Source organism: Rathayibacter sp. AY1C1, from assembly GCF_002932105.1.
Classification (GTDB): domain Bacteria; phylum Actinomycetota; class Actinomycetes; order Actinomycetales; family Microbacteriaceae; genus Rathayibacter.
Genome location: NZ_PSWH01000011.1, coordinates 56,486 through 106,451 on the forward strand (window position 1 = coordinate 56,486; position 49,966 = coordinate 106,451).

Genomic DNA, 49,966 nt, shown 5'->3' on the forward strand with positions numbered 1-49,966 from the left:
ACGAGAACAGGTGGTACCCCTCGGCGATGTGCTCGAGCGGGATGCGGTGCGTGATCAGGTCGCTGGGCGTGATGTGCCCGGCCCGGATGTGCTCGAACAGGCGCGGCCACTGCCGGGTGACGGGGGCCTGGTTCATCCGCAGCGTGAGGCCCTTGTTGACGGCGTCGCCGAACTTGACGGCGCTCGCGAGCGGACCGTAGGCGCCCATCACCGAGACGGTGCCGCCCTTGCGGACGCCGTCGATCGCCCAGTTGAGCGCGATCGGCGAGCCGCCCTGCAGCTTGAGCTTGGCGCCGGTGACGTGCTGGAGGAGGTTCCCGTCGGCCTCCGCGCCGACCGCGTCGATCACGACGTCGGCGCCGAGCCCGCCGGTGGTCTTCTTGAGGGTGACGACGAGGTCGTCCTCCTCGGTGTAGTCGATGGTCTCGGCGAAGGCGAAGTCGCGGGCCTTGGCGAGGCGGTAGTCGATCTGGTCGACGACGATGACGCGGCCGGCGCCCATCAGCCAGGCGGAGCGCGCGGCGGCCAGGCCGACCGGTCCGGCTCCGAGCACCACGACCGTGTCGCCCTCGACGATGTCGCCGAGCTGCGCGCCGAAGTAGCCGGTCGAGAAGGCGTCGGTGAGCATCAGGGCGTCCTCGTGCGGCAGCCACTCGGGGATCCTCGTCGGGCCCACGTCGGCGAACGGGACGCGCACGTACTCCGCCTGCCCGCCGTCGTAGCCGCCTGCCGAGTGCGAGTAGCCGTAGATGCCGCCGATCGCGGTGGCGTTCGGATTCACGTTGTGGCAGTTGGAGTAGAGGCCGCGGGAGCAGAACCAGCAGGAGCCGCAGTAGATGGTGAAGGGGACCATCACCGTGTCGCCGACGCTGAGGTTCTCCACCGACGAGCCGACCTCGTCGACCACGCCGATGAACTCGTGGCCGAAGGTGTGGCCGATCCGGGTGTCCGGGAGCAGCCCGTGGTAGAGGTGCAGATCGGATCCGCAGATCGCCGCCATCGTCACCCGGACGATCGCGTCGTTCGGGTGCTCGATCCTCGGCCGGTCCTTCTCCTCCACGCGGACCTTGTAGGGGCCCCGGTAGACCATCGCGCGCATGCCGCCTCCTGTGTCGTCGTCCCTTCAGCGTGCGTCGTGCTCCCGCCGGTCCTCCAGGGGGTTGCGCGCGCGGCCCGGGATCCCCAGCGCCCGTTCCTCCGCGTTCCTCTCCTCCCTCTCCACAAGATGCCGTGCGGGTAAGCGGCGCGCCGGAGGAGGCGCACCGCGGCGGCGCCTCGTGGAGAGGAGAGGGACACGGCACAGGCTCAGCCGCGGACGTAGGATCGACTCCATGCCGCAGATACGGATCAGGGACGCCGCCGCCGCGCTCGGCGTGAGCGACGACACGCTGCGGCGCTGGATCGAGAACGGGACGCTCGAGAGCGCGAAGGACGCGTCCGGGAGACGCGTCGTCGACGGCCTCGAGGTCGCCCGGCTCGCCCGCGCGAACGCCGTGCTGCCGGAGGATCCGTCCCCGGTCGCGCGCTCGGCCCGCAACCGCTTCGTCGGGATCGTCACCGGCATCGTGATGGACACCGTGATGGCGCAGGTCGAGCTGCAGTGCGGTCCGCACCGCGTGGTCTCGCTGATGAGCAGCGAGGCGGTCCGCGAGCTCGGGCTCGAGCCCGGGTCTCCCGCGGTGGCGGTGGTCAAGGCGACCACGGTCATCGTCGAGACGCCGCTCGCCCGCGGCTGATGCGCACCGGGTCCGGCCTGCCGCGCTGGGTCGTGGCCGTCGCCGCGCTCGGCGCCCTGCTGGTGCTGCTCCCGCTCGCCGCGATCCTCGCCCGCGTCGACTGGCCGCAGTTCCTGCCGCTGATCACCTCCGACTCCTCCGTCGCCGCGCTCCTGCTGAGCCTGCGCACCTCCGCCGTCGCGACCCTGCTGTGCCTGCTGCTCGGCACCCCGATGGCCCTCGTGCTCGCCCGCACGGCCTTCCCCGGCCAGCGCCTGCTCCGCTCGCTGGTGCTGCTGCCGCTGGTGCTCCCGCCGGTGGTCGGCGGGCTGGCGCTGCTCTTCACCTTCGGGCGGATGGGCCTGCTCGGCGGCGCGCTGGAGGCCCTCGGCGTCCGCATCGCGTTCTCGACCACCGCCGTCGTGATCGCGCAGACCTTCGTGGCCCTGCCGTTCCTGGTGCTGACGCTCGAGGGCGCGCTGCGCAGCGCCGGCGCGCGGTACGAGTCGGTCGCCGCGACGCTCGGCGCCTCCCCCGGTACGGTGCTCCGGCGGATCACGCTGCCGCTGATCCTGCCGGGCCTCGCCTCGGGCGCGATCCTCTCGTTCGCGCGGGCGCTCGGCGAGTTCGGAGCGACGCTGACCTTCGCTGGCAGCCTCGAGGGCACGACGCGCACCCTCCCGCTCGAGATCTACCTGCAGCGCGAGAGCGATCCGGACGCGGCGGTCGCCCTCGCGCTGGTGCTCGTGGTGGTCGCGGTGCTCGTGATCGGTCTCGCGCACGGCCGCTCCGCCCGGGGGGTGCCGCGGTGAGCCTGCTGCTGGAGGCGCGGCTCGCGGCGCGCGGGATCGACGTGCGGATCGACGTGGCCGAGGGCGAGACGATCGCGCTGCTCGGGCCCAACGGCGCGGGGAAGTCGACCGTGCTCGAGCTGATCGCCGGCCTCGTCCGCGCCGACTCCGGGCGGGCAACCGCCGGCGGCGCGCTGCTCTTCGACGACCGCCGCTGGACTCCTCCGCACCGCCGCCCCGTCGCCCTGCTGGCGCAGGACCCGCTGCTGTTCCCGCACCTCAGCGTGCGCGAGAACGCGGCGTTCGGTCCGCGCAGCGCCGGCGCCGGACGGGCGCGGTCCCTCGAGCGGGCCGAGCGCGAGCTGGCCGCCGCGGGCGTGGCCGACCTGGCCGACCGGCGCCCGGGGAGTCTCTCCGGCGGCCAGGCTCAGCGGGTCGCCCTCGCCCGGGCCCTCGCGACCGACCCGCGCCTCCTGCTGCTCGACGAGCCGCTGGCCGCGGTCGACGCCCGGACCGCCCCGGTCCTCCGCCGGATGCTCCGCGAGGTGCTCGCCGACCGCTCGGCGATCGTGGTCACCCACGACGTGCTCGACGCCTGGACCCTCGCCGACCGGGTTCTGGTGCTGCACGGCGGCCGTGTGGTGGAGGAGGGGCCGACCGCCCGGGTCCTCACGCGCCCGCGCACCGCGTTCACCGCCGAGCTCGCCGGGCTCGAGCTGCTCGACGGCGTCCGCACCGCGACGGGTCTGCGCACCGCCGGCGGGCACGAGCTGTCCGGAGTCGCGGCCGAGCCGGTCGCGGTCGGTGCCGCGGTGCTCGCCGCGGTCCGTCCCTCCGCCGTCTCCGTCGGAGGGGGAGGCCTCCGCGCCGTGATCACCGATGTGGAGCAGCGGGGAGACGCGGTGCGGGTGCGCAGCGTGCTCCTGACCGCCGACGTCCCGGCGGCCGACGCGGCACGCCTCGACCTCGCGCCCGGCCGCGAGGCAGGCTTCACCGTCGCTCCGGAGGATCTGCTGGTCTACCCGGCGTGAGGGGCGGGCACGAGGAGACGGCTCGCCACCCTGGGCGTGGGAGGGCGAGCGCCCGCCCCGCTACTCCGCCCCGCCGTCGTCCCCGCCGGGCGCCGCGCCGGACAGCGGGAGCCGCGCCCTCACCCGCGCCCCCGCCAGCACGGGCGAGTCCGAGAGCTCCAACGAGCCCCCGTAGACCGCGAGCTGCCGCTCCAGCCGCGCCAGGCCCGAGCGCGTCGACCCCTCGACGAGTCCGCGGCCGTCGTCGTCGAGGGTGAGCACCGCGACGCCCGCCTCCTCGTCGCCGCGCACCCGCAGCGAGGAGGCGCCGCCGTGCTTCAGCGCGTTGGTGACCGCCTCCTCCAGGAACCGGACCAGGAGCATCCGCTGGTCGAGCGGCGCCTCGGCGCCCTCGGCGGCGAGCGCCGGGATGCGGCCGAGGTCGAGGTCGACGGCGATCTCGGGAGGGAGTCGCGCGACGAGGTCGCGGACGGCGGGGACCAGGCCGTGGTCGATCTCGACCGGGTAGAGGGCGTGGCCGACCGCGCGCACCTCGTCCTCGCGGAGCCGGTCGAGCCGGGCGGCGATGGCGAGCAGCCGCTCCGAGGCCGCCTCGTCGGATGCGCTCGCGACCGCGTGCAGCTCGGCGGTCACAGCACCACGAGTCCGTTCTGGAGGCCGCCGTGCAGGCTCTGCGCGACGTCGCGCCGCACCCGCAGCTCCTCCCGCTGCAGGGCCTGCACCGCCTCGAGCGCCTGCACGGAGGCGCGGGCGTGCTCCCGCTCCTTCTCGCGCACGCGCCGTGCCGCGCGCACGAGCAGGTAGCCGTAGGCGGTGATCAGCGCGATCACCGTGGATCCGACGACCAGCTCGACCGCGAGAGCGGGGAGTGCCGAGAGCGGGTAGACGCCGGTCAGCACCTGGAGGCAGCAGCGGACGAGTCCCATCCTAACGGCGATGACCGCCGTCCGGGCCACGCGGGCGCCGCCGGTCGAGCGCTCGGGGCGCAGCACCGCGACCAGGGCGATCGCGAGCCCGATCGTCGACACGTTGACCAGGACGCGCGTCGTCACGTCGAGCAGCGGCCCCGGATCGACGCTCCGCAGCGTCCGCGACAGCATCTCGAGCGCGAAGACGGCCTGGAGCGCGGCCAGCAGCGAGAGGACGCCGCCGAGGAGGGCCATCGCTCCGAGGACGATGCGGTTGTCCTCGCGCGTGTCGCTCGGGCCGGCGCTCATCCGGTGTGCTCGAGGAAGAGGAGCGTCGCGTCGACCCGCGGGTTGCGCTCGCCGTCCGACCGCACGCCGAGGCCCGCGTAGACGGCGTTGACGTGGTTGTCGACCGAGCGGACCGCGATGCCGAGGCGCTCGCCGATCGCGGCGTTGGTCAGCCCCGATGCGAGACCCGAGAGCACCTCGTACTGGCGCGGGCTCAGCGCGGCGACCGGGGAGTCGCGGCGGGCCGCGCGGGCGGCGACCAGCGCCGGATCGAGCACGGTGCGGCCGTCCGCCGTCGCGCGGACGGAGGCGAGCAGCGCGGGGGCGGAGAGGGAGGAGGTCTTCGAGAGGTAGCTCCAGCCGCGGGCCTCGGCGCGGTCGAGGCGGAGGAAGCGGTGCATCGCGTCGACGGCCGAGAGCAGGACGATGCCCAGCCCCGGCGCGGTGGACCGCAGCCGGCGCCCGAGCTCGATGCCGTCCCCGTCGCCGAGCTCGATGTCGAGGATCGCCACGTCGAGCTCCGCGGGCCGCAGCACTGACCGCGCCTCCGTGGCGGATCCGGCCTCCACGACGCTCCGCACGCCCGGCACCGCGCGCAGCAGCGACGACAGCATGTGCCGGTAGAGGGGCTGGTCGTCGACGACGGCCAGCCTGAGCTCCGGAACGGCCCCCACGGATGTCATCCGCCGATCTTCACCCATGCTCCGGAGGTCGAGGCGTCCCTCGACCAGGGGTCGTCGCGCGGAGATCCGCGTCAGCTCGGGGCGGCGGCGGGCGCCTGCCCCGTGAGCGGGGGGATCAGGAGTGACGGGGCGGGGTCGATGAGGCGGGTGCGGAGGGGCGTGGGGTGGGCTCCGGGAAGGGCGGTGAGGAGCAGAGCCGCACGCCGCTCCGGTTCGCCCGCCGCGCCGCGTCGGAGTGCCCACCGCGCCGCTCAAGACAGCCGGACGCCCGTCAGGGCGAGGCCCGCGGCGGCCGCCGCGACGGCGAGCGCAGCCGTGCCGACGCCGTACCCCAGGCCGGCCCGGCGAGCGTCGCGACCGGCACGACGCCCAACGGGGGAAGTGCGGCGCCGATCGCGGCGCGGGCAGCCGTGCCGACGGCTCCGCCCGCCGCGACGAGGAGGATCGCGGAGGGGCGCAGGTGGAGGGGTCGCGTCACTCCGCGAGGTCCCAGGGCGCCGGGCGCGACGGGTCGCGGTCGGCGCGCGGGACGACGAGCACGGGGCGGTGCTGACGGTGCGCGAGGTGGGCGGCGACGCTCCCGCTGAGGAACTCGGCGATGCTCGCGAGCACGCCCGCGTCGCGGGTGCCGACCACGATCATCCGCGCGTCGACCTCCTCGGCGACCTCGGCGAGCGCCAGGGCGGGCTCGCCCTGCGCCGCGCGCAGCGACCACTGCACGGTGCTGCCGTCCAGCTCGTGCTCGACCGTCTCGCGGAGCCCGGGCGGGAGGGACGGGCCCTCGCCGCGGTCGGCCGCGGCGCCGACGAAGCCGAGCGGGATGCCGCCGGTCATCGGATCGACGTACTCGCCGACGAGGTACGGATCGGCCGAGACCGACACGAGCAGCAGGGCGGCTCCGGCGTCGGCGGCGACGCGGGCGGCGGTGCGCAGGACCTCGGGTCGCTGGCCGTCGACGATGCCGACGAGGACGGGCCCGGTGGGGGTGGGTGCGGTCATGAGGAGCTCCTTCCCGGTTGCGCCCCATCCTGGCACCGCACGGGCGCGAGCGGTCGGAGCATCCGTGCCGGATCCGTCGTGATCGTTCCGTTATGCGCGGGCCTCGGGCTAGAGTGGCTCGTCGCCGGATCCCCACCGGCCCCCGACCCCCCGTCACCACCGTCATCCGAGGAGAACGCACGCGTGTCGAAGCCAGGCATTCCCACCCCTGAGGAGAGTGCCGGCACCCCGACCACTGCACCCCCGACCCGGCGCGAGGCCCGCGAGGCCGAGCGCCGTGCGGCCCGGGCCGAGGCGGAGACGGGCGCGGCGACCGCCGGTGCCGCGGTCGAGGGCAGCGGATCGGACAACTCGCCCGCTTCCGCAGGCGCTGGCGACTCCGCGGACTTCATCGTCGACGCCGCATCGGCCGTGGCGCCCGCTCCGACCGTGTCGGTCGAGGTCCCCGCCGTCGCCTCCCCCGCCTCCCGGTCGATCCCGGCCTCTCCGCGTCGCGCGTCCGCCTCCCGCCCCGTCGCTCCCCGCGTCGCCGAATCCGCCCGGGCCCGTGGCCTCAGCCGCCGCGCCCTGGCCTTCGGGACGTTCTCGGTGGTCGGCGGCCTCTTCGCCACGGCCGCGATCCCCGCGTACGGCGCCCGCAGCTCCTCCGCCACCGCGACCGGCCGCGCCGCCGCGAACCGGGTCGGCCTCCAGAACCTCACCGTCTCCTCCGACGCCGCCGGCCAGACCGCCGTCCGCGACGCCTTCGCCGCACCGACCCAGGCGCAGCTCGACGAGGCCAGCCGCCAGGCGGCCGTGCTCTCCGGATCGAACGGCGGAGAGTTCTCGACCGTGCAGACCCGCGCGGTCGGCGACGACTACCCGTGGCCCTACGAGACCATCGACGACGACGGCGGCGGACTCTCGCCCCTCGGCTACTACTACCGCGAGTGCGTCGACTTCGTGGCCTGGCGCCTCAACCGCGACGCCGGCCGCACCTCCGCGCCGTGGAAGTACACGTGGGGGAACATCACCCCGCTCGGCGGCAGCGCCTACGAGTGGCCGGACAACTGGGCCGCGAAGGGCTGGGCGACCAGCAGCGTCCCGATCGTCGGCTGCGTCGCTTGGTGGACCTACAACCACGTCTCGTACGTGCAGAAGGTCAACGACGACGGCACCGTGCTCCTCGAGGAGTACAACTACGGCGGCAAGCACAGCTACGTCACCCGCACCTTCCCCACCGCGCAGGTCCCGCTCTTCCTGTACCCGCCGGTCCTGTAGGGGGCCTGTTCCCGTCGCGCCTCGGCGGGCGGAGCGTCGCAGTCCCGCTCCCGGCGCGCGTCAGCCGAGCGCGGCGAGGAGGATCGCGAAGGCGGGCGTCGTCGGATCGACGAGCGCCATGTGGTCGGCGTCGGCGAGCTCGTGCAGCTGCACGGCGGGGTGCCGGTCGGCGTATCGGCGGCTGTAGGCGTCGGGGACGTCCTCGTCGAGTACGCCGTGGATCAGCGTGGTCGGCTGCGGCGGCGCGGGCAGCTGCGCGGGGTCGGCGCCCGGGAGCAGCGCGAGGTCGCCGCCGAGGAGCTCCCCCACGGCGTCGTCGCTGAGGCGGTCGGCGGAGGCGGCGGCCAGGTCGAGCACGCCCGCCAGTGCCACCACAGCGGCGACGTGCGGCGACGGACGGGCGGCCTGCGACCAGACGGCGAGGTGGCCGCCGGCAGAGTGGCCGACGAGGGCGACCGGTCCGGCGCCGGGCAGCAGTGCCGGGAGCGCCGCGAGCACGGCCAGGACGTCGTCGCCGGTGCCCGGCCAGCCGCCTCCCGGGTCGCCCGTGCGCCGGTACTCGGGGAGGAGCACATCGTGCCCGCGGTCGGCCAGTGCCGCCGCGAGCGGCCGGGCGTGCCGCCGGTCCCACCGCGCCCGCCAGAACCCGCCGTGCACGAGCACGACCGGCCGGCGCGCCTCGCCGGGCGCCCCGCGGAAGACGTCCGCGATCTGCTCCGGAGCCTCCCCGTACCGGCGCACCTCGTCCGGCTCGCGCCCCTCCGACTGCTGCATCCCCCCAGTACCTCCCCGCGAGACGCCACGTCGGTGCGCCCGGCACGGCGTGTCGCGTACCGGAACGGCATCCCGCGGAGAGGGAGGGGACCGCGTCAGGACTCGAACCAGCCCCGGGGGTGGTGGTCGGCCGTGAGGGGCGTGCGCGGCCGGGTCGGGCGGGCCCAGCGGACGGCGTTCGCCAGCACGCGCCGGATGTCCGGGTGGTGGTAGACGGGGTAGTCCTGGTCGCCGGGCGAGAAGTAGAAGACCCTCCCGAGGCCGCGGGTGTAGGTCACGCCGGAGCGGAACACCTCGCCGCCGGTGAACGTCGACAGGAACACCGTCTCCTCCGGCACCGGGATGTCGAAGTACTCGCCGTACATCTCCTGCTCGGGGATGATCAGCGGGCTGGGCACGCCCTCGGCGATCGGATGCGTGGGTGCGATCGTCCAGACGAGCTCGCGGTCGCGGTCGTTGCGCCACTTCAGCGAGCAGGTCGTGCCCATGAGCGCCTTGAAGATCGACGAGTAGTGGCCCGAGTGCAGGACCAGGATCCCCATCCCCTCCTGCACGTGCCGCAGGACCCGCTGGACGACCTCCTCCGACACCTCCTCGTGCGCGATGTGCCCCCACCACAGCAGCACGTCCGTCGTCGCGAGCGCCTCCTCGGTGAGCCCGTGCTCGGGCTCGGGGAGCGTCGCGGTGCGCACCGAGACGGCGTCGCCGAGCGACTCCGCGAGTCCGTCCGCGATGACGCGGTGGATGCCGTCCGGGTAGTGGCGCAGCACGGTCTCGTCGCCGCGGGTCTCGTGGCGGAACTCGTTCCAGACGAGGACCTCGATCGGGGCGCTCATGCGACCGCCACCTCCTGCTTCTCGGCGGCGGAGCGGTAGATCGCGTCGACCACCCGGCTGCGGTGCAGCGCGTACTCGCCGTAGTGGCCGGAGTAGCGGGGGCCGCCCGCGGGCGCGTCGGCTCCCGAGGCGATGGCCTCCAGGAACTCGGCGATGACCGAGCGGTGGTGTCCGGCGGGGACCTTCACGTCGGGGTGCGAGACGGTCGGCGCTCCGGCGACCTCGGAGTAGAGCGTCAGAGTCCCCTCCGTGGCGTAGTCGGCGATGTGGAGGCGCGCGCCCCCGGCCGAGCCGAGCAGCTCGACCTCGATGTCCTCGTCGACCTTCGAGTAGCTCGCCCAGGAGGCGTCGAGCTGGAGCGAGCGGCCGTTGACGAGGCGCAGCAGGGCGCTCGAGAAGTCCTCCACCTCGAACGCGTGCGTGCCGGTGGCGGCGACGCCGTGCGGGCGCCCTCCGCGGCCGGAGCGGCCGATCTCGCCGTACGCGACCGCCGAGACGCTGGTCACGCGCGGCTCGTCGAGCAGGTGCAGCGCGATGTCGAGCACGTGGGAGCCGAGGTCGATGAGCGGGCCACCGCCGGCGAGCTCCTTGCTGGTGAACCAGGAGCCGATGCCGGGGATGCCGGTGCGCCGCTGCCAGCTCGCGCGGGCGTGGTAGACGTCGCCGAGCGGCGCGTCGTCGAGGTAGTCGCGGAGGAAGGCGACGTCGGCGCGGCGGCGGTGGTTGTACGCGATCTCGAGCACCCGGTCGTTCGTGCGGGCGGCCTCGACCATCTCGGCCGCCAGCTCGGCGGTGGTGGCGAGCGGCTTCTCGCAGAAGACGTGCTTGCCGCTCTCGAGCGCGGCCACGGCGATCGGGTGGTGCAGGTGGTTCGGGACGCCGATGGAGACGACGTCGAGGTCGTCGCGGGCGACGAGGTCCTCCCAGTCGGCGTAGAGGTCGGGGACGCCGCGGGTCGCGCCGAGTTCGTGCAGGCGCGCCTCCTCCTGGCCGGCGAGCGCGACGACGCGGGCGCCGGGCAGGGACTGGAAGGCATCGAGGTGGGTGGTGCCGGCGAAGCCGAGGCCGACGACCCCCACGCGCAGCTCAGTGGTGTTCTCTGTCATGCGCCGAGCCTACTCGAATCGATTCGAGCACTCCACGGGCGGCGTGGCTTCCTGGAGCGCCGGGCAGGCCGAGCGTCAGGCCGCGAGACGCGCCTCGAGCGCGGCGAGCGACGCGCGCAGGGCCGGCGCCTCGAGGGCGTCGCCGTCGGCGGCGGCGTGCGCGGCGGCGAACGCCTGGACCTGGCGGTGCAGCTCGACGCGGGTCCCGCCGTGGGCGACGACCGCGAGCCGCTCGGCGAGGCGCACGCCGGCGCGGACGACGAGCGGCTGCTCCATCGCGTACGAGCGCAGGGCGAGGAACACGTCGGCCAGAAGCTCGCCCGCTCGAGGCCACGGGACGACCAGGCGGACGACTCCGTCGGCGTCGGAGTAGCGGCCGCGCGCCTCCGGCCGGCCGCAGAGGTCGACGAGCGCGCTGGTCAGGGCCTCGACGGCGCCGACCGCGGTGTACGGGTCGTTGGTGCCGGTCGCGAGCCCGCGGACTCCGATCTCGACCACCTGCTGGACGGCGTAGCGGAGGTCCTGGTGCGGGGTGCGCGCGTCGGCGACGACGACCGCGGCGACCGCCTCCTCCTGGGCGACGGACCCCTCCAGGACCTCGAGCACCGGGTCGCCGACGAGGACGTGGTCGCCGGGCAGCGCGAGCACCCAGAGCCGCGCGTCGCCGCGGCGGGCCAGGGCGACCAGCCGCTCGACCTCGAGCTGCTCGACGTAGCCCCCGCGCACCGCACACAGCACGACCGGCTCGCGCCCCGCCGGCGGCAGGGCCTCCTCCGCGAGCAGGGCCTCCTCCACGTCCACCGGCTCCTCACCGTCCTCCGGATGCAGTCGCTCGATCACGTCGACGAGCTCGCCGAGCACCCGCTGCTGCAGCGTCGTCACCTGCACCGACAGCGCGATGTGGTGGATGAAGTAGACGAGCACCGCGACGTCACCCACCGCGAGCAGCACCGAGAACGAGACGGCCACCACCGGCACGAACGTCAGCGACGCGTCCTCCTCGGTGTGCACCGCGCGCAGCACGATCAGCGAGTACAGGAACGTGGACGTGAGCACCGCCAGGACGACCTGGTTGCCGCGGTCGGCCATGAAGTTGCGGACCAGCCGGGGCCCGTAGGCGGAGGACGTGGTCGCCAGCACCGAGATCGTGATCGAGAACGAGGTCGCGGCGACGCCCAGCATCGTCCCGCCGATCGCCGAGAGGATCGCCCGGCCGCCGGTCGGCGACAGGTCCTCGATCAGGGGGATGTCGCTGACGCCGGCGCGGACCAGCAGATGGTCGACCTCGACCAGCCCCAGCGCCAGCCCGACGGCGAGGACGCCGAACAGGGCCGGGAGGAACCAGAAGGATTCGCGGAGGTGGAGGAGCCGGGAGCGCATCCTCGAAGGCTAGAGCGGCGCCTCCTCGCGGGCTGCGCCGCCGCGGAGGCTTGCGCGCCGGGCCGGGACGTGCCGCGGTGCCTGCCGCCAAGGCGACGTCGCGTCAGGGCCGTCCGCACTGCGGGGGCGTCGTCGCGACGGACGCCGGACGCACCGGAGGCGCCGACCCCCGGGGATCGGCGCCTCCACGGGGCGTCAGGTGACGTTGATGAGCGTGCGCTGCCAGCCGGAGGATCCGTCGGGCGCGACCGGCGCGCGGTCCTCGATCTGGACCATGCCGTTCTTGTCGACCGCGCGGACCGCGACGTAGTGCGAGCCGGGCTGGGCGTCCCAGTCGACGAACCACTGCACCCAGGTGTCGAGGTTGACCGGGGTCGAGAGCGTCGCCTCCTGCCAGTCGCCGTTGTCGATGCTCACCTCGACCTTCTCGATGCCGATGCTCTGCGCCCAGGCGACGCCCGCGATCTTGAGAGCGCCCGAGGTGACGGGGACGCCGATCCGCGGGGTGTCGATCCGCGAGGACATCTTGATGGGGGCCTCGGCGGAGTAGCCGCGCGGGGTCCAGTAGGCCTGGTCGGCCTCGAAGGTGGTGACCTTGAGCTCGGTGAGCCACTTGGTGGCCGAGACGTAGCCGTAGAGGCCGGGCACGATCATCCGCACCGGGAAGCCGTGCTCGAACGGGAGGGGCTCGCCGTTCATGCCGACGGCGAGGATCGCGTCGAGGTTCTCGTCCGTGACCGCGGTGATCGGGGTGGACGCCGTGTAGCCGTCGCTGCTGGTGGAGAGGAGCATGTCGGCTCCGCTCTGCACGCCGGCCATCTTCAGCACGTCGCGCAGGGGGACGCCGAGCCACTTGGCGTTGCCGACGAGGTTGCCGCCGACCTGGTTCGAGACGCAGGTGAGGGTGATGCCGTACTCGTCGAGGCCCATGTCGAAGATCTGCTGGAGGTTCAGCGTCACCTCGCGGTCGACCATGCCGGTGATCTTCAGCGACCAGGCCGACGGGTCCAGGTTGGGCACGGTGAGGGCGGTGTCGACGCGGTAGAAGTCGGCGTTCGGCGTGTAGAGCGGCGTGATGCCCTCGATGTCGAGCTCGGCGCCCGCGGGGACCGAGACGGTGCTGCGCGGGGACGGCAGGCGCAGGGCGTCGCGGACGCCGGCGAGGGAGGAGGTCGCCGCGTTGACCAGGCGGGCGCCGGTGCCGACGACGGCCGCGCCGACGGCGGAGATCAGCGCGATGCGGAAGAAGCCGCGGCGCTCGAGGGCGCCCGGACGGGCCTCGGAGGATGTTCCCCTGGCCTCCGAGGCCCGGGCCGCACGCCAGCCGCGCAGGCGCGTGAAGAGGAGGTGCATGACGACGACGGCGACGACGAGTCCGACCAGCGTGGGCACCGCGGCGAGCGGCGACGCTCCGGTGCGGGTCACGATGGCGGCGATCGAGAGGCCGCCGGCGATCACGAGCAGCACCTGGCCGAGCGGCGGGCGGACCAGCTGGAGCACTCCGGCGATCGCGGCGGCGACGACGACCGCGGCGCCCACGCTGCCGAGCAGGAAGGTCTTGTCGTTCTCGCCGAACGTCTCGATCGCGAACTCCTTGAGCGGGCGCGGGACGATGTCGACGATGAAGGCGCCGAGCGCGAGCACGGGGCTCGCGGTGCGGGCGACCGCGAGGGCGATGAGCTCGGCGACGGCGAGGAGGACTCCGCCCGTGACGATGCCCGCGAGGGCGGCGAGCAGGAAGTAGAGAGCTCGATGCTCGCGCACGGGTGCCGCTGTCTGGTTCATGGAGGAGAGTTTTCTCCCGCGACCTGCCGTTTCCCAGGGTGTCCCTGGTTTGGTCGTGTAGGCGCCTTTTTCATAACGAACAGGTAACGCACAGCGGCGGCATCTCGACGGGATCACCTCTCGCTCGGCCCGCCGCCGGGCCTCACCGCGCGCGACGCCCCCGCCGGAGGACCGCCGCGTTCGCGGTGACGATGAGGGCGATGCCGATCCATCCGGCCGCGCCGACGTCTTGCCCGAGCACGACCGCGCCGATGAGGGCGGCCAGGACGGGGTTGGCGCTCATGAGCGTCCCGAACACGCTCGCCGGGAGCCTCCGGAGCGCGATCACGTCGGCCACGAACGGGACGGCCGTCGCCAGGACGCCGGCGCCGACCGCCAGGAGCACGGTGCCCGCGTCGGGGCGGGTCGAGACGAGCGTCCAGACGGCGACGGGCAGGAAGACGGCGGCGGAGATCCCGGTCGCCGTGGCGGTCCCCTGCGCTCCGGGCAGACGGAGTCCGATGATCCGGTTGAGCAGGATGTACGCGGCCCAGCAGCACGCGGCCGCGAGACCGAGCGCGATCCCCACCTGGTCGGACGATGGCCTCGGCCCGGCGATCGCGACGACGCCTGCTCCGGCGACGAGGGCGCAGAGCGCGCTGGTCCTGCTCCGGGAGCCGAGGAGCGCGACCGCCAGCGGCCCGCAGAACTCCAGGGTCACCGCCAGCCCCAGCCCGATGCGGTCGATGGCCGCGTAGAGCGTGAGGTTCATCGCTCCGAACACCACGGCGAGGAGCAGGACGGGCCACCACTGCGCGCGGGTCAGGTCGCGGATCCGCGGCCGGACGACCGGGAGGAGGATCAGCGCGGCGACGATCTGCCGGACGGCGACCACTCCGACGGATCCCAGGACCGGGAAGGCCAGAGTCCCGGAGGCCGCCCCGAGCTGATTCGAGAGGGCGCTCGCGAGGGCGGTCGCGACGCCGACGGTCCGGCCGTCGCCGGGGAGCTGCTTCGTCATTCCGGAAGTCTGCGAGCCGTCCGGCCCCGGCTCACAATGCGTCATCGGCCCGATCGATGCGGGAACCGCATGAATAGGATGCGGTCATGGAACTGGAACTGCGCCACCTCCGGTCGTTCGTCGGCGTCGTGGACGCCGGGACCTTCACCGACGCGGGGATCGACCTCGGCATCTCCCAGACGGCGGTCTCCCGCAACGTCGCGGCGCTCGAGTCCGTCCTCGGACGAAGGCTCCTCCACCGGACGACCCGCAGCGTCGAGCTCGCGCCGGCGGGCGAGCGGGTGCTGCGGCACGCCCGCCGCGTCCTGGCCGTCGTCGACGACCTTCGCGAGGAGGCGGCGGCCGGGACGGACACGATCCGGATCGGCTACGCCTGGTCGGCTCTCGGCGAGCACACCCAGGAGTTCCAGCGCCGCTGGGCCGCGGCGCTCCCCCGCCACGAGCTGCGGCTGATCCGCTCCAACACCCCCACCGCGGGGCTCGCCGAGGGCCTCAGCGATCTGGCGATCCTCCGGCGCGGATCCCCGGCTGCGGACGTCGAGTCGGCTCTGATCGGCACCGAGAAGCGCTACTGCGCGCTGTCCGCCGACGACCCGCTCGCCGCGAAGCGCACGGTCACCCTCGCCCAGGTGGCGACCGCTCCGCTGGCGCTCGACGACCGGACCGGAAGCACCCGGCTCGACCTCTGGCCCGAGCACGACCGGCCGCGGATCACCGTCCCGACGACCGACGTCGACGACTGGCTCACGGTGATCAGCAGCGGCTCCGCCCGCGGAGTGACCGCGGAATCGACGGTGAGCCAGTACCGACGGCAGGGCCTCGCCTACCGGGTCATCCGCGACGCCCCGCCGGTCCCCGTGCACGCCGCGTGGATCCGGAGCGACCCGCCGCCCGTCCTGGGCGACGTCATCGGGCTGCTCCAGGGCCTCTACCGCACCTCCGACTGACGACGACGGCCGCCGGGGGCGATCCCCGGCGGCCGTCGTCGTCACGTCACTTGCAGGTGAGAGCGGAGTACGCGGCCTGCTTCGTGGTGGTCACCGATGCTCCGTCCACGGTCGCCGTCGCGGTCACCGTCGCCGAGCCCGCGGCCACCGAGGCGGCGCGGGTGGTGAAGGCGTGCGAGGCGCTCGACCCGGGAGCGATCCCGGTGAACGCCTTCGAGCCCCAGGCGGAGCTGAGGATGATCCCCGCCGGGACCTTCGCATCGTTCCGAGCGGTGACCGTCACCACGACCTTGCCCGCCACGCAGCGGCTGGTGGCCGCCACGGTCGTCGGTACCGTCGCCGCGGAGGCGCGGACGATGGAGAGGCGGTAGGTCGCTGTCGTCGTGTGGTCCTGCGCCGACGACTCGACGACCACGCTCGTCGTCCCCGAGGCCGCGAGCGGCACGGTGCGGCGGACGGTGTCGTCGATCAGCACGCCGTCGACCTTCACCAGGCCGCTGGGCACGGCCGGGTCCAGGTCGAGCGAGACGCTCGTCGTGCCGGCCGGCACCGTGAGCGTGTGGTCCCTGACCCCGGCGGCGAGAGCCGGCGAGAGCGTCCCGACGTCGGAGGAGAGCTTCGTCAGCTCCGGGTCCGCAGCGTAGGTGGTCGACTCGGTCGTGTAGACCCCGAAGACACCGCCGACGTAGCTGGATCCGGTGCCCTGGAAGCGCACCGTGACGACGGGGATCTTCTGCCCCTTCGCGTCGAGCACGTACTTCCCGCTCTGGTCGCGCTTGTAGCTGTCCTTCGCGGCGAGACCGCTGAGGATCGACGCCGGGATCCGGTCGTACTGGACGTACCAGCTCGTCGCTCCGGCCGCTCCCGAGACCACCTCGGTCTTGAGCTTCACGTCGTTGAGGTAGACGTCGAAGGTGCGTCCCGCGTCGCCGCCGTAGTAGCGGACCCCGAGGTAGTTCGCCGGCAGAGCCGGGTCGACGATCATGTCGTACTGGAAGTACGCCTCCGCCGAGCGCTCGCCGTCGCGGTACCCCTCGCCGCGCCAGGTCCCCACCGAGGACCGCGCGGTCTTGTAGTTCTTGTCGGCCTCGCTGTTGTTGTTGTCGAAGGAGGTGAGGGAGTCGATCGTCGTCTCGTCGACGCGCAGCTGCTCCTTCTGCGTCCGGATCAGCTCCTGGGCCGCGGCCGAGTCGGGCTCGATCAAGGTCATGTAGGTCGCGTAGCGGGCGTTGTAGAGGCTGTAGTACGGAGTGAACACCCGGGCGGCGGACGCGGCGTCGACGTTCTTCATGCCGAAGCGCATCGTCGTGCGGCCGTTGCCGTCCGCGCCGTCGGGCAGGCGGACCAGGTTGCCGCGGACCGCGGACTTCCAGGCCGCGGAGTCCGCGACGACGACGTTCGAGTTCACGGACTTGTCGGCCGTGCCCATGCGCACCAGGACGCCGGCGACGTAGGACGCCTCGACGTTCGAGCGGTTGAGCTCGGTCGCCAGCAGCACCGGTCCGTAGCGGAACGCGGTCCAGTCGGGGTTCTCCGTGTCCGCGACCGCGCTGACCGCGGCGGGCAGCTTCCAGGTCAGCACGTCACCGGCGGCGACGGCGACCGAGACGTATCCGGCCTGGGCCGTGACGGCACGGACGGCACCGTTCACGGTGAGCGTCGGCGCTCCGTCGATCCAGGACGGCACGCGCAGCTTGAGGGTCGTGTCCGCGGCCACGGCTCCTCCGGCCAGCGCTTCGACCCTCAGGGTCGCCGTGTCCGTGCTCGGGATGTCCGCCGTCTGGGTCAGCCGGAGGTTGTTCGCGGAGGAGCGGAGGACCGAGGAGCGGAACTGGTTCACGAAGACGGTCTTCGGCTTCTCGAAGTAGATCGAGTCGCCGAGCTTGGTGAAGCTCTCGATACCCGAGCCGTGGTCGCACCAGAACTCGTCGAGCTCGTGCCCGAAGACCTTGGCGTAGCCCGCGGTCTGCGGCTGGAAGTAGGTCACCATGCCGGTGTCCGGGTTCTGCACCGAGAGGACGCCGTTGATGAACGTCTCCTCGTAGAAGTCGGCGTACTTCACGTCCTCGGTCACCTGGAACAGCGCCCGGGTGAGCTTGAGCATGTTGTAGATGTTGCAGCCCTCGGAGGTCGAGTTCTCGCCGTAGCCGGTGGTCTGGCCGTTCGTGGCGTACTCGTACAGGGTGCCGGGTGCGTGGAAGTGCTCGGACTGGCTGTTGCCGCCGTTGGCGTAGGTGTGGGTCTCGTCGACCATGCGCCAGAAGTTCTCGGCGGCACGGCGGTACATGTCGAGATCCGACTTCTCCGCGGCGGTGAGCGTGGCGTAGAGCGCCGGGTCGTCGGTGAAGACGCGGTAGCGCTTCAGCGCGCCGATCAGCTTCGGGACGGTCGTGTTCGCGTGCAGCCCGTTGAGGACGTCCTCGTTGTTCGCGAGCTTCTGGAACAGCGCGGTCTCGTCGAAGTACTCGGCCGCGCGCTTGTGGGCCGGGTCGTGCGTGGTCTCGTACAGGCGGTAGAGCGCCTCGTTCATTCCGCCGTACTCCGTGTTCAGGAGCTGCCCGGGGTTGGCCTGGCGGCCCGCCCAGGCGGTGATCCAGCTGCCGAAGCCGCCGGCGACGGTGAGCGCCTTCTGCGAGACGGCGTCGGGCGCCTGGTCGTGGGCGTCGAGGAGGCCTGCGAGCACCTTGTGCAGGTTGTAGAAGGGGACGAGCAGGCCGTCGCCGCCCGAGGGGAGGTAGCGGGTCGGGAACGGCGAGACGTAGCCGGCGTTCGCGGGGTCCTTCAGCGCGTAGGCGTCCTGGACCTTCTTCAGACCGTCGATGGAAGCGGTGAGCTTCGCGAGCAGAGCCGCCTTGGTGGCCGCGTCCTCCTCGGTCGCGTAGGCCTGCGAGAGCGCCGAGAGGTAGTGGCCGAAGAAGTGGCCCTGGAACCGGGTGCCGTTCTCGCGCTCCCAACCCCCGTATCCGCCGCTGGTGGTCGGCGTGAGCCCGGCCTCGCGGTAGAAGGAGTAGAGGAACATCTCGGGGTCGAGGCTCAGCAGGTACTCGACGGTCTGCTGCTCCCCGTTCTCGAGGTAGGGGTCCTGCACGGAGACGTCGGACAGGCCGGCCTCCAGAAGGTAGTTCGACGTCTTCACTCCCCGGGGCTGCACCTGGAGAGTGTAGGTCTTCGTGACCGCGGTGCTGCCCCCGTAGGTGGCGGAGCCGGTGAGGACGACCTGCGTCGCGGAGCCGGTGGGCGGCGTGACCGCGGCCGTGCCTCCGCTGATCGCGACGGTCGCCGGGTCGGAGGAGGTCCAGCTGAGGGCGGACCCCTTCGCGCCGACGGTGGGCAGGGTGAAGCCGGTGCTGGTGCTCGCGCGCGGGGCGACCAGCTCGAGGTCGGCCCGTGCGATGCTCGCGGGGTCGAAGGAGGGGTTGCCGGCCTTCGTCAGGGCGACGACGTCGGTGGTGGTCGCGACGCCGTTGTAGAGCGCGTAGTCGTCGAGCAGGCCGCGCAGGTGCGCGCCGTTGTACTGGGGGCCGTTGAAGCCGAGGGTCTTCGTCGAGGTGCTCTCGGAGCCGAGGACGCCGGATGCGGAGGAGGACGGCGCGGTCTTGACGACGGCGGTCTGCTTCACCCCGTTGCGGTAGAAGGCGACGGCCTTGGTGCTCTTGTCGTACGTGGCGACCACGTGCGTCCACTCCCCCGCGGGGAAGAAGCCGGAGCGCGCGGTCTCGACGGCGACCTTGTACGGCTGACCGCCGGACGGGCCGATCGAGAGCGCGAGCGGGGTGCCGTCGCCCTCGGAGGTGAGGTACCAGCCGTCGGAGTTGTAGGCGGTCTTGTTCCAGGTGAAGACCTGCTCACCGGTCATCGCGCTGGTCGGCTTGTACCAGAACGAGACGGTGAGGTCGGCGGGCTGCAGCGCCGCCGCAGTGCCGAGCGAGATCGCGTTCGATCCGGTGAACTCGAACGCCCGGCCGTTCAGGCCGGTGCCGTAGGAGGCGGTGCCCTTCTGCATCCCGAGGGCGGTCCCGCGACCGCTGGTGTCGGCGAGCGACCCGTCGAACGGGAGCTCGAGCACCTTCGCGGCGTCGAGCGAGGTGGTGGGGGCGGCCTGAGCCGTGGGGCCGACCGACAGGAGACCCGCCGTCAGCGCCATCACCGCCACGGTGGCCAGGGGGAGTCGTCGTCGCATTCGTGAGGCCTCTCGTCGTTGAGAAATCCGGCCCAGGGGGGCGGGCCGCCTCGAATGTTACCGTTAACAACTGTTTTCGGTGAGGTTTCGGTGAGAGGACTGACAGGGTCCTCGGGTGCTCAGCGGCGCCGGTCCAGAGCCGCCCGGAGGTACGGAGCGGTGCGGCTGCCCGCGGCCTCGGCGACCTCCTCCGGAGTGCCCGTCGCGACCACCGAGCCGCCGGCCCGGCCCGCTCCCGGGCCGAGGTCCACGACCCAGTCCGCGTCGGCGACGACGCGCATGTCGTGCTCGACGACGATCACCGTGTTGCCCGCGTCGACCAGGTGCTGCAGGTGCTCGAGCAGGCGGTCGGCGTCGGCGGGGTGCAGGCCCGACGTCGGCTCGTCGAGCAGGTAGAGCGTGTCCCCGCGTTGGGCGCGACGCAGCTCCGAGGCGAGCTTCACCCGCTGCGCCTCTCCCCCGGACAGCTCGGGCGCCGGCTGGCCGAGCGAGACGTAGCCGAGCCCCACGTCCACCAGCGCGTCGAGGTGGCGGGCGACCTCGCGGTCCTCGGCGAAGGCCTCGCGCGCATCGGCGACGCTCAGCGCGAGGACGTCGGCGATCGTCCGGCCGCCCAGGGTGACCTCGAGGGTCTCGTCGTTGTACCGGGTGCCGCCGCACGCCGTGCAGGGCGCCTCGACGGTCGGGAGGAACAGCAGCTCCACCTCCACGGAGCCCTCGCCCTTGCAGACGGGGCAGCGCCCGCTGGGCAGGTTGAAGGAGAAGCGGCTCGCCGAGAAGCGGCGGCGCTTCGCCTCCGGTGTGGCCGCGAAGAGCGTCCGCACCCGGTCGAACAGGCCCGTGTAGGTCGCGACGTTCGAGCGCGAGGTCCGGCCGATCGGGGTCTGGGTCACCTGCACCACCCGGCGCAGGCGGTCCGCGGGCCCGGAGGCGGTGCCGCGGGTCGCCGCCGCGGCCGCGTCGAGCAGCGGGTCCGCCTCCCCACCCTCCCCCGCGGGCGCGTCCTCGGCGACGTCGGCGCGGAGCGAGGCGCGCAGCAGATCGGGCAGCGCCTGGTTCACGAGCGTCGACTTGCCCGATCCGGAGACACCGGTGACCGCGGTGAGCACCCCGACCGGGAACGCGACCGAGAGGTCGTCGAGGGTGTGCCGCGAGACTCCGGCGAGCTCGATCCACTGCTCCGCGGTGCGGCGGGAGCGCAGCGGCGCCGGGTCGCCCTCGGGGAAGAGGTAGCGGCGGGTGACGGAGTCGCGGGCGCCCGGCAGGCCGTCGAGCGGGCCGGAGTAGACGACGGTGCCGCCCCCCGACCCCGCGCCCGGGCCGATGTCGACGATCCAGTCGGCCTCGCGGATGACGTCGAGGGAGTGCTCGACGAAGAAGACGGTGTTGCCGGTCGCCCGCAGGGTCCGCAGGATGCCGAGCAGCGCCTCCGTGTCGGCGGGGTGCAGGCCCGTGGACGGCTCGTCGAGCACGAAGACGACGCCGAAGAGGCGCGAGAGCACCTGCGTCGCGAGGCGCATCCGCTGGAGCTCCCCCGAGGAGAGTGTCGGCGTGGAGCGGTCGAGCGAGAGGTGGCCGAGGCCCAGGTCGACGATCGGCGCGAGGCGGGCGACGAGGTCCTCGACCAGCCGCTGCGCGGCCAGGCGGGTCTGCGGAGCGCCGTCGGCCGGGGTCCAGCCGGGCTCCAGCACGCGCCGCGCGACGACGACCAGCTCCTCGAGCGGGAGCGCCGACAGCTCGGTGATGTCGAGCCCCTCGAAGGTGACGGCGAGCGCGTCGGGCTTCAGCCTCCGGCCGCCGCACACCGGGCAGGCGACGCTGACGACGAACGAGGCCGCGCGCTCGCGCATCCGGGCGCTCTTCGAGCCGGCGAAGGTGTCGAGCACGTAGCGGCGCACCCCGAGGAACGTGCTCATGTAGCGCGGCTCGTCCCCGGCGGCCACGGAGGCGCGCACCTCCGCGGGCGAGCGGTCGGTCCACACGGGAACCTGCGGGGAGTCAGGAGTGTGCAGGATCCAGTCGCGGTCCTCCGCGGGCAGGTCGCGCCACGGAGCGTCGATGTCGTGTCCGAGCGAGATCAGGCTGTCGCGCAGCTGCTTGCCGTGCCAGGCGGTCGGCCAGGCGGCGAGCGCCCCGTCGCGGATCGAGAGGGAGTCGTCCGGCACCATCAGCTCGTCGGGGACGTCGTAGACCCGGCCGATGCCGTGGCAGCTGGGGCACGCGCCCTGCACGGTGTTGGCCGAGAAGTCCTCTGCGAGCAGCATCGGCGCGCCCTCGGGGTAGGCGCCGATGCGCGAGAACACCATCCGCACCACGCTCGAGAGCGTCGTCGCACTGCCGACCGTGGAGCGGGCCGAGCCTCCGGAGCGCCGCTGCGGGAGGGCGACGGCCGGCGGCAGGCCCTCGATCGAGTCGACGTCCGGCACGCCGACCTGGTCGATCAGCCGCCGCGCGTAGGGGGCGACCGACTCGAAGTAGCGGCGCTGCGCCTCCGCGTAGAGCGTGCCGAAGGCGAGCGAGCTCTTGCCCGATCCGGAGACCCCCGTGAAGGCGACGAGGGCGTCGCGCGGCACGTCGACGTCGATGCTCCGGAGGTTGTTCTCGCGGGCGCCGCGCACGCGGACGTGGTCGAGGGGGTCGGTGGTTCCAGGCGCGCTCATCCGTACAGCCTGCCGTGCCGGGATGTGGGGCGGCCGCCGCGGAGCTCCGAGGCGCTCGACGCCGAGACGGCCCGCTCCCGGCCGAGGCACCGCGGTGGGGCGGTGTCTCGGCGGGGGCGGGCCGTCTCGGCGTCAGCGGCGCGCGTGCGTCAGCAGGTGCGCGCCGGGTAGGCCGCGGTCAGGGCGCCCGCGGTGAGCGAGGCGGCCGGGACCGAGGCCTGACGGGTGGTGAAGGCGGCCGAGGCGCTGGCGCCGGGGGCGGCGGTCAGCGTCTGCGAGGCGCCGAACGGCGAGCGGATGACGACCGAGAGGGGCGTCGTGCCCGTGTTCTTCACCACTCCGGTGACGACGACCTTGCCCGCGACGCAGCGGGTGGACGCGGTGAGCGTCGAGGTCGGTGCCGTCACCACCACGGTCGCGGTGACCGTGACGGCCGTGGAGCTCGAGAGCCGACGGTCGGCGGCGTTGTAGGCCGTCGATCCGTTCGCGCCCACCCACTGGTTGTCGTTCGCACCGATCGTGCGGACGACTCCGGTGACGGAGTAGCGGCCGGGCGCCGTCGCCACCGCGGAGGTGTTCCAGGTGACCGGCTGCGAGGCGGTGCCCCGGTTGTAGGCGAGCACGACGTCGGCGCGGGCGGGCAGAGCCGCCGCGGCGTCGGTGCCGGAGGCGACCGTCACCTCGCCGAGGTCCGAGCGGACCGCGGAGGCGGCGTCGGCCGAGCGGACCTCGGCGTACTGCCCCGCGGTCAGCGAGACGATGCCGCCGTGCTTGGTCGACGAGGCGAGCGAGAAGCCCGGGTCGGTGAGCTGGGTCCAGCCCGTGTCGAGGTCGTTCGTCACCATCGGCTTGTAGCCGGTCGCGGGGATCACGTCGACGTACAGGTACCAGGTGTCCTCGCCGTGGTCCTTGAACACCGCGGGGCCCTCGACCCCGCCGGGGTTGCCGCCGGACCACACCGCGCCGATGCGCGACTGGATCTGCGTCCACGAGGTCGTCGGCAGCCACCAGGTCGCCGAGGTGGTCGACTCCATGTAGATGCCCTTGCCGGTGCCGTTGTCCTTCGAGATCCGGTAGGTCGTGCCGGAGTCCTGGATCAGCGTGGTGTCGATCGTGTCGGCCCCGGTGTCGATGAAGGTGCCGCCGTACGAGTAGGTGGCCTGCGTGAAGTCCGTGGTCGCTCCCCAGAGCACGCGGGAGGATCCGGTGCCCGGCGTGTGCGCCGCGGTCGGGTAGACCGTCGAGGACCAGTAGACGACGAACGCGCCCTTGCCGGGTCCCGCGTAGTCCGGCACCCACGTGGCCTCGGGAGCCCACATCATGCCGGCCTCGAGCTTCTTCGTCCCCGCGGCGTCGAGCGCCACGTCGAACTGGCGGACGTCGCTCCACGACACGAGGTCGCTCGACTCCCAGACGTTCATCTTCGTGCTGCCCTTGGTGGTCCAGTAGCACCAGGTGTCGCAGGTGCTGGGGCCCCGGTCGCCGCCGAAGACGCGGAGGTCCGTGGCGATGATGTAGTACTTCTTCGTGTCGGGGTTGTAGGTCAGGTACGGGTCGCGGACACCGGTGGTGCCGAGGTCGGAGGCCAGGATCGGCTTCGCGCCGTTGAGCGGGTCCCACTTCTCCGGGTCGTCGCCGCGGGAGACGTCGAGGTAGATCTTCTCGGCGTAGCCCTGGGAGTCCTCGACGAAGTGGACCATCAGGTAGCCGTAGGGGGTGTCGACGCCGACCTGCGGCTCGACCGTCACGGCGATCGAGCGGGTCTGCACGATTCCGCGGATCGACGCCGTCGCGGTGAGCGACGAGGTGCGCGCGGCCTGGCCCACGGCGGGGCGGTCGGCGCTGAGTGTGCGGCCGTCGGCCGAGACGCGCAGGGTCGGGTCGCTGGAGGACCAGGTCACCGCTCCCCCGTAGTCGGGCAGGTTCGTGGTCGAGTCGTCGACGGTGAGCGGGGCGACCCCGGCCAGCACGGCGGCGGCGATCGGGGAGAACGTGGAGGCGTGAGGCTTCGCGTCGACGCTCGACACGGCCACCACCTCCGCCCCGGTGAGCGCGCGGTCGTAGACGCGGAACGCCGAGACCTCGCCCGTGTAGAACGGGTCGGGGTACGGTGCTCGGCCGATCGTGTTCAGCGACTGGTCCGCCACCGACGAGGGGCGCAGAGCGGTGGGCGCCGAGGCGACCTGGACGCCGTCGACGAAGAACGAGATCGTGCCGGCGCTGCCGTCGATCACCGAGGTGAGGCTGTACCAGCGGTCGGCGGTCAGGGCGGAGGCGCTGCGGGCGTTGTTCTCGCCGTTCCCTCCGCTGGTCGTGATCGCGGTGCGCACCCGGTCGCGGACGGACGCGAACCAGTACTGGTTCGTGCTGTCGCTGCCGATGTTCCACAGGAAGTGGAAGTTCGAGAGCATCGACGCGTCGGCGCGGGTCTCGATCGTGACGGTGGCCGACGAGCGGCCGGTCAGCAGGTTCGCGGGCAGCTGCACCCAGGGGGCCGTGGTGCTGCTCTTGGGGCCGCCGGTGAGGCGGAGCGACGTGCCGGTCCAGAGCGCGTCGGTCGCGTTGCGGACGGTGGCGGCTCCCACGCCTCCGCTCACGGTGTTCGGGACCGTGCTGCCGGTGGTCTGCGTGAACCGGTAGTCGGCGAGGAGGCCCTGCTGCGGGATCACGGCATCGGCCGCCTGCGCGGCCGGAGCCGGGGCGACGAGGCCCGAGAGCAGCACTGCTCCGAGGCCGAGCGCGGCGAGCGCTGCGCGCAGCGGCGCTCGCCGCGCGGGTGTGGTGGTGGGGGGCATGGTGCTCCTTCAGTGGAGTGGTGCGGTTCGGGGAGGGGGAGAGGATCTCGGGGTGCCGAGCCCTGCTGGGTCGAGCAGCGCCGTCAGGGGCGTGTCGGAGCCTGTGTGCGGAGCACGAAGGGCTCGATACGCCGCCGGGCGGCTGCTCGACCGGCAGGGAGGGGCAGCTGCTCGACCGGCACGAGGGATCAGCCGCCGGGGTTCGTGTCGGTGTACCCGGTGGTCGGGGCGGTGGTGCCGAGTGCCGCGAGGGTGGGCGCCTTCCGCATCACGACGGGGTTGCCCTGGCTGTCGCGACCATGGAGCAGTCGCCGTCGTGGAACTCGATCGCGGGGTCGGCGGTGTCCGGCGCGATCGGGTCGGTGGAGGTCGGCTTGTCGAGGGCGACGGCCGGGGAGGCGGCGGTGAAGGGCAGCGGAGCCACCGCGGCGAGGAGGATCAGCAGCCCGGCCGTGTGGCGGCGCCGGAGCCCCGCGGATCGGGGGAGCTCGGCGTCGACGGGCGTCGATGCGGTCGTCATCGTGACTCCATCGTCAGGGGCGGCGTGGGGCCCGGAGGCGCACCGTGAGCGGCGCGCCCCCGGGGGCGGGGGGGCTGCGGAGAGGCGCCGGAGGGCGCCAACAGGAGAGGCCCGGTGGACCTCGGAGAAGAACTCGCCGTGACTCGCAGGATCCGGCGCGACCTCCACCTCGAGGCCTCCGACGCCGCCAGCTGCACGGTTTGTTCACGGTAACAGGGCGTCTGCGCAAACTCAACGGCCCCCGTGAGCGGGGGTGGCATCACTTCACGGCGCCTGCGGTCCGCGCGGTCGCTTTCGTCACGGAGGAAGGATCCGCGGCGCCCCGTGGAACGGCGCAGGCGACGTGGGCCGGATCGGACGTTCGTCGTGAGTCGTGATCAGCACCGCCGTCCCGAGCCGCCGTCCTCTTTCTTCCACCGCCGCTCGCGCCTCCGCCGCCGCTGTCAAGAGGGGAGAGACGGTCCGCGCCCCTCGCCTAGGGTGCCGGGATGCACCGCACCCGGACGTCCCGCGCCGCCCTCGCCTGGCGGGAGGCGGTCACCGGCTCGCGCCTCATGCTCGCTCTCAAGACGGCGCTGGCGGTCGGCATCGCCTGGGCCGTCGCGCCGCTCGCTCCCGGAGTCGCGGAGCAGTACCCGTACTACGCGCCGCTCGGCGCCCTCGTCAGCATGTACCCGACCTTGATGGGCTCGGTCCGCACCGGACTGCAGACCCTGCTCGGGCTCGCGGCGGGGATCGGCCTCGCCGCCCTCGTGGTCGTCACCGTCGGACCGACCTGGTGGACGATCCCGCTCGTCGTCGGGATCGGCGTGGTCCTCTCGGGGACGGGGTGGTTCGGCGCGGGCCGCGAGTACGTGCCGATGGCGGCCCTCTTCGTGCTCATCATCGGCGGGGCCGACGCCGAGGACTACTCCCTCGGCTACCTCGTGCAGATGGCGGTGGGCGTGGTGGTGGGGCTGCTGGTGAACGTGGTCGTCGCCCCCGGGCTCACCGTCGAGGCGGCGTCCGCCCGGGTCGACGCGTTCCAGCGCGAGCTCGCGGAGCACCTGCGCCAGCTGGCTGCCGCGCTCGAGGAGACGTGGCCGCCCGAGCACGAGGCGTGGGCGCGCAACGGCGAGGAGCTGGCCCGGACGGCGGAGGAGGTCCGCGCGGCCCTCGCGGACGCGGACGAGAGCCGCAAGGGCAACCCGCGCGCGCTGCTGCACCGGCGCGACTCCCGGCCCGACCACCTCCGCCTCGAGACGCTCGACGCGATCCTCTTCCACGTCCGCGATCTGAGCGGCGCCCTCGCGGACACCATCTGGGAGCGGCCGGGCGCGCTCCCGTTCGATCCGGCGCTCGGGCCGCCGCTGAGCGAGGCCTGCCGGGCGGTCGCTGACGCGATCGACCGCGACGACCGGGGCTCTCCCGCGACCCACCGGGCGATCGGAGGCGCGGCCCGTGCGATCCGGCACCTCGTGCAGGTCGTCGACGAGCGGACCGCCGCGACCTCCCGGACCCTCGGTCCCGGTGTCCTCGCGGCCATGCACCTCCGCCGCGTCCTGGTGCGCCTGCAGCACGACGGCGCGGAGCCGCAGGAGGAGTGAGGTCTGGCGCCTCCCGCCTCATACTGATATGGTGATGGGACATCAGGAGGACGGGGACGACGTGGAGCGGACGGTGACGACGACGAGCCTCCGTGGTCGCACGCCTGAGCGGGTGACCACGGAGGCTCGTCTGGCCTTCGGGCAGGCGCTACTCGCAGACGAAGAAGGCGACCTCCACGTAGCCCATCGTCTGCGAACGGGTGTCGACGTCGGAGTTCTCGACGGTCACGCCGGACGCGGCGAAGCTGCTGCCTCCTGCGCCCGTCGACGCGTTGGCCGCGTAGGAGCCGCCACCCCGCACCCACAGGGAGGTGCCGCCGCCGGCACCGCCGAAGTAGCCGCCGCCGCCACCACCGGACGCATAGGTCACCTGGCGGCTCGCGTTCGTCCTGGCTGCGCCGGCACCGCCGTCGCGCCCGGAGCCCGGGCTGCCGAGAACCGACTCGGACACGTTCACCGTCGTCACACCGGGCTGCCCCGGCCCGGTCTGGCTTCCGCCCGTGCTCGGGGCCTGCTCCGTGGAGCCGGTGCTGCTGTCCGCGCGCGAGACGGCGCTGTCGTAGCCGGAGCCGCCGACGGGACCGCCGGACCCCGCGTTCGGCCCGACGCGGGCGGACCGGGTGAAGTCGTTCGAGGTGAAGCCGGCTGCGCTACCGCCGCCGCCGCCCGCGATGACGAGCAGGGAGCCCGCGGCGGTGATCCCGCTGGCCCCGCCCCCTCCTCCGGAGCCGATGTAGCCCGGAGTGCCCGGAGCCCCGCCGTTGCCGAGCCCCCGGCCGCCGGCCTGGTTGCTGCCGCCCGAGCCCGCGGTGATGACGATCTCGGACGCTCCGCCGAGCGCGTCGACGGGGATGGTGCCCGTCACCCGCGCACCGGCGCTGGTGACGTCCGACCCGGTGCGGACGCCGCCGCCGTCTCCGCCGACCGCCGTGAAGCGGACCCACTGGGTTCCCGCGGGCACGGGGATCGTCCGGGCCGCGAGCGCGGTGGTCGAGGTGGCGTCGATGCGCTGCGCGTCCTGCAGGGCGCACTGGGGGGCGGTCGAGGCCGACGCCATCGGAGCGGCGATCGAGGCGGCCACAACAGGAATCGCCCATGCGGCGCCCTTCACCACGGTTCGGCGCTGGGTCAGACGATCGGGGGCGCCGCTCGGCGTGCTGGTGTCTTCGTTCTGCATCGGAGTCCTTCTGTCATCGTGCACCCCTGGGTATCGGGGGCAGAGTCGGGTGAGAGGCGCGGGAGGATGCCCGTGCCGCTCCGACAGAGTCGCCTGCTCCGCGACGGGGCACGCCGCTCGAGGCCGCTCTGGCGCGAACCTGCCCTGAGGCGGCGCGCCGCGCCTCCCGCGCCTCATCCTCAGCAGCTTCTCCGCACCGCCGACCAGTCGTGCACGACGTCGCAGATGCCCCGTCGGACTCGCCGATACGGACCCTCCGAGCGGGCGGCCCGACTCGCGAGCACCCTGGACCGAGCGGCCCGGAGAGCCCGCGACGGGCGAGCGCAGCACCCGACGTCAGTCCGGCGCCGGCCCGCGACGGCCGAACGGGCAGCCCGGCGTCAACCCGGCGTCACGCCCCGACGGCCGAACGGCCAGCCCGGCATCAGCCCGGCGTCAGCCCGGCGTCAGCCCGCGTCGGCGAGCAGCGCCTCGCGGTCGAGCCGCTTCGCGTAGCAGCGCGCGCTCGGCTCGTCGCCCCAGTAGCCGTAGCCCGCGATCGGGTCGTAGCCGGCGCTCGCGTAGAGCGCCATCGCCTCCGGCTGCTCCGTGCCGGTGACCAGTCGGAGCAGCTCCACGCCCTCGCGGGCCGCCAGCCGCTCGACGCCGGCGAGCAGCACGCGGCTGAGCCCGCGGCCCCGCGCGGCGCTCACCACGAACATCCGCTTGATCTCGCCGATCCCGTCCTCGACCGCGAGCGCCACGCAGCCGACGAGCCCGCCGTCGACCTCGAGCAGCAGGGTCGGAGCGTCGGCGGGAGGGCGCGGACCGGTGTCGTCGCCGCCGTAGCGGGCGAGGAGGTCGGCCTCCTGCAGGGCGAAGAGGTCCGTGGCGGCCGGGTCTCCGGCCGTGGTCTCGATCAGGCGGTGCACGGCACGATGCTACGGCGCGGCGGCGAGCCCCGCGGCGATCCCGGTCAGCTGCTCGAGCACGGCCCGCACGGCCGAGCGCTCCAGCGTCTCGGGCCGGGCGAGGCAGTCGATGTGGCGGCCTAGCCCCGGGATCCCGAGCGGCCGCAGCACCACCTCCGGCGTGCGCCGCAGGTCGGTCGTGTACCGCGGCAGCAGCGCCACGCCGTCGCCCGCCGACACGACCGCCGCCGCGACCAGGAAGTCGTTGATCCGGTGCGGGATGCGCGCGTCGCCGCCCGCGAGGACCGCGATGGCGTCGATCGCCCGCTCCAGGGGGAAGCCCTCGTGCACCGCGACCCACTCCTCGTCGCGGAGGTCGGCGGGGCGGACGACGTCCTTCGCGGCGAGCGGATGGTCGCGCCGCAGCGCGAGGTCGAGCGGCTCGAAGAGGAGGGGCGTGGAGCGCACGGTCCCGGGCCACTCGGCGCTGCCGGCGAGCCGGTGCGCGACGACCAGGTCGTGATCCGCGGTCAGCCCGGCGAAGGCGCTCTGCGCCACGTCGAAGTCGGCGAGCGCGACGCCCGGCCGACCCGGTGCGCGCAGCGCCTCCAGCAGCGGGCCGAACATCGCCAGCCCCGCGCTGTGGAACGCGGCGACCGAGACCGTGCCGCTCGGCTCCCCCTCGAAGTCCGCGACCGCCCGGGCCGCGCGCTCGAGCGCCACCTCCACCTCGACCACGGCCGCCGCGAGAGCGCGGCCGGCGGGGGTCAGCGCGGTCCGGCGCCCGTCGCGGAAGGTCAGGGCCGTCGGAGTGCGGCGCTGCAGCGCGCTGATCTGCTGCGAGACGGAGGAGGGGGACACCCGCATCGCGGCGGCGACGGCGGCGATGCTCCCGCGCTCGCCGAGCTCCCGCAGAGCCCTGAGCTGTCCGAGTTCCATGAGTTCCAACTTACGCGTCGGCGAAGAAGATGCAGTCTTGTCCTTCGGGTCTCCGTGCCGCCACGATGAGCCGTGCACGCTCTCCTCTCCCGCTTCCGGGTCGACCTCCTCCTGCTCGTGGTCGCCGCCTCCTGGGGCTCGACCTACTTCGCGGCGAAGGAGCTCGTCACCGACTCGAGCGTGATGGCGCTGCTCGGCTCGCGGATGACCCTCGCCGCCCTGTGCCTGGCCGTGATCGTCGCGGCGCGGCGGCACCGGATCACCGCGGCGGAGTGGCGGGTCGGCGTGACCATCGGGGCGCTGCTCGCGACGATCTTCGCGCTCGAGACCTACGGCATCGCCGGCACCTCCGCCACCAACGCGGGCCTCATCATCAGCCTGACGATCGTGATCACGCCGATCCTCGACTCCGCCGTCTCGAAGCGCCGACTCCCGGGCCGCTTCCTGCTCGCATGCCTCGTCGCGGTCGTCGGGGTCGCGCTGCTCGCGGGCAACGGCTCCCTCCGCCCGCTCTCCCCCGGCGACCTGCTGATCCTCGGCGCCGCCGTCGTGCGGGCCGTGCACGTCACGTCGATGCACCGCCTCTCGGCGCGGGCGCCGATGGACTCCCTCCGCCTGACCACGGTGCAGCTCGGCACCTGCGCCGTCGTCTTCAGCGCCGCGTCGCTCGTCGTCGGCGTGCCGATCCCCGAGTACGTCGCGGGGCTCGACCCCGTGGGCACCGGCCTGTTCCTCTACCTCGTCCTGGTCTGCACCGTCTTCGGCTTCCTCGTGCAGACGTGGGCGGTCCGCCGCACCTCCCCCTCCCGCGTCAGCCTCCTGCTGGGCACCGAGCCGGTGTGGGCCGCGGTCGTCGGAGTCGCGCTCGCCCGCGACCCGATCGCGCCGGTCGGCTTCCTCGGCATCGCGCTGATCCTCGCGGGCACGGCCTGGGGCCGCTCCCTCGAGCAGCGGACGACGCCCGACGTGCCGACCGCGGCGGCCGCTCCGGAGGCTCTGCTCGCCCTCGAACCGGAGGACGAGCAACGGCGTCCCGTCGAGCGGTAGCCGGGTCAAGGGACTCGCGTGCGGCGTCCCGATGTGGGGGAATCGGGTCGGGAGGCGTCCGCCGCGGGCGCCGCCGGAGGAGGATCCATGTCGCTCAGCGTGCTGTTCATCGGCGGGACGGGCATCATCAGCGCCGCCTGCGTCCGCGAGGCGCTGCGGCTCGGCCACGACGTGACCGTGCTGAACCGGGGGCGGACGTCGCTCCGCCCGCTGCCCGAGGGCGTCCGCGAGGTGCAGGCCGACGGCCGCGACCGCGACTCCGTCACCGCCGCCCTCGGCGACAAGACCTTCGACGCCGTGATCGACTTCGTCGCCTTCACGCCCGAGCACGTGCAGCAGGACATCGACCTGTTCGCCGGCCGCACGGGCCAGTACGTCTTCATCAGCTCGGCCTCGGCCTACCAGAAGCCGCCGCGCAGCCTCCCGGTCACCGAGTCGACTCCGCTCCGGAACCCCTACTGGCAGTACTCCCGCGACAAGATCGCGTGCGAGGACCTACTCGTGGCCGAGTACCGCGCGAGCGGCTTCCCGGTCACGATCGTCCGCCCCTCGCACACCTACGACCGCACCGCGCTGCCCGTCGACGGAGGCTGGACCGTCGTCGACCGGATGCGCCGCGGCCAGGAGGTGGTCGTCCTCGGCGACGGCACCTCGCTCTGGACGCTCACGCACGCCGACGACGTCGCTGTCGGCCTGGTCGGTCTTCTCGGCGCCTCCGCCGCGATCGGCGAGGCCTTCCACATCACCGGCGACGAGACGCCGACCTGGGACGAGATCCACCGCGACCTCGCCGCGGCGGCCGGAGTCGAGCCGCGCCTCGTGCACGTCGCCTCCGACGCGATCGCCGCGGCCGACCCCGAGCTCGGTGCCGGGATCGTCGGCGACAAGGCGCACTCGATGGTGTTCGACAACGCGAAGATCCGCCGCCTCGTCCCGGCCTACTCCCCCTCGGTGCGCTTCAGCGACGGCGCCCGCGAGATCGTGGAGTGGTACGACGCCGACGAGTCGCGCCGCGTGGTCGACGAGCGGATGAACGGCCTGTTCGACGCGCTGATCGAGCGGTACCGGCCGCGCCCGCTGTGAGGGTCGGGCGGAGGGGTGCGCGAGTCCGCCGGCTCCGCCCCTCCCGGCCGCTGCACCCCGCTCGGCTCCTCCACCTGCGCCGGCGCCCCCGCTCAGCCGATCGGCTCGAGCCGCACCAGGAACCCGCCCGGCACTCCCGGCTGCAGCTCCTGGTACTCGGACGGCACGCGGTAGGAGCCCTCGCCGACCGCGGTCACGGTGAAGGCGACGTCCGTGCGCGTGCCTGCGAGGAAGACGGTGTAGACGTCGGTGCCGTCCTCGGCGGTGCGCTTCCCGGCCGCCGCGCCGACCCAGCGGTGCCCGCCCGGATCGGCCGTCGCCGTCTCCCCGAGGGTCGCGTCGATCGCGGCCGGGTCGACGCCCACGGTGCGGATCCCGTCCTGGCACTCGCGCCAGACGCCCGTGAATCCCGGGTCGGGGTCGGAGTAGCAGAACATCATCGACCCGTCGGGCGCGACGTGCAGGTCGCCGTATCCGCCGACCACCGGCCCGGAGACGGGGGCGGCCGTGGGCCCGGTCGTCGGCTCGGGGTCGGCCGGCGCGGTGCACCCGGCGAGCGCGAGGACGAGCACCGCCACCGCTCCCGCTCGCCACCTCATGTGCGCAACCTACTGGAGCCGCGCCCCCGCCCGTCCGTGTGCCGAGCCGGGAGTCCGCCGGGAGCCGGCCCGCCCTCAGACCAGCCGGCGGCCGCTGAAGCGGTCGACGGGGGCGTCGTGGCGCATCGCCCGCTCGTACATCCGCCGGAACGGCTCGGTGAGCACGCCGTTCGTGCGGTCCAGCGAGTCCTGCCAGGCCACGATCTCCCCCAGCTGCGCGGCGAGATCCGCGCGGAGGGCCGCCTCGTCGACGGTGGTCGAGACGCCCTTCGAGACGACGATCCGGCCCGCGACGATCACGGTGTCGATCGACGAGCCGTTCTCGGAGTAGACGAGCTGGTTCTCGAGCCGCTGGCGCGGGGTGAAGTTCAGCGTCTCGAGGTCGTAGACGACGAGGTCGGCCTGCTTGCCGACCTCGATGCTGCCGGTGACGCCGTCGAGCACGGCGCTGCGCGCGCCTCCGATCGTTCCGGCCGTGAGCACCTCGGACACGGTCGGCCAGGTGGCGATGTCCGGATCCGTGACCTTGTGCAGGAGCGCCGCGGCCTTCACGACGTCGAGCATGCGCGGCGAGTCGCTGCTCGAGCAGCCGTCGGTGCCGAGGCCGAGGTTCACGCCCGCGTCGTGCAGCGCGCGCCACGGGGCGATGCCCGAGCCGAGCTTGAGGTTCGAGATCGGGTTGTGCGAGACGGACGTGCCGGCGGCGGCGATCCGCTCCATGTCGGAGTCGGTGAGCCAGATCCCGTGGGCGAAGGTCGTGTTCGGCGAGAGCGCGCCGATCCGCTCCATGTACTCGACCAGGGTCGAGCCGTAGGACAGCTCGCCGGTCACCAGCTGCGTCTTCGTCTCGAGGACGTGGATGTGGCACTCCGCCCCGTGCTCGAGCGCCAGCTCCGTCGCCCCCACGAGCAGCTCGGGCCCGCACCGCTGAGGAGCGGACGGGGCGACCATGTAGCGCAGCCGCCCGCCTCCCCTCCCGTGCTGGGTCGCGAACGCCTCGCGGCTGAAGGCGAGGTAGCCCTCCGTCGTCGGGCGCGACGCCGACCGCGCCTGGTCGAGGATCTCCGCGGGCACGTACTCCTCGAGGAACGGCATCGTCTCGTGGAAGGGCCTGCTGATCACGTGGCCCGAGATGTTGGCGCGGACTCCGATCTCGTCGTACGCGTCGAAGACCGCGGCGAGCTGCTCCGCGTCCTGGTCCGGGTTCTCGAGCACGTCGTCGACCAGGGTCGTGACCCCGGCCTTCAGCGATTCGAGGGCGAAGAGCGACGAGCGCAGCCGCACCAGATCCGGAGCGACGCGGCTGTTCCCGAGGATCGGATACGACAGCAGCATCCACAGCTCGAGCGGCAGATTGTCGTAGCGGCCCTTGTAGAGGTACTCCCACGAGTGGGTGTGGGCGTTGACGAAGCCGGGGATGGCCAGGCGGTCGCGCCCGTCGATCACCTCGTCGCCCGGCTCGGGGACGAGGCCCGGGCCGATCGCGACGATCAGCTCGTCGACGATGCGGATGCTCGCCGTGATCGGGACGGCGCCCGAGACCGGGTCCATGGTGATCACGGCGGCGTCGACGTCTCGTGGCTCGCGGCCGGACCCTGCAGGGCGGGCACCGAGCCGTTCATGAACAGCCAGGTCAGGGTCGCGCCGATCGCGAAGGAGAGCAGCGCCCGCCAGCGGACGTCCGGCAGCAGCGGCGAGCCGACCGGGGCGAACAGGTGCCCGAAGGAGCGGACGCGCGGCTCGAACACCGTGTAGTGCACCAGCACGATCGCACCCCAGGGGGCGACCCAGCCGACGAGGCCGACCAGCCACGCGTCGAGCGTGGTGGCGAGGTCGTCCTGGAAGACGAAGAACACCGCGGCCGCGAAGGCCAGCACGCCGACGATGAGGCTGAGCGCGCGGCGCCCGAGCCGGATGTCGAGGGCCTGGGTCGCCATGCCGAACGAGTAGATGTTCAGGACGTTGGTCGCGATCGGGCCGTGCACCACCAGGAGCAGCACGGGGATCGCGAGGGCGCCGAAGTTCTCGACGATCAGCTCCCCGGGATCCACGGATCCGTTCTTCGTCGCGAGGGTCGCACCGAGGACGCCGAGCCAGACCACCGGGATGAACTGGCCGAGGACGCTGGCGAGGTAGAGCCCCCGCTTCGAGGAGCGGGGCCCGACGAAGCGGGAGTAGTCGCCGGCGTAGGCGAGCCAGGTGAGGCCCCAGCCGATGCCGATGGCGGTCATCACGATGGACATGGCCGCGATGCGGTCGCCTCCGGTGAGCGCGCCCTCCGCGGGGCCGGCGTAGGACCAGTCGATGTCGAGAAAGAACCAGGCGACGACCGACATGATCGCCAGCACCAGGAGGGTCGGCGGGACGGTCCAGCGCTCGAAGGCGGCGATCGCGCGGTAGCCGAGGAAGGAGATCGCGACCTGCACCGCCATGATCACCGCCGCCACCGCGATCTTCCAGCCGACGTTCGCCTGCTCCGGGTCGACGACGCCGACGGAGCCGAGGAGCGCGATGACGAGGTCGAGGACGATCCAGGTGTTGATGGCGCACCAGCCGATCACGACCACGGCCTGGATGGCGGCCGGGACGTAGTTGCCGCGCCGGCCGAAGATCGCCCGTCCCACGAGCATCCCGGTCGCCCCCGTCCGCTGGCCGAGGAGGACGAAGAAGCCGAACACCGCCATCCCGACGACGTTGCCGAGCACGAGGACGGTGACGGTGTCCGCCAGGCCGAGGCCCATGTTCACGCCGAGGGCGCCGAGCACCCAGTTGATGGGGGCGATGTTGGCGCCGGTCCAGATCCAGAACTGCCCGTCGAGCCGGGCGGTGCGTCGGGAGTCGGGCAGGGGACTCAGCGCGTCCTCGGCGTCGGCGGTGCCGTGCAGGGTGTCGGTGCTCATGGCGGATCCTCTCGGGGAGGGAGATGAAGGGGAGGGCGGGGCGCCCGGTGAGGCTCCACTCTCGTGCGGACCCGTTTCGGGCGGCGCGTCCGCGTGTAAATTCGCCGTGACGCGAGAGGACGTTCTGTATGGCCTACCTGCTGTCGGACGCGATGCGGGATCCGCGCCTCGCCGCCATGCTCCCGGTGGTGGCCGCCGGGCACGCGGCCGCCGAGCGCGCCGTGATCCGCTGGGCACACACGAGCGAGCAGCTCGACATCGCGCCCCTCCTCCTCGGAGGCGAGCTGCTCCTGATGGAGGGCGCGCTCCTCTCGACCGATCAGGACCCGGCGGAGTGCCGCGAGTACGTGCGGTCTCTGGTGGATGCGGGAGTCGGCGCCCTCGCTCTCGAGCTCTCGCCGCGCCTGCCCGCGGTGCCGCCGCCGATCGTCGCGGCGGCCGACGAGCTCGGCCTCCCCGTGCTCGCCCTGCCCCGGCGCGTCCCCTTCGTGCAGGTCTGCGAGAGCATCAACACCCACCTCACCGAGCAGAAGTTCCGGAGCATCCGACTGGCGGACAGAGTGTCCGGTCTGCTGGCCGACGCGGCCTCCGGGGACGCCGGTGTCGACGAGCTCCTGCAGGTCGTCGCCTCCGCGACGGGCGCCTCCGCCTCGCTCGTCTCGCTCACGGGCGACGAGATCGCCCGCGCCTCGCCCGGGCCGGGCGTCGACACGGAGCCGACGGCCGGGACGTTCTCGAACGTGCTGCACGCGGGCGACTCCCTCCTGGGCACCCTGCATCTGCGGGCCCACGCCGACGCCGACCTCCACGCCGTCGCCGTCGCGCTCGACCGGGCGCCGGACGTCCTCGCGATCGCCGTGCTCCGGCACCGCCCGCCGTCGGTCACCGAGCGGCTGACCGCCCAGCTCTTCGCGATCGCATCTGTCGAGCGCGCGGACCAGGCGGCCGACCTCCAGATCGACGCCTTCCTCGGCCGCCTCGGCGCCGGCTCCCGGGAGCGCTACCTCGGCGTCCGGGCCGACACCGGTCACGACGACCGGCGGCTCCGCGCTCTGCTCCGCCTCCTGACGGGCGCGGGAGCGGATCCCGGCCCGGTGCTCTGCGTGGTCGGCTCCGAGCTGCTGGCGCTGCTGCCGTTCGCCACCGCCGCCGCGATGGAGGAGGGCCGCGCGGAGCTGCTGCGCCTCGGCGCCGCCCTCGACTCGGACGCTCTGCTCTGCGTCGGAAGCGGGCTCGGCGGGCAGGAGCGGGTGCCCCGGGAGCTGGCGGAGGTGCGCGGCGCGCTCGAGTGGGCGCCCGCGGGCGGAGTCGTCGACTCGCGCCAGTACCGCCTGGAGCGGTTCGCGAGCTCCCTGCAAAACGATCCGGAGGCGGACGACCTCGTCGAGGAGGTGCTCGGGCCCCTGCGCGCCCAGCGCGGCGAGCTGCTCGCCACCCTCGAGGCCTTCGCGTCGCTGTGGGGGAGCAAGACGGCGACGGCGGCCGCGCTCGGCATCGGCCGGCAGACCCTCTACGACCGGCTCGCGCGGATCGAGGAGCTGATCGGCCCGCTCGACTCGTCGCCGGCCCGCGCCCGGGTCGTCATGACCGCCGTCTTCCTGCACCGGGCGCGCGCGGCGCTCCCGGCGGGCTCGCCTCCGGTCGGGCGGACGTTCCCGCCTCCCGCCGAACGCTGACGCGGCCGGACCGCATCGAACGGCTCAGGCGGGCAGCAGCTCCGCGACGAGCGCCTGCACGCGGGCCCTGATGTCGTCGCGGATCGAGCGGACCTCCTCGAGCGGTCGGCCCTTCGGGTCGGCGAGGTCCCAGTCCTCGTAGCGCTTGCCCGGGAAGACGGGGCAGACGTCGCCGCAGCCCATCGTGATCACGACGTCGGAGGCCTGGACCTGCTCGGTGGTCATCAGCTGCGGGACGGCCTGCGAGATGTCGATGCCCTCCTCCGCCATCGCCTCGATCGCGATCGGGTTGATGCTGTCGCCGGGCTCGGAGCCGCCGGAGCGGACCTCGACGGCGCCGCCGGAGAGGGCGCGGAGGTAGCCGGCGGCCATCTGCGAGCGGCCGGCGTTGTGGATGCAGACGAAGAGGACGGTGGGGGCGGCCATCGGGGCTCCTGGTGTCGAGGGGCGGTGCTCGGAGGAGCACGGGGCGAGGGTAGCGCGCCCGGGCGAACGGCTCGCGGGCCCGCGGAGCCGCAGGAGACTCCGACGGCCGGGTCGGGAATATACCCCCCGGGGGTATGTTGCACTCCCCTGGACCGAACCGGAGGAGACACCATGACCGACCACGCCCACCACCACCCGACCACCTGGCGCGCCGCCGCCCTCGCGACCCTGCACTGCCTGACCGGCTGCGCGATCGGCGAGGTCCTCGGCATGGTGATCGGCTCCGCCCTGGGTCTGCCCGCCCTGGCGACGGTCGCCCTCTCGATCGTCCTCGCGTTCGTGTTCGGCTACGCGCTCACGCTGCGGGGCGTGCTCCGCTCCGGAGTGACGTGGCGCGCCGCCGTCGGCATCGCTCTGGCGGCCGACACCGTCTCGATCGCCGTGATGGAGGTCGTCGACAACACGGTGGTGCTCGCGATCCCCGGAGCGATGGACGCGGGCCTCTCGTCCGGCCTCTTCTGGGGCTCGCTCGCCGGCGCCCTGGCCCTGGCCTTCGTCGTCACGACCCCGGTGAACCGCCTGCTCATCTCCCGCGGCCGCGGCCACGCGGTCGTCCACGGCCTGCACGGCTGAGCCGCGCGGGCCTCGACAGGGCGCCTGCGGCGGCTGCTCGACCAGCAGGAGGCGCGTGCCGATCGAGCCGCCCGGGCCGCGGGCGCCGCGAGATCCCGCCGGGCGTCAGCCCCGCAGGCGGCGGTAGTGGCGGTTGCGGACCGAAAGGATCGCGCCTCCGATCACCGCCGCGAGGAACGAGCCGGCCAGGACGCCGACCTTCACGTGGTCGTCGGACTCGCTGCCCGCGCCGAACGAGAGCTCGCCGACGAGCAGCGACACCGTGAATCCGATGCCGGCCACGAACGCCATGCCGATCACGTCCACCCAGCGCAGCGACGGATCCAGGCCGATGCCGCGGAACCGGGTCAGGAGGAAGGTGCTCCCGGCGATGCCGAGCGGCTTGCCGAGCACGAGGCCCGCGATGATGCCCACGGCGATCGAGTCCTGGAAGGAGTCGACCAGGCCCGCGACTCCGCCGACCGTCACTCCGGCCGAGAAGAACGCGAAGACCGGCACCGCGACCGCGGTCGAGAGGACGCTCCAGCGATCGGCGAAATGGGCGGCGAGGCCGTCGTAGACCGGGCGCCCCTCCGCGTCCGACCCCACCTGCACCCGGGCGCGCTTCGTCGCGACGACCGGCACGGTGAAGCCGAGCAGCACGCCCGCGACCGTGGCGTGGATGCCCGAGGCGTGCACGAGCGCCCATGTCGCCACTCCGAGCGGGATCAGCACCCACCAGGCGCGCACGCCGCGCTGCACGCAGACCGCGAAGACCGCCAGCGGCACCAGCGCGAGCAGGAGCATCACCACGTCGATGCCGGCGGTGTAGAAGACGGCGATGATCGTGATCGCGATGAGGTCGTCCACCACGGCGAGCGTGAGGAGGAACGTCCGCAGCGCCGGCGGGAGGAAGCGGCCGACCACGGCGATCACCGCGACGGCGAAGGCGATGTCGGTGGCGGCGGGGATCGCCCAGCCGTCCAGCGCGGCTCCTCCGCGGGGCAGGTTCACCGCGGTGAAGATCAGGGCGGGGACGGCCACGCCGCCGACGGCCGCGACGATCGGCACGAGCGCCGTCTTCGGGTCGCGGAGCTTGCCGGCGACGAACTCCTCCTTGAGCTCGAGCCCGACGACGAAGAAGAAGATCGCGAGCAGGCCGTCGGCCGCCCACGACCCGACGCTCAGCTCGAGGTGCAGGGCCTCGGGGCCGAAGCGGAAGTCGCGGACCGCGCTGTAGAGCGCGGACGCGGGGCTGTTGGCGACGATCAGGGCGAGGAGGGTCGCGGTGAGCAGGAACGCTCCGCCGACCGTGTCCTTCTGGAGGGTCTGGCGGAGTCCCCGCCAGATCGAGTGGGGGGCCTGATCGGCGGGCAGGGGCTGGTGCGGCATGAGGGGTTCCGTCCGGAGGGGTGGGTGAGCGCGGGGACGCGGCCGCGGGCTCCGGAGGAGGGGCGGTCGCGGGTCAGCCGCGCGGCGGCGGGCAGCCGGCGATCTCGCCGTGCGCGTTCGTCCCCCACGAGCTGAGCCATCCGTTCGTGCCCGAGGCGCGCTTGGTCAGCAGCTGCCGGGTCGGGTACGCCGCGGCGGCGCGCGCGCGGGCGCGGCTCAGCGGAGGGAGGGTCAGGGGCACCTGTCAAGGGTACCGGTGGCGCCCGTGAGGGGGCAGGGTGCGGACGAGCGCGCGGAGATGGGGAGCCGCTCTCCGCATGCTGAGAGAGCCGCGCATGCCGACGCCCGCGCCGATCCCGCCGCCGTCCGGCACCGCGGGCGCCCGGAGCTCGCCTTCGCGGCCGGCGCGGAGGCGCCCGTCGCAGCTCCGTGCTCCTCGGGCGGGAGCAGCCTCGACCCCTGCACGCTCCACCCGGCACCGGTACCCCTACCCGTGGATCCGCCGCAGGCGCATCGTAGGGCTGTGAAGCAGATCCAGTACGCCGGCGCGACCTTCCAGGTGGGGGACGCGGTCGCCGACGCACTCGTCTCCTACGCCTCCGGGCTCGCCGCCCACGGCCGCACCGACAGTGTCGAGCTCCCCGTGCTCGGCGGCGACGGCCACGCGACGGTCGTGACGCTGCTGCTCAACTCCGCGACGAGCCTCTTCGTCTCCGGCGCCGCAGGCCTCCTGCCCGGGCTCGACGAGAAGGCGGTCGCCGCCGACCTCCGCCAGCGGACGCAGTGGCTGGACGCGGTCCCGGCGGTCACCGCCGTGGAGCCGAGCGCTCCGGAGGACCTGATCTGGCTCGAGTTCCCGGAGGTCGCGGCCCTGATGGACCCCGAAGCCGGCGCCCACTCCCCCGCGACGCTCCACCTCGTCGAGCACTCGCCGCGGCGCGACTCCCTCGTCTTCACCGTCGTCTACGTCAGCACGCTCGACCGCGACCTGGGCTCGGGGGAGATCCGCCGGCTGCTCGAGACGAGCCGCCGCAACAACGTCGAGCACGGCGTCTCGGGGATGCTCGTCTTCCGCGGCCGCCGCGTGATGCAGCTGCTCGAGGGCGAGGAGTCGGACGTGCGCTCGCTCTACGCGCGGATCCTCGCCGACCCGCGGCACGAGGGCGTGGTCACCGTCTGGACCAGCGTGCACGAGCAGCGCCGGTTCCCGGACTGGTCGATGGGCTTCGACGAGCTCGACCTGCCCGTCGAGCGGCCCGCCTCCTGGCCCGAGCCGGACCTCCCCGAGCAGTCGATCGACGCCGTGGCGGACGACTACCTCCGCCGCCGGTCGGAGGCGCTGCGGAGCGCGCTGGTGAGCAGCGACCCCCTCGTCGCGAGCCTCGCCGTCATCCTGCACGGGCACCGCCCGGAGCGCGTCCTCGAGGGCGGCGCCGGAGTGCGGCTGCGCTGCGCCGAGTGCCGCGCCTTCGACGCCCACGACGGGTACGACTCCTACCCCTGCGCGACCGCGAGGACCGCGATCCAGGCGCTCGAGGCGGCCTGACGCGAGCCGGGCGGCCGTGCGGGATCACCGTCCCGGGGCGCTCCGAGCGCACCCCCCTTCCGCGGGTCTGCGCAAGCCCGTCCGCTCGCTCCGGCGCGCCCCTAGGGTGAGGCCATGACCGATCCCGGCGCGGCCCGCCACGACGTCCTCATCATCGGCGGCGGCAACGCCGGACTCTCGACCGCGGGACGGCTGCGGCGCTCCGGAATGGACGACGTCGCGGTGATCGAGCCCCGGTCGACCCACGTCTACCAGCCGATGCTCTCCCACGTCGCGGGCGGCACAGCACCCGCCTCCGCGGCGACCCGGCCCCAGGGCTCGGTGACGCCGAAGGGGGTCGTCTGGATCCAGGACCGCGTCGAGACGATCGACCCGGTCGCGCACACGGTCACCCTCCTCTCCGGCCGCACCGTCGGCTACGGGCAGCTCGTCGTCTGCCCCGGGATCCAGAAGGACTGGGCCGCGGTCCCCGGGCTCCAGGAGGCGATGGACTCGCCGTTCGGAGTGTCGAACTACGAGTACGAGTACGCCCGCAAGGCGTCGCAGGTGCTCCGCGAGGTCCGCTCCGGCACCGTCGTCTTCACGCAGCCCGGCGGCCCCGGCACCTGCTCCGGCGCCTCGCAGAAGCCGATGTACCTCGCCTGCGACTACTGGCGCGCGACCGACGTCCTCGACCGCATCCGCGTCGTGCTCGTCGTGCCGACCCCCACCCTGTTCGGGATGCCGCTGATCGACTCCGAGCTCGAGCGGAAGGTGGCGGAGTACGGGATCGAGGTCCGCTACGGCCGCGAGCTGGTCGAGGTCGACGCGGCCGAGCGGAGGGTCGTCCTCGCCGTCGACGAGCGCGCGACCGCCCTCCCCGGCCCCGACCGCGCGCGGCGCTCGACCGACGGCCCGCGCGAGACGCTGTCGTACGACGTGCTGCACGCCGTGCCCCCGCAGTCTTCCCCCGACTGGCTGGCCGGCACCGGGCTGGCCGCAGAGGGCGACGAGGGCGGCTTCGTCGAGGTCGACCCGCTGACCCTGCGGCACCCGCGGTTCCCCGACGTCTGGGCGCTCGGCGACGCGGCGGCCACGGTCAACTCGAAGTCCGGAGGAGCGCTGCGCCAGCAGACCACCACGCTCGCGAAGAACCTCGTCGCCGCGCAGAAGGGCCGCCCGCTCCCCCGCGTGTACAACGGCTACTCCGTCTGCCCCTTCGTGGTCTCGCGCTCGAGCGTGGTGTTCGCCGAGTTCGACGACCGCTACCGCCCGAAGCCGACCGTCCCCTTCTGGACGGGCCTGGCGAAGGAGCGGCGCCTCACCTACCTCGCCGACCGCCGCGTCCTGCCGTGGGTGTACTGGAATCTGATCCTGCAGGGACGGGCCTGAGCGTCCTCTTCCGGACATGTCCGGAAGAGGCGCTTGCCGCTGCCGGAGGCGCTCCCGAGACTGAGGGGTCGGCACCACCGTCCGACGTGCCCCCTCGTCTCCTGGAGGACCCGATGCGGCCCAGCCCGACTCCCGACCGCTCCGGCACCGCGCGATGACGACCGCGCAGGACTGGGGGCCCTCGACCGACGCGGGCTCCGCAGGCGGTCCGCCCGCCTCGCGGAGGCAGCGCGTGCGCGCCTGGATGCGCGGCGGCTCCTTCGGGCCGACCGGCCTCACCCGGCGCGGCTGCCTCCTGGTGCTGGCGTCGGTGCTCGTGGTGGCGGTGCCGGTCGTCGCGCTGACGCTCGCGCACGTCGACCCGCACGCGTCGCTGAAGGTCTGGATCCTGGCGATCACGCTGATCGCGCTGGTCGGAGCGCTGCTCCGGGTCGTCGCCGACGCCGGTCCGGACCCGCAGGCCGACCTCGATCGCGCGGGCAAGGCGGTCGGAGCGGTGGCCGCGGCCTACACGGCGCTGGCCGTGATCATCGACTGGGGGATGCTGCACCTCTGAGGCGCGGTCAGCGGGCCTCGTCGCGCGGATCGTCCGTGCCGTCGGGAGCGCTGCCGATCACGTCCGGTGTCCCGCCGGTGCCGCCCTGCGCGCTCCTGGTCCCGTCCCGCGCCGCCCGCTCGTCCTCGAGCCGGCTGAGCCAGCCCGGACCCTCGCGCCGCAGCCGCTCCGCCTCCGGACTCCGGACGGGCGGCGCCGCCGGCCGCCGCAGGAGCCGCACCTGCCGGACCGCGCCGAGCACCACTCCGGCGCCGAACAGCGGCAGGCCGAGCAGGAGCACCAGCCACAGCGGCGCGTGCCGGCGTCCGCCGCCGACGACCGCGCCGAGATCCCAGCCCGCGTCCGCCGCCAGCCAGAGCATCCCCGCCACGAAGACGGCGCTCATTAGCGAGAGCGCCCAGGGCTGCGCGAGGAGGAGCGCCTGCGTGCGCTCCGTGCGGAAACCCTTCGCCATGCGCCGATCCTAGGCGGGCGTCAGCCGGCGAGGATCCGGTCGACCAGCCCCTGCGCGTCGCCCTCCGCGGGAACGATCTGCACGGTGTCGCCCTCGATCGGCTGCATCACGGAGAGCGCCGACTCGACCCGGTCGCCCACGCGGAGGAGGAGCCGGGCGTCGGCCCCCTCGTCGATGGCCGCCTGCGAGCCGCGGCGCAGGAGGGCGGCGCCCGCCTCGTCGAACCGGACGTCGACGACCCCCGTGCTCGGATCGGCCTCGACCGCGGCGACGCCCGCGCGGGTGAAGTCCTCGGGATCGACGAGGACGTCCTGCCCGCCGACCGGGACGCACTGCGGATCGGAGCCGGGCTCGCAGAGCGCCGAGACGGCGACCCCGAGGCCGCCGACGGGCTCCGGAGTGGCGGACGGGGACGCCGCGAGCGACGACCCGGCGGAGCAGCCGGTCAGGGCGAGCAGGAGGAGCGCGGCGGCTCCGGGGGCGGTGCGGCGGATCACGGGGTCTCCTCGGGTCGCGTCGGAGCGCGCCACGATACCGAGGCTCCGGCGCTGCGGCCACTCGGCGGCACAGCTCGGGCGGAGCAGCTGCGGGCGGAGCGGCCGGTCCGCGGCCCGGCGGGGCAGGCGGCGGCGACCCGCCCCTCAGAGCCGGACGACCAGCTTCACCGCCGACACACCCTCGTGCAGCCGGTCGAGGGCGGGCTGCAGCGCGGCGAGCCCCTCACCCACCACTTCGGGCGCGGGGGCGCAGACGTGGCGACCCTCGGCGAGCGCCGACGGCAGGTGGTCGCGCCACAGCATCGGCCCCACCTCGTTCGTCATCAGCGAGCCGCCCCAGACGAAGCGGGCGCGGATGCCGCGGCGACGGGCCGCGATCTGCAGCGCCGCGGTGCCGCCGACCAGGCGCAGCATCGTCCGCACGAAGGCGGCGCTGACACCGCGCCGGCGCGGGAGCGAGCCGAACGAGACGGAGGGGCTGGCCAGGGCGACCCGTCGCGCTCCGGTGCCCGCGGCCACCGCCACCGACGGGGCACCGGAACCCGTCCCGATCGCGAGCACCCCCGCGACCTCGTGGCCCGCGAGCGCCGCCACCAGGTCGGCGACGACGGTGGGGCTGCGGTAGTCGAGCACGATCTCGGCGCCCAGCTCGCGCATCCGATCGTGGTTGCGGGGCGACGCGGTCGTCGCCACGCGGTGCCCGGAGGCGACGGCGAGCTGGATCGCGTTGCTCCCCACGCTCGTCGTCCCGCCCCAGACCACGACCGTCTTGCCCGTCGGCCGGACCGGGACGCTCAGGTGCGGCAGGGCGAGGTGGTCCCGCTGGAACAGCGCCGTCGCCGCCGTCGAGACCGCGAGCGGCAGCACCGCCGCCTCCTCGAAGCCCAGCCGGTCGGGGATCGGCGCCGCCAGGTCCTCGCGCACGACCGTGTACTCCTGGAAGGCGCCCTCGTCGCGGTTCCGCCGCCCGCGCTCCATCCCGACCGCGTACGCGACGACCCGGTCGCCGACGGCGAAGCGCGTCACTCCAGGGCCGACCGCCTCGACCACTCCGGCCACGTCCTCCCCGAGCACCGCCGGGTACGGCACCCACCGGAACATCAGATCGCCCGTCCACTGCTTCATCTCGTCGACCGGATTCACGGCCAGGGCGCGGTTGCGCAGCAGGACCTCCCCCGGACCGGGGACGGGCATAGGAGCGGGGCGGACGACGAGGTCGGCCCGCGGGGCGGTCAGCAGGGCGGCGGCGTTCTCGGGCACGGGCGGCTCCAGTCAGAAGTGATGGCAGGACGTGTCGTCACACTACTCCTGATGACACGTCGTGTCGTCAGCTATCCTGGGCAGATGTCACGCTGGGCCCCCGATGCCGCCCTCCGCCTCGAGCAGGCGGCGATGGAGCTCTTCGCCGAGCACGGCTACGCGGGCACCACCGTCCCCGCGATCGCGGAGCGCGCCGGGCTCACCACCCGCACTTTCTTCCGCCACTTCGCCGACAAGCGCGACGTCCTCTTCCTCCGCGAGCGCGAGTTGCCCGAGATCGTCGGCCGCCTGCTCGCCGGCGCCCCCGCCGGCCTCGCGCCGATGGACCTCGTGATGCACGGCCTCGAGGCGGCCGCCTCGGGCGACCTCCAGACCTGGCGCGCTCAGATTTCCGCCCGCCGTGCCGTCGTGCGCTCCGAGCCGCAGCTGCGTGAGCGCGAGCTCCTGAAGTCGGCCGCCCTCGCCGAGAGCATGCGCGCCGCCCTCGTCGACGCCGGAGTCGCGCCGGAGGACGCGGCCCTCGCCGCCCTCGCGGCCTCCGCCCTCTTCGACCTCGCCCTGGAGCGCTGGCTCGCCGCACCCGAGGGGTCCCTCCTGGTCGACGTCCTCCGCGCCGAGCGCGCACGCCTCGGCGCACTGCTCGCGCGCTGACCCGCACGCCGCTGTCGATACGTCGCGAACGGTCGTCCTCCGCGACGGGAGGCGGCCGTTCGCGACGCCTCGGACCGGCGAGCGGGGGACGATCCGCTCAGAGCGCCCAGGGGAAGGCGGGGGCGTTCGAGCGGGCGCCCTGCGCGGCCTTCGAGCGGCCGGGCTCGCCGAGCTCGGCGAGCAGCGCCTCCGACTCGCCGACGAGGACCGCGAGCGCGCCGGGCGTGAACCAGTCGGGACGGAGGGCGAACAGGAGGTCCTCGGTCGCCGTATTGCCGCTGGCGCCCGGCGCGAAGGGGCAGCCGCCGAGGCCGCCGAGCGCGCCGTCGACCACCGCGGCCCCGGCCTGCACGGCGGCGATCGCGTTCGCGACGCCCGAGCCCCAGGTGTCGTGGCCGTGGAACACGATCTCGCGCGGCGGGGCCTCCGCGGCCACGCGCGAGACGAGCGACGCCACCTGGCCGGCGTGCGCCTGCCCGAGCGTGTCGCAGACGACCACGTCGGCCGCTCCCGCCGCTCGCGTGTCGCGCGCGATCGCGAGCACGCGCTCCGGGTCGACCGGGCCCTCGAACGGGCAGGTGAAGGAGGTGGCGATGCACAGCTGGATCCGCCCGCCGACGCTCTCGGCGAGCGCGACCGCCTCCGGCATCGCGGCCATGCTCGCCTCGGTCGGCCTGCCGACGTTGGCGAGGTTGTGCGAGTCGGACGCCGAGAAGCAGTACTGGAAGCGGCGCGCCCCCGCGGCGGCCGCACGCTCGACGTGGCGCGGAGTCGCGACCCACACCCAGCACCGCTCCAGCTCCTCGGGAGTGAGCGCGGCGATCACGTCGAGGGTGTCGGCCATCGGAGGGACGAGGTCGCCGCGCGCGAGCGAGCCGATCTCGAGCTCGGGCACTCCCGCGGCGAGCAGCGTGCGCGCGAGGTCGACCTTGCGCTCGGTCGTCAGGAGCTTGCCGGTGAGCTGCAGGCCGTCGCGGAGGGTGACGTCGCGCAGGCGCGCGGAGGCGAGCGCGGTCACCGGCCGGCCTCCTCGGCAGCGGCGGCGGAGGGAGCAGCAGCAGCCCCGCCGGCGGAGGGAGCAGCGGGACCGGTCCGCCGGAGCATCCCCAGCACCTCCTCGGTGTCCTGGCCCAGGTCGGGCGCGAGCGAGCGGATGGGGAGGGAGCGGCCGCCGAGCACCGGCACGATCCCCGGGAAGCCCACGCCGCGCAGGGTGCCGCCGGCGTCCTCGACGTCGAAGGCCTGGATCATGTCGCGCGCCGCGTACTGCTCGCTCGCGCTGATGTCGGCGGCCGTGTAGATCGGGCCGGAGGGGACGCCCTCGTCGTCGAGGACCGCGAGCGCCTCGGCGGCGGTGCGGCCCGCCGTCCACGCGCCGATCGCGGCGTCCAGCTCGTCGCGCCGGGCCCAGCGCTGCTCGTTCGAGGCGAGCGCCGGGTCCTCGCCCAGGTCGGCGCGGCCGATCACCGCCATCAGCCGCTGGAAGATCGCGTCCGCGTTCCCCGCTATCACGATGCTCGCCCCGTCGGCGCAGGTGTAGGCGTTGGTCGGGGCGATGCCCTCCATCCGCCCGCCGACGCGCTCCCGGACGATGCCGTGCGCCTGGAAGTCGGGGATCAGCGACTCCGTCATCGAGAACATCGCCTCGTGCAGCGCCACGTCGACGACCCGCTCCGCCAGCGGTGCCGGATCCAGCCCGGCGGAGCGGCGGGTCTCGCGCTGGAACAGCGCCATCATCACTCCGTAGCCCGCGTACAGCCCGGCGATCGAGTCGCCGATCGAGACGCCGACGCGCACGGGCGGCCGGTCCGGGTCGCCGACCAGCTCGCGGAACCCGCCCATCGCCTCCGCGACCGCCGCGAACCCGGGCCGGGCCGACAGCGGGCCGGTCTGCCCGAACGCGGAGATGCGGCCGATCACGATGCCGGGCCGGGCCTCGTCGAGCACGTCCGGCCCGATCCCCCAGCGCTCGAGCGTGCCGGGCCGGAAGTTCTCGAGCACCACGTCGCACTCGGCGACCAGGCGGCGGACGGCGTCCCGCCCCTCGTCCGTGCGCAGGTCGAGCGCGATCGAGCGCTTGTTGCGGTTGATCGTGTGGAAGAGGAGCGAGGTCTCGGACCCCTCGTGCAGCCGCCAGCGGCGCAGCTCGTCCCCCGTGCCGGGCCGCTCCACCTTAATCACCTCGGCGCCGAAGTCGGCGAGCAGTCGGCCAGCCGTGGGCGCCGCGATGAAGTTGCCGAGCTCGAGGACGCGGACGCCCGCGAGCGGGAGGGGTGCGGTCATGGCACGGCCTTTCGCTCCCGTCGAGGCTAGCGCGGAGGACGGCGCCACCCCCTGCCCTCACGCGGACGCCCGACCTACACTTGCCGGACATCATGCGCAGACACACCCTCACTCCGCGACCGGACTGGCGAGCCCGCTGCGACGAGATCGGCTTCAGCTTCTACGACCTCCCCTCCGAGGGCGGCCGCCCCTACTGGAACGAGTCCGCGGCCTACTCCTTCGAGCCCGCCGAGATCGACCTGCTCGAGCGCACGACCTCGGAGCTCTTCGACCTCTGCATGGAGGCCTGCGAGCTCGTGGTGCGGAAGGGCCGCTTCGCCGAGTTCGGCATCCCGCCCCGCTTCCACGAGCTGGTGCGCACCTCGTGGGACGAGGACGACCCCACGGTCTACGGCCGCTTCGACCTCGCCTACGACGGCGCGGGCGCGGTGAAGCTGCTCGAGTTCAACGCCGACACCCCGACCTCGCTGGTCGAGACCGCCGCGGCCCAGTGGCAGTGGCTCGTCGAGACGAAGGGTCCCGACGCCGACCAGTTCAACAGCCTGCACGAGCAGCTCGTCGAGCAGTGGCGCCACCTCCGCCTCGAGCGCTGGAGCCTCGACGAGGGCGCCCGGCTGCACCTCGCGTCGCTGCACGACTCCGGAGACGGCGAGCTGATCGTCGAGGACGCCGACACCGTCGCCTACATGGCCGAGACCGCGGCGCAGGCCGGCTTCGACCCCAAGCTGATCTTCGTCGAGGACATCCGCTACGAGCTCGACGGCGCCGGCTTCCTCGACGGCGACGGCGAGCCGATCCGCCACGTCTTCAAGCTGTACCCGTGGGAGTGGATGCTCGGCGAGCAGTTCGGCGGCCTCCTCCTCGACCGGCGCGAGCGCACCCGCTGGGTCGAGCCGGCGTGGAAGCTCCTGCTCAGCAACAAGCAGCTGCTGGTGGTGCTGTGGGAGATGTTCCGCGGCCACCCGAACCTGCTGCCCGCCTCCGTGCATCCGCTGCCCGGCACCGCCCAGGTGCGCAAGCCGCGCCTGGGCCGGGAGGGCGCGAACGTGACGGTCCTCGACGCCGACGGCTCGGTCGTCGCCGAGAACGGCGGGAGCTACGGCGCCGAGGGCTTCATCCACCAGGAGCGCGCCGAGCTGGCCCGGGTCGACGGGAAGACCGTCGTCATCGGCAGCTGGATCGTCGGCGAGACGCCGGCCGGCATCGACGTGCGCGAGACGAGCGGCCTGATCACCGGCGACCTGGCGGAGTTCGTCCCCCACTACATCGAGGGCGGACGGAGCGACGGGGTCGCGACGGCCGCGGACGGCGCGTCGGCCGCCTCCCGCCCCGGGCGCGGGAGCGCCGTAGGCGGGGGTGGCGC

General features: G+C 73.7%; 45 protein-coding genes (1 of these 45 only partly in view). 15 read left to right on the plus strand and 30 right to left on the minus strand.

What is annotated here, in order from left to right; all coding sequences use genetic code 11:
* On the minus strand, window positions 1-1,099 hold the 5' portion of the coding sequence (locus tag C5C71_RS07375) for a zinc-dependent alcohol dehydrogenase (protein WP_104337426.1). It extends 41 nt beyond the left edge of the window; only the first 1,099 of its 1,140 coding nucleotides appear in the window; its start codon is at window positions 1,097-1,099; its stop codon lies beyond the left edge, outside the window.
* Between the two features lie 232 nt (window positions 1,100-1,331).
* Between C5C71_RS07375 and C5C71_RS07380 the strand changes: the two genes are divergently transcribed.
* Genes C5C71_RS07380 through C5C71_RS07390 form a run of 3 tightly spaced genes read left to right on the plus strand, consistent with a single transcriptional unit; the run spans window position 1,332 to window position 3,537 of the window.
* Complete coding sequence (locus C5C71_RS07380) at window positions 1,332-1,736, plus strand: molybdopterin-binding protein (RefSeq protein ID WP_104222447.1); 405 nt, start codon at window positions 1,332-1,334, stop codon at window positions 1,734-1,736.
* A complete protein-coding gene (locus C5C71_RS07385; protein WP_104222446.1) occupies window positions 1,736-2,527 on the plus strand; it encodes an ABC transporter permease in 792 nt (263 codons plus the stop codon). Before C5C71_RS07380 ends, C5C71_RS07385 begins: the two co-directional genes overlap by 1 nt.
* Window positions 2,524-3,537, plus strand: a complete 1,014-nt coding sequence (locus tag C5C71_RS07390) for a sulfate/molybdate ABC transporter ATP-binding protein (protein ID WP_104337427.1) — start codon at window positions 2,524-2,526, stop codon at window positions 3,535-3,537. Before C5C71_RS07385 ends, C5C71_RS07390 begins: the two co-directional genes overlap by 4 nt.
* 60 nt (window positions 3,538-3,597) lie before the next feature.
* Here the strand turns inward: C5C71_RS07390 and C5C71_RS07395 are convergent, their stop codons facing one another.
* The 5 genes from C5C71_RS07395 to C5C71_RS07410 all read right to left on the minus strand — a co-directional run bounded on the left by C5C71_RS07395 (window position 3,598) and on the right by C5C71_RS07410 (window position 6,415).
* The gene (locus C5C71_RS07395) at window positions 3,598-4,170 is read right to left on the minus strand and encodes a sensor histidine kinase (RefSeq protein ID WP_104337428.1); all 573 of its coding nucleotides are present in this window, start codon (window positions 4,168-4,170) and stop codon (window positions 3,598-3,600) included.
* Complete coding sequence (locus C5C71_RS07400) at window positions 4,167-4,754, minus strand: hypothetical protein (protein ID WP_104337429.1); 588 nt, start codon at window positions 4,752-4,754, stop codon at window positions 4,167-4,169. Before C5C71_RS07400 ends, C5C71_RS07395 begins: the two co-directional genes overlap by 4 nt.
* A complete protein-coding gene (locus C5C71_RS07405; protein WP_104226585.1) occupies window positions 4,751-5,416 on the minus strand; it encodes a response regulator transcription factor in 666 nt (221 codons plus the stop codon). The genes C5C71_RS07400 and C5C71_RS07405 overlap by 4 nt, the downstream gene beginning before the upstream one ends.
* 271 nt (window positions 5,417-5,687) lie before the next feature.
* Window positions 5,688-5,894 carry a hypothetical protein gene (locus C5C71_RS17270; RefSeq protein ID WP_104247674.1) on the minus strand — a complete coding sequence of 69 codons (207 nt, stop codon included), beginning with the start codon at window positions 5,892-5,894 and terminating at the stop codon, window positions 5,688-5,690.
* Window positions 5,891-6,415: a universal stress protein gene (locus C5C71_RS07410; RefSeq protein WP_104318082.1), complete on the minus strand. Its 525-nt coding sequence runs from the start codon at window positions 6,413-6,415 to the stop codon at window positions 5,891-5,893. The genes C5C71_RS17270 and C5C71_RS07410 overlap by 4 nt, the downstream gene beginning before the upstream one ends.
* A 183-nt stretch (window positions 6,416-6,598) precedes the next feature.
* Here C5C71_RS07410 and C5C71_RS07415 point away from each other — a divergent pair, with 183 nt between their 5' ends.
* A complete protein-coding gene (locus tag C5C71_RS07415; RefSeq protein ID WP_104337430.1) occupies window positions 6,599-7,675 on the plus strand; it encodes a CHAP domain-containing protein in 1,077 nt (358 codons plus the stop codon).
* A gap of 60 nt (window positions 7,676-7,735) precedes the next feature.
* Here the strand turns inward: C5C71_RS07415 and C5C71_RS07420 are convergent, their stop codons facing one another.
* The 6 genes from C5C71_RS07420 to C5C71_RS07445 all read right to left on the minus strand — a co-directional run bounded on the left by C5C71_RS07420 (window position 7,736) and on the right by C5C71_RS07445 (window position 14,556).
* A complete protein-coding gene (locus C5C71_RS07420) occupies window positions 7,736-8,449 on the minus strand; it encodes an alpha/beta hydrolase (RefSeq protein WP_104337431.1) in 714 nt (237 codons plus the stop codon).
* A gap of 95 nt (window positions 8,450-8,544) precedes the next feature.
* A complete protein-coding gene (locus C5C71_RS07425) occupies window positions 8,545-9,285 on the minus strand; it encodes a ThuA domain-containing protein (protein WP_104337432.1) in 741 nt (246 codons plus the stop codon).
* Window positions 9,282-10,391, minus strand: coding sequence for a Gfo/Idh/MocA family protein (locus tag C5C71_RS07430; RefSeq protein ID WP_104337433.1), 1,110 nt, complete (start codon window positions 10,389-10,391; stop codon window positions 9,282-9,284). The genes C5C71_RS07425 and C5C71_RS07430 overlap by 4 nt, the downstream gene beginning before the upstream one ends.
* Before the next feature lie 75 nt (window positions 10,392-10,466).
* Window positions 10,467-11,771, minus strand: a complete 1,305-nt coding sequence (locus C5C71_RS07435) for a DUF2254 domain-containing protein (protein ID WP_104337434.1) — start codon at window positions 11,769-11,771, stop codon at window positions 10,467-10,469.
* A 195-nt stretch (window positions 11,772-11,966) separates the two neighbouring features.
* Window positions 11,967-13,556 (minus strand): molybdopterin-dependent oxidoreductase, encoded by a 1,590-nt coding sequence (locus tag C5C71_RS07440; RefSeq protein ID WP_104226578.1) that lies wholly within the window; start codon window positions 13,554-13,556, stop codon window positions 11,967-11,969.
* Window positions 13,557-13,698: 142 nt separating this feature from the next.
* Complete coding sequence (locus C5C71_RS07445) at window positions 13,699-14,556, minus strand: DMT family transporter (RefSeq protein ID WP_104269307.1); 858 nt, start codon at window positions 14,554-14,556, stop codon at window positions 13,699-13,701.
* Window positions 14,557-14,642: 86 nt separating this feature from the next.
* Here C5C71_RS07445 and C5C71_RS07450 point away from each other — a divergent pair, with 86 nt between their 5' ends.
* Window positions 14,643-15,503 (plus strand): LysR family transcriptional regulator, encoded by an 861-nt coding sequence (locus C5C71_RS07450; protein ID WP_104309269.1) that lies wholly within the window; start codon window positions 14,643-14,645, stop codon window positions 15,501-15,503.
* Window positions 15,504-15,549: 46 nt separating this feature from the next.
* On the opposite strand, the gene C5C71_RS07455 is transcribed toward C5C71_RS07450, so the two are convergent.
* The 4 genes from C5C71_RS07455 to C5C71_RS07470 all read right to left on the minus strand — a co-directional run bounded on the left by C5C71_RS07455 (window position 15,550) and on the right by C5C71_RS07470 (window position 25,658).
* Window positions 15,550-19,683: a beta-L-arabinofuranosidase domain-containing protein gene (locus C5C71_RS07455; protein WP_104337435.1), complete on the minus strand. Its 4,134-nt coding sequence runs from the start codon at window positions 19,681-19,683 to the stop codon at window positions 15,550-15,552.
* A 119-nt stretch (window positions 19,684-19,802) separates the two neighbouring features.
* A complete protein-coding gene (locus tag C5C71_RS07460; protein ID WP_104315716.1) occupies window positions 19,803-22,343 on the minus strand; it encodes an excinuclease ABC subunit UvrA in 2,541 nt (846 codons plus the stop codon).
* Window positions 22,344-22,492: 149 nt separating this feature from the next.
* Window positions 22,493-25,138, minus strand: coding sequence for a LamG-like jellyroll fold domain-containing protein (locus tag C5C71_RS07465; protein WP_104337436.1), 2,646 nt, complete (start codon window positions 25,136-25,138; stop codon window positions 22,493-22,495).
* A gap of 268 nt (window positions 25,139-25,406) precedes the next feature.
* Window positions 25,407-25,658, minus strand: a complete 252-nt coding sequence (locus tag C5C71_RS07470) for a hypothetical protein (RefSeq protein WP_104269303.1) — start codon at window positions 25,656-25,658, stop codon at window positions 25,407-25,409.
* Window positions 25,659-26,146: 488 nt separating this feature from the next.
* On the opposite strand from C5C71_RS07470, the gene C5C71_RS07475 reads away from it, so the two are divergent.
* A complete protein-coding gene (locus tag C5C71_RS07475; protein ID WP_104337437.1) occupies window positions 26,147-27,244 on the plus strand; it encodes an aromatic acid exporter family protein in 1,098 nt (365 codons plus the stop codon).
* Between the two features lie 148 nt (window positions 27,245-27,392).
* On the opposite strand, the gene C5C71_RS07480 is transcribed toward C5C71_RS07475, so the two are convergent.
* From C5C71_RS07480 to C5C71_RS07490, 3 genes are all read right to left on the minus strand, one after another.
* Window positions 27,393-28,421, minus strand: coding sequence for a hypothetical protein (locus C5C71_RS07480; RefSeq protein WP_146084441.1), 1,029 nt, complete (start codon window positions 28,419-28,421; stop codon window positions 27,393-27,395).
* Between the two features lie 446 nt (window positions 28,422-28,867).
* Window positions 28,868-29,332, minus strand: a complete 465-nt coding sequence (locus tag C5C71_RS07485; protein WP_104226986.1) for a GNAT family N-acetyltransferase — start codon at window positions 29,330-29,332, stop codon at window positions 28,868-28,870.
* A 9-nt stretch (window positions 29,333-29,341) separates the two neighbouring features.
* A complete protein-coding gene (locus C5C71_RS07490) occupies window positions 29,342-30,250 on the minus strand; it encodes a LysR family transcriptional regulator (RefSeq protein ID WP_104222489.1) in 909 nt (302 codons plus the stop codon).
* 72 nt (window positions 30,251-30,322) lie between these two features.
* Here C5C71_RS07490 and C5C71_RS07495 point away from each other — a divergent pair, with 72 nt between their 5' ends.
* Window positions 30,323-31,297, plus strand: coding sequence for a DMT family transporter (locus C5C71_RS07495; protein WP_219814165.1), 975 nt, complete (start codon window positions 30,323-30,325; stop codon window positions 31,295-31,297).
* Between the two features lie 87 nt (window positions 31,298-31,384).
* Window positions 31,385-32,380, plus strand: a complete 996-nt coding sequence (locus C5C71_RS07500; RefSeq protein WP_104337439.1) for an SDR family oxidoreductase — start codon at window positions 31,385-31,387, stop codon at window positions 32,378-32,380.
* Between the two features lie 92 nt (window positions 32,381-32,472).
* Here the strand turns inward: C5C71_RS07500 and C5C71_RS07505 are convergent, their stop codons facing one another.
* From C5C71_RS07505 to C5C71_RS07515, 3 genes are all read right to left on the minus strand, one after another.
* Complete coding sequence (locus C5C71_RS07505) at window positions 32,473-32,979, minus strand: hypothetical protein (protein WP_146084442.1); 507 nt, start codon at window positions 32,977-32,979, stop codon at window positions 32,473-32,475.
* A 75-nt stretch (window positions 32,980-33,054) separates the two neighbouring features.
* Complete coding sequence (locus C5C71_RS07510) at window positions 33,055-34,530, minus strand: amidohydrolase family protein (RefSeq protein ID WP_104337454.1); 1,476 nt, start codon at window positions 34,528-34,530, stop codon at window positions 33,055-33,057.
* Between the two features lie 5 nt (window positions 34,531-34,535).
* Window positions 34,536-35,879 carry a cytosine permease gene (locus C5C71_RS07515; RefSeq protein ID WP_104337441.1) on the minus strand — a complete coding sequence of 448 codons (1,344 nt, stop codon included), beginning with the start codon at window positions 35,877-35,879 and terminating at the stop codon, window positions 34,536-34,538.
* A gap of 128 nt (window positions 35,880-36,007) precedes the next feature.
* On the opposite strand from C5C71_RS07515, the gene C5C71_RS07520 reads away from it, so the two are divergent.
* The gene (locus C5C71_RS07520; RefSeq protein WP_104337442.1) at window positions 36,008-37,555 is read left to right on the plus strand and encodes a PucR family transcriptional regulator; all 1,548 of its coding nucleotides are present in this window, start codon (window positions 36,008-36,010) and stop codon (window positions 37,553-37,555) included.
* A gap of 24 nt (window positions 37,556-37,579) precedes the next feature.
* On the opposite strand, the gene C5C71_RS07525 is transcribed toward C5C71_RS07520, so the two are convergent.
* Entirely contained in the window at window positions 37,580-37,981 is a 402-nt protein-coding gene (locus C5C71_RS07525; RefSeq protein ID WP_104222419.1) for an arsenate reductase ArsC, read from the minus strand.
* A 171-nt stretch (window positions 37,982-38,152) separates the two neighbouring features.
* On the opposite strand from C5C71_RS07525, the gene C5C71_RS07530 reads away from it, so the two are divergent.
* The gene (locus C5C71_RS07530) at window positions 38,153-38,614 is read left to right on the plus strand and encodes a DUF4396 domain-containing protein (RefSeq protein ID WP_104234357.1); all 462 of its coding nucleotides are present in this window, start codon (window positions 38,153-38,155) and stop codon (window positions 38,612-38,614) included.
* Window positions 38,615-38,719: 105 nt separating this feature from the next.
* Here the strand turns inward: C5C71_RS07530 and nhaA are convergent, their stop codons facing one another.
* Complete coding sequence (nhaA, locus tag C5C71_RS07535) at window positions 38,720-39,985, minus strand: Na+/H+ antiporter NhaA (RefSeq protein WP_104337443.1); 1,266 nt, start codon at window positions 39,983-39,985, stop codon at window positions 38,720-38,722.
* Window positions 39,986-40,058: 73 nt separating this feature from the next.
* Complete coding sequence (locus C5C71_RS17545; RefSeq protein ID WP_181027217.1) at window positions 40,059-40,226, minus strand: hypothetical protein; 168 nt, start codon at window positions 40,224-40,226, stop codon at window positions 40,059-40,061.
* Window positions 40,227-40,508: 282 nt separating this feature from the next.
* Here C5C71_RS17545 and C5C71_RS07540 point away from each other — a divergent pair, with 282 nt between their 5' ends.
* The 3 genes from C5C71_RS07540 to C5C71_RS07550 all read left to right on the plus strand — a co-directional run bounded on the left by C5C71_RS07540 (window position 40,509) and on the right by C5C71_RS07550 (window position 43,458).
* A complete protein-coding gene (locus tag C5C71_RS07540; RefSeq protein ID WP_104250016.1) occupies window positions 40,509-41,531 on the plus strand; it encodes a BLUF domain-containing protein in 1,023 nt (340 codons plus the stop codon).
* 114 nt (window positions 41,532-41,645) lie between these two features.
* A complete protein-coding gene (locus C5C71_RS07545) occupies window positions 41,646-42,902 on the plus strand; it encodes an NAD(P)/FAD-dependent oxidoreductase (RefSeq protein ID WP_104337444.1) in 1,257 nt (418 codons plus the stop codon).
* Between the two features lie 154 nt (window positions 42,903-43,056).
* A complete protein-coding gene (locus tag C5C71_RS07550) occupies window positions 43,057-43,458 on the plus strand; it encodes a hypothetical protein (protein ID WP_104337445.1) in 402 nt (133 codons plus the stop codon).
* A 7-nt stretch (window positions 43,459-43,465) separates the two neighbouring features.
* Here C5C71_RS07550 and C5C71_RS07555 read toward each other — a convergent pair whose 3' ends face one another.
* From C5C71_RS07555 to C5C71_RS07565, 3 genes are all read right to left on the minus strand, one after another.
* Window positions 43,466-43,912: a hypothetical protein gene (locus C5C71_RS07555; protein WP_104337446.1), complete on the minus strand. Its 447-nt coding sequence runs from the start codon at window positions 43,910-43,912 to the stop codon at window positions 43,466-43,468.
* Window positions 43,913-43,932: 20 nt separating this feature from the next.
* Complete coding sequence (locus C5C71_RS07560) at window positions 43,933-44,409, minus strand: hypothetical protein (protein WP_104263312.1); 477 nt, start codon at window positions 44,407-44,409, stop codon at window positions 43,933-43,935.
* 144 nt (window positions 44,410-44,553) lie between these two features.
* On the minus strand, window positions 44,554-45,669 hold the full coding sequence (locus C5C71_RS07565; protein WP_104337447.1) for a zinc-binding alcohol dehydrogenase family protein: 1,116 nt from the start codon (window positions 45,667-45,669) through the stop codon (window positions 44,554-44,556).
* Window positions 45,670-45,753: 84 nt separating this feature from the next.
* Here C5C71_RS07565 and C5C71_RS07570 point away from each other — a divergent pair, with 84 nt between their 5' ends.
* On the plus strand, window positions 45,754-46,320 hold the full coding sequence (locus C5C71_RS07570; protein WP_104337448.1) for a TetR/AcrR family transcriptional regulator: 567 nt from the start codon (window positions 45,754-45,756) through the stop codon (window positions 46,318-46,320).
* 97 nt (window positions 46,321-46,417) lie between these two features.
* Here C5C71_RS07570 and C5C71_RS07575 read toward each other — a convergent pair whose 3' ends face one another.
* Together C5C71_RS07575 and C5C71_RS07580 are read right to left on the minus strand one after the other, a co-directional pair.
* Window positions 46,418-47,338: a hydroxymethylglutaryl-CoA lyase gene (locus C5C71_RS07575; RefSeq protein WP_104337449.1), complete on the minus strand. Its 921-nt coding sequence runs from the start codon at window positions 47,336-47,338 to the stop codon at window positions 46,418-46,420.
* On the minus strand, window positions 47,335-48,603 hold the full coding sequence (locus C5C71_RS07580; RefSeq protein WP_104337450.1) for a CaiB/BaiF CoA-transferase family protein: 1,269 nt from the start codon (window positions 48,601-48,603) through the stop codon (window positions 47,335-47,337). Before C5C71_RS07580 ends, C5C71_RS07575 begins: the two co-directional genes overlap by 4 nt.
* A 92-nt stretch (window positions 48,604-48,695) precedes the next feature.
* Here C5C71_RS07580 and C5C71_RS07585 point away from each other — a divergent pair.
* Window positions 48,696-49,966 (plus strand): glutathionylspermidine synthase family protein (locus tag C5C71_RS07585; RefSeq protein ID WP_104337451.1); only part of this gene is annotated, 1,271 nt, incomplete at its 3' end.

Excerpts from the sequence above, each read along its gene's own strand:
- C5C71_RS07520 (WP_104337442.1), top strand. The coding sequence starts at position 36,008 with ATGGCCTACCTGCTGTCGGACGCGATGCGGGATCCGCGCCTCGCCGCC.
- C5C71_RS07550 (WP_104337445.1), top strand. The coding sequence starts at position 43,057 with ATGACGACCGCGCAGGACTGGGGGCCCTCGACCGACGCGGGCTCCGCA.
- C5C71_RS07450 (WP_104309269.1), top strand. The coding sequence starts at position 14,643 with ATGGAACTGGAACTGCGCCACCTCCGGTCGTTCGTCGGCGTCGTGGAC.
- C5C71_RS07435 (WP_104337434.1), bottom strand. The coding sequence starts at position 11,771 with ATGCGCTCCCGGCTCCTCCACCTCCGCGAATCCTTCTGGTTCCTCCCG.
- C5C71_RS07400 (WP_104337429.1), bottom strand. The coding sequence starts at position 4,754 with ATGAGCGCCGGCCCGAGCGACACGCGCGAGGACAACCGCATCGTCCTC.
- nhaA (WP_104337443.1), bottom strand. The coding sequence starts at position 39,985 with ATGCCGCACCAGCCCCTGCCCGCCGATCAGGCCCCCCACTCGATCTGG.
- C5C71_RS07465 (WP_104337436.1), bottom strand. The coding sequence starts at position 25,138 with ATGCCCCCCACCACCACACCCGCGCGGCGAGCGCCGCTGCGCGCAGCG.
- C5C71_RS07525 (WP_104222419.1), bottom strand. The coding sequence starts at position 37,981 with ATGGCCGCCCCCACCGTCCTCTTCGTCTGCATCCACAACGCCGGCCGC.
- C5C71_RS07555 (WP_104337446.1), bottom strand. The coding sequence starts at position 43,912 with ATGGCGAAGGGTTTCCGCACGGAGCGCACGCAGGCGCTCCTCCTCGCG.
- C5C71_RS07570 (WP_104337448.1), top strand. The coding sequence starts at position 45,754 with ATGTCACGCTGGGCCCCCGATGCCGCCCTCCGCCTCGAGCAGGCGGCG.
- C5C71_RS07545 (WP_104337444.1), top strand. The coding sequence starts at position 41,646 with ATGACCGATCCCGGCGCGGCCCGCCACGACGTCCTCATCATCGGCGGC.
- C5C71_RS07455 (WP_104337435.1), bottom strand. The coding sequence starts at position 19,683 with ATGCGACGACGACTCCCCCTGGCCACCGTGGCGGTGATGGCGCTGACG.
- C5C71_RS07380 (WP_104222447.1), top strand. The coding sequence starts at position 1,332 with ATGCCGCAGATACGGATCAGGGACGCCGCCGCCGCGCTCGGCGTGAGC.
- C5C71_RS07580 (WP_104337450.1), bottom strand. The coding sequence starts at position 48,603 with ATGACCGCACCCCTCCCGCTCGCGGGCGTCCGCGTCCTCGAGCTCGGC.
- C5C71_RS07475 (WP_104337437.1), top strand. The coding sequence starts at position 26,147 with ATGCACCGCACCCGGACGTCCCGCGCCGCCCTCGCCTGGCGGGAGGCG.
- C5C71_RS07410 (WP_104318082.1), bottom strand. The coding sequence starts at position 6,415 with ATGACCGCACCCACCCCCACCGGGCCCGTCCTCGTCGGCATCGTCGAC.
- C5C71_RS07445 (WP_104269307.1), bottom strand. The coding sequence starts at position 14,556 with ATGACGAAGCAGCTCCCCGGCGACGGCCGGACCGTCGGCGTCGCGACC.
- C5C71_RS07420 (WP_104337431.1), bottom strand. The coding sequence starts at position 8,449 with ATGCAGCAGTCGGAGGGGCGCGAGCCGGACGAGGTGCGCCGGTACGGG.
- C5C71_RS07530 (WP_104234357.1), top strand. The coding sequence starts at position 38,153 with ATGACCGACCACGCCCACCACCACCCGACCACCTGGCGCGCCGCCGCC.
- C5C71_RS07490 (WP_104222489.1), bottom strand. The coding sequence starts at position 30,250 with ATGGAACTCGGACAGCTCAGGGCTCTGCGGGAGCTCGGCGAGCGCGGG.
- C5C71_RS07480 (WP_146084441.1), bottom strand. The coding sequence starts at position 28,421 with ATGCAGAACGAAGACACCAGCACGCCGAGCGGCGCCCCCGATCGTCTG.
- C5C71_RS07385 (WP_104222446.1), top strand. The coding sequence starts at position 1,736 with ATGCGCACCGGGTCCGGCCTGCCGCGCTGGGTCGTGGCCGTCGCCGCG.
- C5C71_RS07505 (WP_146084442.1), bottom strand. The coding sequence starts at position 32,979 with ATGAGGTGGCGAGCGGGAGCGGTGGCGGTGCTCGTCCTCGCGCTCGCC.
- C5C71_RS07405 (WP_104226585.1), bottom strand. The coding sequence starts at position 5,416 with ATGACATCCGTGGGGGCCGTTCCGGAGCTCAGGCTGGCCGTCGTCGAC.
- C5C71_RS07425 (WP_104337432.1), bottom strand. The coding sequence starts at position 9,285 with ATGAGCGCCCCGATCGAGGTCCTCGTCTGGAACGAGTTCCGCCACGAG.
- C5C71_RS07470 (WP_104269303.1), bottom strand. The coding sequence starts at position 25,658 with ATGACGACCGCATCGACGCCCGTCGACGCCGAGCTCCCCCGATCCGCG.
- C5C71_RS07440 (WP_104226578.1), bottom strand. The coding sequence starts at position 13,556 with ATGAACCAGACAGCGGCACCCGTGCGCGAGCATCGAGCTCTCTACTTC.
- C5C71_RS07430 (WP_104337433.1), bottom strand. The coding sequence starts at position 10,391 with ATGACAGAGAACACCACTGAGCTGCGCGTGGGGGTCGTCGGCCTCGGC.
- C5C71_RS07500 (WP_104337439.1), top strand. The coding sequence starts at position 31,385 with ATGTCGCTCAGCGTGCTGTTCATCGGCGGGACGGGCATCATCAGCGCC.
- C5C71_RS07515 (WP_104337441.1), bottom strand. The coding sequence starts at position 35,879 with ATGAGCACCGACACCCTGCACGGCACCGCCGACGCCGAGGACGCGCTG.
- C5C71_RS07510 (WP_104337454.1), bottom strand. The coding sequence starts at position 34,530 with ATGGACCCGGTCTCGGGCGCCGTCCCGATCACGGCGAGCATCCGCATC.
- C5C71_RS07460 (WP_104315716.1), bottom strand. The coding sequence starts at position 22,343 with ATGAGCGCGCCTGGAACCACCGACCCCCTCGACCACGTCCGCGTGCGC.